The sequence below is a fragment of the Sphingobium sp. EM0848 genome (assembly GCF_013375555.1).
Classification (GTDB): Bacteria; Pseudomonadota; Alphaproteobacteria; order Sphingomonadales; family Sphingomonadaceae; genus Sphingobium.
This window is the reverse complement of the sequence record NZ_JABXWB010000003.1, coordinates 57,672-114,417: the sequence shown is the minus strand read 5'-3', so window position 1 is coordinate 114,417 and position 56,746 is coordinate 57,672. Positions and strand designations below refer to the sequence as shown.

The following is a 56,746-nucleotide window of genomic DNA, read 5'->3' as shown; positions in this document are numbered from 1 at the left end:
GACGCTCACGCACGGCCTGCGGCAGCCATTGAGCCAACACATCGCGCGCACCGCCCCGGTCGCGCTCGTCGGGCACCAATTCCCAGACCGGCACGCGCAGGCAATGCTCGACCACCGGCTGCGACAGCATGGGATGGGCGAGCCGATGGCCAGCGGCCGTCAGGGTTGGGGCGTGAAAGATCTGGCAGTTGGAGAGCATGGCGATCTGAAGCCGCTTGCCTGGTGGCAGGCGCCGCGCTTCCTCCATCCAGGGATGAAGCGGCGGCCCAGCTTCAAGCTGCGCGCTCAGCCTTGGCCCGGCGAGAGCCCGCTGGAAATTGGGCGCGACGCGGATTGGCGCTGGCCGCAGGGATCGCCAGAGAGCAGACCAGATCGACCTGTCGGTGGACGCGGCGGCCGACCCAAGCAACCGCCAATAGGTCGGGCCGGGCCCCTTGGCGCGCAGCCGGTCGGCAGCGACATGAGGGCCACGCGGCTGGAACAGCACCGCGTCGCCGCCCTGGCCACTCAATATCCGCGCCGCGCCAATACTGTCCGCAATGTTCGCAGATATTCGATCGGCGGTGAGGTCCAGGCCATAGACCAAGGGCTGTTCCGGGCGGGATCGCTCAGCGTGCGCGAGATAGTCGATCTCTTCGGGTTCAATGCCCACTTCGACCAGGGGAACGCGCCAATGATCAGTTACCGCGCGGGCAAAGCGGCTTTCTCCGCCGCCTGCCGAACGCGGAATGAGATTGAGCGCCTGGAGCGCCGGCCGCTGCTTCCGCCGGGCGAGCCCACCCAACACGAGCGAGGAATCGAGGCCTCCGGATAGTTCAATGGCGACCTGGTCGCATCCATGTGCCCATCCGGAAATGCAATTGGCAAGAGTGCGGGGGAGATCGGAGAGGGACGTCGGGCTTTGCCTGGCGAACGCGGCCGGCGACCAGATGGACTGGGTGGTGATGCCGCCATTACCAATATGATAGATCGTGCCGGGCAGCGGAATTGTCACGTCGGTAAGGGCGCTCAGGCTTCCGACCCGTTCGGGAAGCGCCGTGAGCGTCCCGAGCGCGGACCAATCGATGGTGGGTCGAACGCCGACACTTTCGAGGAGCGCGTCCGGTAAGCCGCTGACGACCAGGGTGAGGCCATCGACCTTCCAGATATAGGCGCGGAGCGCCCCGGACGGATCGCGCAGGAAGCTGGTTTGCTGGCGCTCCGCGTCATGAACGAAGGTGACATAACGGCCCCAGCACAGGCGGGTAAGGGCGGTCATCGCCTCGATGGGATCGGTGGATGTCTCCAGAGCTGCGGGAAGGGAGGCGGCCGGCAGCGTGCCCGGCAGCAGTTCGCCGAGGACATGGGTAACATTCTTCCGCGCACCATGCTGTTGCCAACCCTGACGCTGAGGCTCAGCAAGCAAGAGGAAGCCGGGATGGTCCGCCTGGGCGATGAGGCCGGGCAGCCGCGCGCTCAGGGCGCCGGCGACGGTCCGGGCGCGGGCCTCGGCCGATGAACCGGATGGCGCGATCAAGGCGCAGAAGGATAAGGAATCAGAACTGGGCAATGGGTTCGTACCAGCGGACATGATCGGCCCAATCATTGAGGACGCGGCCCCGCCACTCCACCCAGCAATGGGCTTCGAACGGATAGGTCCGCACGCCGAAAATCCATTCCGCGGCCACGCCGCGTTTGCGCAGGAGTCTGAGCAGCAGCCAGGACTGGACGAAGCAACGGCCGCTGCGCGGCATGAGGATGCGCAATTGCCGGAAGCGCCGGACCAGGCGGATAACCTCTGCGTCATCCAGCGTCTTTCTTGTTGCCGTGCGGACGGGGCGGCGAAGCAGGGTCTTGCGGTGGAGCTGATAGTGGATGAGTCCCGCCAGGATGGCGGGGAGGAGCGTCAGGCTTGCCAACGTGCTGGCGCGAGGGGGCATCCCATTCTCGGGCATCGGCCGCTCGAGGAAGGCCGGGATGAGGTCGTCGACTGCGCGCAGGAGACCCGCATCGAGCAATTCAGCGATCACCGGACTCTCGGGATTCTGTTCGTCCCCTCGGAGAGCCAGGATGACTTCATCTGCCTCTTCGCCTGAGAGACAGAAATAACTGTCGTCGGACAGATCGAGGAGGATGAGGTCGTTGTCGACATCAGCGACACGGACATGCGGGGAGGGAGTGAGCGGCATGAAACGGTTCCCATGGGAAAAGGGGAGCAGTGTCCGGCTGGAACCGCTCCCATAGGCGTCAGGGCCAGCAGAGAACCGGCATGAATTCTTCGCTGTCGCCCATCTGGGTGATCGCATGGGTATTGCGCGAGACGCTACCAAGGCGCCGCAGGCCAACGCATTTCTTCTTGCTCATGAATGAACCTCGTTCGTTGGATGCACCGGGGTCGGCCAGCTCATGTGGCGGGGGTCGCACATGCTTTGGGCTCGATTTTCCCGGTGCGGTGGTGATGGGGTTTAAGGTGATAGGGGAGGGAGCGACCTCCTTGAAGGCCGCTCCCGGGTGGGGTCAGGCGTAAGACAGGACGGGAATGAATTCCTCCTGCTCGCCCGTCTGGACGATCGCCTTGGTGTCGCGGGAGACGCTGCCGAGGCGCCGCAGGCGAACGGTCTTCACTTTGGTCATCACGAACCTCCTTCATTGGAATGTGCCGAACATCGGCATGCCCATGAGGCACTGGCGCGCTTCGCTATTCAAATGATATTGCGCTTATTTTCGCTCTCTTTTCATTCTGTTGCCGGTTTTCGCGCTGCCGTCATGTCGGCGGGCAATCTCGAGGGCGGCCCTGCGCCGTCTGCCGTAATAGCCGTTCGTGAAGCGTTGTAGGAGCCGTCGGTCACCCCCTCCAAGCAGCGCCACAAATTCAGAAGACTCGGCGGCCAGGTCGAACATCTGGGCTTCGGCCGCCTGCACGGGAGCAAGTCTCGCATCGAGATTGGCCGCAAGCTGGCAAAGGAGCGAGTTCGCGGTCTGTCCGGCCAGTGTCACGAGGATCGTGCCACTGTCGAATTTTGTTTGCTCAGCGCGATTGGCTGTGACCTTGGCGGGGAGCATGACAGGCTCATTCACCAGCATGGCCGCCGTGCTTTGGGCCACGGTGTAAAGTTCGCTCAATTCCACCGGACCGAGGCGAGGAACAAAATAGCCCATGCCGCGCCGCTCTTCGAGCAGGCCTTCGCCCGCTAGCCGCGCCATGGCCTCGCGCACGGGTGTCGGGCTAAATTGATAGGTTTTGGCGCACTGGTTGGCGGAAACATGCTGGCCTTCCGCCCAATGGCGTTCGCGCAGTGCCAGACGGATTGCTTTATACGCTTGCAGATAAGCCCTGTCGTCAGAAGTACCCATGAACATGCCGTGTCCCTTCCAGATCCGAATCATGGAGGTCGCGGCGGTGCTGGGCGTTGGCGAGTAAAAATTGATCCAAGCTGGGGTGGAGGGTGTGTTTTCCCACATTTGCGGTGCGACAATCACAAAAGAGCGCCCATTTGCCGCAGCAATTTTGCGCGATTGCGCGGTAAAGCTGCCGAATTGGCGCAAATTTTCTGCGCGAACAAAATCAAAGGTTTATCTGGAGACGTTTTTCTGGTTTTATTGTGAAACTGACGCTGCCAGGTTCTGCGTTGGTCTGCCTGGAAACCCGACGGAATGATGTGGAGATGAGCAGCAAGACGCCTGAGGAAACGAACGATGGAGCTCTGATCGGAGAGGCCATGCGCCTGGTCCGTAAGATGCGTCGAATGAGCGTTGCCGAAGTAGCCAAGGCGATGGGCATGTCGGCTCGCTCCTACGACTATCTGGAGTCAGGCCAGGGTCGCATCAGTAATGACCGGATAACGCGTTTCGCGGAAGCAACCAATTCCGATCCTCATGCGCTCGCGGCAGTCGTGCAGCTTGGTTCACCGGAGTTTGCCGTGCGCTGCGCTGACAATAAGCTCATGACGATCGTGATGATCCATATGGGGGAGCTCAACGACGAGCTGGGCAACGATATCGGATATCTTGAGCTGGGAGTGATCCTCGGCGCGATGAAGAAGGTCAATAAAGACCTGACTGGATGGGTTCGTACCCGCGACACTTATGCCGAGAACTGGCTCCAGGAACGGCAGCCGCAATCGCGCAAGTCGGCGTCCGTGCCTGTGAATGTGCGCAAACCGCGTCTTGCCAAAGGTTGAAGGATCGGCACTTCATCCGGTGGGCAGCGATGTTCGCGCATGTCCTTAGGTGCTGGTTTACGAAATTTGCTATTGTCGGCTGACGAGGCCCGTTGAGTCCCATGAACGAACCCGTTGCCGAGCGCCGGGAACATTTCCGTCTTGCTGAATTGCGCCAGGCTCAGCTCGAGGACTTGCGCAAGACGATCAATGCGTCGATCGCCCTTGGCGGAGAGCATGATGCTGAAGACATAAGGCGGTATCTTTTGGCAGTATCAGCAGACCTCGTTTAACCGAAAGCCCGGTTTGCCTGTGTGATTGCCTGAAAAAGCATTGGCCGATCCAGTAGCAACTGAATGGGCCGATGATCATAAAAAACAGCCCCGCCGGAGCGGGGCTGTCCTGAAATCAGGGCATTGAAAACCGACTGATCGCTCAGGCGCTGGCTGACGCGGTGTCAGCCTTAGGCTTGGCGTCGCCATTCACAACCGCCTTGGCCGCCTTTTTAGGCTTCTTTGCAGCCGCTGCGGGCTTCGCCGCCTTCGGCGCGGCTGCCGGCTTGGCCTTGGGAGCAGCGGCCTTCACTTCCGGCTTGGCGGCAGCTTCGACCTTCGCGGCGGGCTTTTCGTCCTTCGGCGCGGCAATCGACAGGCGCTTGCGGGGTTCGGCCTTCGCCTTCGCCGGCGCAGCCTTTGTATCGGCAACTGGAGCCGTCTTTGCTGCGGCAGGCGCCTTGGGAGCTGCCTTGGCGGGAGCGGTAGGAGCTGCGGCCTTGACCGATTTCGCCTTGGCGTCGCCATTCACCGCCTTCTTGGGCGCAGCGACTTTGGCAGGCGCCTTTGCCTTTGCAGGAGCGGGCGTGCTCGGCGCAGCCGCCGCGGCTGGCTTGGCTTCTGCAGCCGGAGCAGCAGGCGTGATGGGCTTGCGGCCGAGACCGATCTTTGAAGCGACCGCGCGGCGCGCATCCGAATAGCTGGTCGCGACCAGCGGATAGCTTTTGGGCAGATTGTAGCGCGAACGATATTCCTCGGGGTTCAGGCCGTGCGAAGCCAGGTGACGCTTCAAGGTCTTGTAGGGCTTGCCGTCAATGAGGCTGAGGATATGGTCCGGCGATGACAGGCTCTTACGGACCGAAACCGCAGGCGTGTAAGTGGGCGCCTCGGGCGCGGCAGGCGTGGGATTGAGTTCGTTGGTCAGCGCGGCGCGCGTCGACTGGATCAGGCCGGCAAGGTCGTTACTCGCCACCGTGTTGTTGGAAACGAAAGCGCTCACCAACTGGACGGTCAGAACGGTGATGTCGGGAGCATTGTTGTCGGCCATGATCGCGGACCCATCTTCGAGGAACGTTCTGCGCCTCATGCGCGCAATGGAGCAAAATGTAAATCACCATTTGCGCGAGCCAAGACGAGACGAGTTAAAGACTTTCATCACACCATGGTTCCGTGAGGTCATGCCCTGTAATTTTGATGAATCAGATCAAGGTCATGACAGGATAGTCTCGATCACCATTGGACCTATTCGTCGGCTGTCCGCGTCCCGGGGTGTCACGGCAAGGACCGGTGCGATTTGCCGCATCCGGGGCAGCGTCACGGCCTTTGCGGCGCGGTAGCTTTCGTCGTCAAACCCCATCGCCTCTATGATCAATAGTCGGATTTCGCCGGTCTCTCTTGAGCGTGCTTCGACGAGGAAGTCTGGTCTGCAGGGCCCCAGGTCCGTCAATCGATCGAAGACCGGCTTTTCGATTGCAAGATCAATATTGAGACGGTCGAGGCTATTCTGGGCTTCGAGAAGCTGGCGCAACACCAGGCGTTCAAACTCACTGTCGACCGGAACAAATCTCCGCCCTGAATAGATGGGCTGCGCATAGGCACGCAGCGGAGCGAAGCTACGAGACTCCGGATATTCACCGACAACGACAAGGACGAGATAGGGACCTTTGATGATATTGGTCCGCACCGATGGCGACTGCACGCGATTGGCGACCTGCACCGGTTCGCCGCCCGGCACCTCAATTGTCGTGCCCTGGAAGGCTGGTGCGAACAGCGTGAGAAAAGCCTGGGGTGCATGGCCGCGCGGCCATTTCTCGGAAAGCCGCCGGAGTGACGCATAGATCTGTTTGCTGTGGAGAGGCTGGGCGTGGGTCCAGAGCGCGCTTGCCAATTCCATGCCGGGCGCGATCTCAATCTTCGCGGCGGCCTGTCCAAGAGCCTGGAACTCTTGCCTGATGGAAGGGGAGAGGGAAGCGTGGCGAACGGGAGGGAGGCGGTTCAGGTCCGCGGCATCGATCAGGCGCCAGAGCAGTCGGGCAAGCCGGGGGATCGACGCGTTGCGCGTGCGGTCGTCGGTCAAATCCTCTTCGGGCCGCTGCGCGAGATTTTCAGGCGCGGGCCGCAGCACTTCGAAGAAGCCCGCCGGAGGTTCCGCCGGATTGAGAGGACTGCGCACTTCGGTGATGCGATTGGTTGCCTGGTCGCGGAAGAAGGGACAGTCGGTGCGATGTTCGGGTCGCTTGGCGCTGGTCAGCCGCCGCAGATAATAGGTTTCCGCTTCGCTCAAGTAAGCGGGCGTCAGGATTGGCGGCGCCTCGCTCTCTTCCAGGCAGTCGCAGGCAATCCATTTCTCGCCGATGCGCGCCTGCTGGACGAGCAATATACCTGCTTCCTCATCATGATGGTCGCCATCTCCTTCATACCAGCGAACCAGTGCCTCGCGCACCGGCCGGGGGAGGGGGATGCGCCGGGTCTGGAGCCCATCACTATTCCGATCGATCAACCACATGCGAGCCTCGCGGGAGAAGGACGAGGGGAGGCACAGTCTCGCGCCGCAGGGTTGACAGCCTCCGTCGCGCTGATCTCCACTTGGGCCTTAACGCTCAGGAGAATGCTATGCGCAGGGCCTTTCTGCTCGCCGGGATAATGGTCGTCGGAACATGCATGGCACATGCCGCTGCGGCGCAGACCTTGCGAACGGTGCAATTGATCAGGATGGGCGCTGTCCCGTCCGCTGACGGACCGGCCGATCCTTCCGCACCGGCAGATGCCGCGGCTCCCCCGTTTGCGGTCCAGACAGACGCATTCGCTGGTGGCCCCACTCGCCCGTCGGTCGAAATCCAGATGGCGACCAGTTTCGCGCAGGGGCAGGAATCGGGCCAGGAGTCCCGGAGCATCGCCGACCCCGTCGGTCCTGGACGCTTCTCGCCTTCTACGGATGCGATCGCCATCCCGCCCTGGATGACCGGCGGTCCGCTCTATGGGTTGCCGTCCCCGCGCTGGGTGCCGGGTTGCTTGTCCGTTGCCTACCGTCCGACCGGATTCCTGCGGGCAGACGTCGAGGACCGGCGCCAGGGTTATTACGGCCTGATGAGCCAGATCGCCTGCGAATTTGCCATTCCGGTCGGTTTGTTCGACGCGATGATCATCCAGGAGAGCGGCTATCGCCATCATGTCTTCTCGTCCCAAAATGCTTATGGATTGACCCAACTCATGCCCGACACCGCTGCGGAACTGGGTGTCGATCGCTATGCTGTTGACCAGAATTTGCGGGGCGGCGCCCGCTATCTGCGCCAGCAACTCGATCGCTTCGGCCAGGTCCATTTGGCACTCGCCGCCTATAATGCGGGACCGGGCCGGATACGAAAAGCGATGGTCCCCCTCATCCGGCAGACCCGCCTCTATGTCGACGACATATTGCGCAACTGGTCTCGGCTGAGCGGCCCTGCGATACCGGGCGGCCGGCCGGAAACACAGGCAAGTGCGGGCGATCGGCAGACCATGGCCCCGTATCGCCTGGCACAGGTTTCGACATTTTAGGAACGGTTCAAAAGCGCAGATCGGTCAGCGCGTTGCGCCGCTCTATGACCCGCATGATCTCATGGGCCATGCGCCTGGCAACGGCGTTGGCGAGCGGCCCCGACCATTCGCGACGCAGTTCCGTGCCATCGGCGCCGTCGATCTCCGCCATGGCGGCGAGCAACTTGCGCGGCAGGTCGAGATAAAATTCGGAAAGCAGGGGAAAGAGCCGGTTCAGTCGGCCGTCGCTGTGCGACCCCATATGATGGAGCGCCTCGCCTTTGAGCCAGGCGTGGAGGACATGGATATCGAGCGCTTCGAGCAACATCTGAAGTTCGGGAACGGTCAGCGGCGGCCGCTTGGCCTCGTTGCTGTGTAGAACGGCGCCGAGCCGACTTTTGCCGATGCCACTGGCGCCGGCGAGATCGCGGACGCTCAGCCGCTTGTGCACCATGGCGTCGAGGATGACGGCGAGAAAGCCCGCCTGCACATCCGCCCGGCCAGGTTTGGACTTGCCTGGATCATCACCATCCGATTGCCACACCATGATAATCTCCCTGTTGGTAATTGGGTCCTTTCCCCCCGGAGCGTGCGTCACTGGCGCTTTGAAGCGGGTTGCCCGACCCAACTTCATCACCTGCCTATGGGAAGCTGTTTGTCATGCTTTCGAGAGACGCACAGGCTTTCCGTAACGCAACATGCGGCCTCGCGGATTCGATATTCAAACTATTTTCATGTGATTGAGGGAACCCCTTCATATTCCCGTCGTGACGGGCTTTTGCGAGGCGAATGGTCGTCAAATTCCTGGCATGTCCCGATAATCGTGCAACTACACCCCGCTACAAGACTCCAGTCATTTTGGCGCTATCCCGAATGGAACGAATCGGGTGATGACTTTCACGAATCATCCCTGTTGCAATATTCGCCTGTCCGCGATCACGGACAGTAATCCGCGAAACGGGACAGTTGCCCGCGAACACGGACAATTTTGCGCCCTTGCCAGTCGCCAATGTCGCGTAACGCCATTTATTTTAGGGTTTGATGGCCCTGTTCGCTCTTCCTCCTTGGTGAAAGCGCCCAAACGCACCCAGCCTTTCTCTGGAGCACGGATATCCCGCGCTCAAAAAGACAAGGAAACCTCTCATGCAGTCTGTTCTGAAACAGGCAGGGCGGGTGGAACTGGCGGTGCTTGGGCTCGCCATAGTCGCATTCGCTCTGTTGCTGATGGTTGGCCCCGCCTTTGCCGGCGCCGACACCACCTTTGATACGGCGGAAAATACGTTCAGCGCCTTCCTCGAAGGCTCGGGCGGGCGGATCATCACCATCCTCTCGCTGGTGGGCGGCGTGGTGGGCTTGGCCTCCGGCCGCTTCTCGCTGGGCCAGATCGCCATTCCGGTGGGTGTCGGCGTGGGCGCGGGTACGGGTATCCCGATCGTCACCTCCACCGTCACGGCGACGATCTGAAGCTTTTTGTGGCCCAAGGGCTTTGAGCCACCGGGCCGACAAGAGGGTGGTGTATGGCACAGGACAAATATGTGGTCCCGGTTCATCTGGATGATCCTGAATTGATAGGGCTCTGGACGCTGGATGAGTTCCTGGCGATGGTTATTCCCTTCGCCTGGGGTATCCTGTCTCAGCATATTCTCATTGGCATAGCGCTTGCGGGCGCGGGCTGGTGGGGTCTGCGGAAAGCAAAGGCAGGACGCGCGGGCTCATGGCTTTTGCACCTGGCCTATTGGCATCTTCCGGCCGGCTTTACCGGCCTTAGGGCCACGCCACCTTCCTACCTCCGACTGATGGCAGGCTGACATGGATCTTTCCTACCAACATTCGCAGCACCAGCGGATATTGAAGCAGCGCAACCTCCTGTTCGCCGTGACCGGTGCGCTGGGGATTGCCAGCGTCGTGCTACTGGGCGTCACGCTCTCGCGGGACCGAGAAGTGGTGTTGCAGCCGGTGTTGCGATCGCCGCTCACCGTATCGAGCGCAGGCGTCAGCCGGGATTATCTGGAAATGATCACGCGCGACGTCGTGCTGCTGACCCTTGATCGCAATCCGCAAAATCTCGAATATTGGATGGAGAGTGTCCTCGCCATCACCGCGCCGCGAGCGCAGGGGCGGCTCAAGGCCGATCTCATGAAGATCGTCGAGGAGCAGCGGGGATCGTCGATCGCGCAGTTCTTCACGATCCAGTCGATGACGATCGATCCCGACAGGCTGACCTCGGAGGTGACGGGCGAGCTGCACACGATCGTCGGCAGCAAGGTTGTCTCGAAGCAGTTGCGGACCTTCCGCTACCGCTGGGAATATGCAGGCCTGACCCTGAAGCTCATCGGCTTTGGCATGGTCGAGGCAGAGAAGGGGAAGAAGCCATGATGACGGCCCCCATCATCGTCACCATCATTGGCAGCGCCGCCGGCGGCGCTGCCTTCGCCAGCCGACCGCTGTGCCTGGCCAGTCGCCTTATTGGCCTTGGACTGATTGGGGTTGCGATATTGCTGCTCAGCGCGCCGGCTTGGGCTGACCAGACCATCATGGCGGCGGACAGTGCGCAGGTCGATTGCCAGGCATCGGCCAAGGACCTGACCCGTATCAGCCTCGTCGAAGATGAATTTGCCAGCGTCTCGAAAATCGCGTCCGGCAATCCGGCGGAGGATTTCTCGGTCGTCAACGAGCCGGTCCGCGGGGACATCTATCTTTCGGTGCCCGATGGCTTTGCCAAGCCTGCGCTCTCCTTCTTCGGCACCAGCAAGCGCGGCTATGTCTATAAGTTCGTCTGCCGCATTGGCGGCGATCAGGCGTCACAGATCTTCGTCTCCAACCCCGCCATCGCTGAGGAGAAGGCGGCGCAAGACGCGCCGCAGCAAAAGCCGGGACCGCAGGAAGCGGCCGTTGAACTCATGCAGGCCATGTATGCCAATGGCACGACCCCCGGCTATGAGATGCGCCAGCGCTCGCTTCGCCCCGTCCAGGTAGGTGACCTCAAGGTCCAGATGATCGCGGAATATCGCGGATCGGATCTCACAGGCAAGGTGCTGCGTATCGAGAATAAGGGGACCAAGCCCGTCGAGCTCAATGAGGTGACGGTCGCGCCCAGCAACACGATCGCTGTCTCGATCTCGGAGCCTCGGCTGGAGCCGGGCAAGATCACGACGGCCTATCTCATCTCGCAAAATGGGAGGCCCTAATGGCCCTGGCTGATCTATTTTCGCGCAAGCGCAAGTCGACCGATAGCATCGAGGCGGAGGGGGAGGAGGTGTCCCCGATCAGTGCCGACCTTGCCGGCAACGAGGTGGTGCGCCGCAAGCAACGGCTGCTCCTTGGTTGCGCGGCGGGCATTGGCCTTGTCGCCTCGTCCTTCTGGATCATCAGCGGCGACAACAAGAAGCCGGAGGTCGAGGCCGGCAGCGGCGAGCAGGTCGATGTCTCGACCAAGGATCTGGTGAACCGCAACCTCTCCCAGCAGGAGTGGATGGCGATGTCGGAAAACCAGTTCCAGGCGCAGGAAAATCAATTGAAAGCCGTGGGCGGCCAGCAGCAGCGCATGGACCAGCTGGCAGCGCAGGTCGAGGCATTGAAAGCCCAGAACCAGGCGATGCAGTCCGATGGCCAGCGGGTTCTCACCGCCTATCAGGCCGAGAATGAGCAGTTGAAGCGCCAGATCTCCGATCGGCGCACAGCGCCACCACCCACCCCAGGCCCTTCCGCCCTCTACGGGACCAATGGCCCGCAAAGCTATCAGCGCCCCGACGGGCCGGCAGGGACGGGTATGCAGCGGACCGCAGAAGCGCTCCCGCGCGGCAACGAGGTCAAGATGGTGAGCTTCACCAGCAGCGATACGGGCACCGCCTCGAAAATCGCCAAGGGCAGCACTGTTTATACCGACAGCCCCAATTATCTCCCGCCCAACAGCTTTGCGCGGGCGCGGGTGATCGTCGGCGTTGACGCTAGCGCCGGGGTCAACAGCCAGACCGATCCGCTGCCGGTCGTGTTGCGTATTACCGGTCCTGCCCGATCGGTCTTCGCCAATGGCAGGCTTCTCACCACCCGGATCGAGGGTTGCCTCATCAACGGCGCGGCGCGCGGCGATCTTTCGAGCGAAAAAGTTTACGTGAAACTCCAGAAGATGACCTGTCCGCAGCCTGGCGGCCGCTATGCGGTCTCGGAGGTGAAGGGCTTCATCGCCTTTGGCGGGAAGACCGGGGTGCGCGGCCGCGTGGTGTCGCGCGAAGGCTCGCTGGTCACCCAGGCCTTCATGGCAGGCCTGGTCGGTGGGTTCGGCAGGGGCTTTTCGGCCAATGCCAACAGCGTCTTCCAGGGCACCAATATCAGCACCAACGGCAAGCGTGACAAGCTTTCGACCGGGGACATCCTTGAAGGGGGCCTTGGCGAAGGCGTCGCGCAGACCGGCGACATGGTGTCCAAATATCTGATCGAACGCGCCGAGCAATATCAGCCGGTGATCGAGATGCCGACCGGCATCGATGTCGAAATCGTCTTCCTGGAGGGTGTCTATGTTCGCAACTAAGTTGGAGCGTCTGTGCCATACCGTCGTCCTGGATCCCTTCTATCTGCTGGCGGCCGCCTTCGCCAGCCTGGGAGTGGGGGCTGTCTGCTACGCTGCCGACATTCTGACGCCGGAAAACGCGGTGCGCTCAGCGCTGAAGACCCGTCTTCCCAGGACTGCGGTGAGCGCGATCGACTGCAAGAAGGTCCGGGGCCTGTGCGAAATCACTGCCGGCGCCAACCTCTTCTATGTCGATCCCGCCGCGCGCTATCTCATCATCGGCCGGGTCTATGACATGCAGACGCGTCAGGATCTGACCGCGGCGCGGCTGCTCGAGATGAACCCGGACATGCTGGTGGGCGCGGCGGCTTCGGCCAATGCGGCGGCAAACATCACCGGCCAGGATGCCCAGAGGGCCATCGCAACGACGGCCGGCAACAAGGCTGGTCCAGCTCGATCACCCGTCGCGGCCACCCCGCGCAAACTCTCGCTCGACGGGCTTGGCACGGAGGGCGCGATCGTCTGGGGCAATCCGCAAGGCCAGAGCGTCACGGTCTTCACGGATTTTCGCTGTGGCTATTGTCGCGCGCTCTCCAATGTCCTGCGCGCCATGAATGTGAAGGTGATCGAGCGGCCGATCTCGGTGCTGGGCAGCCGCGACCTTGCCGATCGGGTCTATTGCGCGAAGGACCGGGAGCGGGCGGTTCATGCCGCCTATGCCGGCGAACCCCTGGCCCAGGCAGCGAACTGCGATACGGCCGGTCTCGACGCCAACGAAGCCTTCGCCAGAAGCCATGGCCTCAACGGCACGCCGGTGATCGTGCGGAGCGACGGCGCGGTCCTCGAAGGCTATCGGCCGCGCGAATTTCTCGAACAATGGCTGAAGGAGGTCCGGTCGTGAGCCGGACGGTTGCAGCGCGGATGTGGGGCCGATGCGCCTGTGTCATCCTTTGCCTTGCGGCGCTCGGCGGCTGTGCGGGCCTCAGCGGCAATATCAAGGGCAGCTTCGCCTGCGCCGCGCCTGACGGGATCTGTGCGCCGAGCGCGGTGATAGACGACCGCGCGCTGGCCATGATCACCGCCGACCCCTCGGCAGATCCGATGCCGGCTGGCCCCTATCAGGAGCAGAATGGAAAGCTGCCTCCAGCGCGCACCGCCAAAGCCCCGCCCGCGGGCGCACCGGTCACCTCTGACGGAACCCGATCCCGCGAGCGCGTGATGCGGATTGTCTTCCCCGCCTTTATTGACGAGCGCGGGCGCTTGCACGAGGCGAGCGCCATCCACGCCGTCGTCGCGCAAGGAGAGTGGCAAAGCGGGGCGGAGGCAGTGGAACCGGCTCCGGCCCGCAACGCGCTGGCGGCCGCGCCGCAAATGCCGAGTCTCGCGGAAACGGTCGATCGAGCGGAAGGGCGCCAAGCGGTCGATCCCACCTTGCCAACGCCCGCAGCGGTGGAGGCGGCGCGAGCGCGCAAGGCCGATCCGGTCGCCACCATCAAATCGGACGTGGCGCGCCGCCTTGCCGCCACCCGGCGCGATGCGCGAGCCTCCACGGAAGCGAACCCAGGCAGTCATGCCGCCGGGACGCCAGCGCCAGCCCAGGATGGGGCGGGCACACCCGCCCCGGATGCAAAGCCGCCCCTCGCACCGCCACCGGCGGCCATCATGCGCGCCGCCGCCTTTCCAGGCGCCATAGCGGAGGACCAATGATGGCAAAGCCCGCCTTTCTCGACCGCCTGATGGGTGCCCTGCTGGGCGACATCAAGCAGCCCGACGCCGATCGGCCGGCTCTGGGCGTGCCGATGCTCGCCCACTGGCTCCCTTATCGCAGCTATGACGCGAAGACCGGGATTTTCTACAACAGCGCCTCGCGCGGCTTCGTGCTGGAAGTGGCGCCCATGGTGGGCGCGGACGAGCGCAGCGGTGAGATATTGGCGCAGTTCCTGTCCGAAGCGATCCCGACGCCGGGTTGCCTGCAATTCCACCAATGGATGAGCCCGCGCGTCGGCGAACTCCTCTCCAAATGGTATGTGCCGCGATACCAGGCGCATGGCATCTATGAGCGCATGGCCAGGCACCGGGTCGAATGCATGACCGAAGGCGTGTGGACCTCGCTCTCGGCCGACGCGTCCTTTTGCCTGCGCCATCATCGCGTCGCCATCTCCTATTCCACCCCCGAAAGCTCGCGCGTCTCCAATGACGAGATTACAGGCGTGATGGACGGCCTCATTTCCGCGCTCGCCTCGATCAATGTGTCGGCGCGCCGAATGGACCCGGAGGCACTCATTGCGTGGATCGATGATATCACCTCGCCGACCACCGCGCCCGGCGATGATGCCGTCAGCTATAACCCCCTCGACAGCATAGCCGACCAGGCGATCCGCCGCGATATCGAGATGCGGGTCGAAGCCGATCGCATTTTGCTGCGGACCGAACGCTTTCGTCCGACGGGCCGTGAGATCGACGGCACGCCCGAGATCGGCGAAATCTACCCGGACGTCTTCGATGTGCGCTCCTTCTCGGTTCGCAACCTGCCCCAGCGCTGGGCGCCCTGGGATATGGCGCGGCTGATCGGCGACATGTTCACCGACAAGCTGCGCATGCCATGCCCGGTCGCCACCAATCTCTGCATCGACTTTCCCGACGTGGAAGCAGCCAGCAGCAAGGCGGGCTTCAAATATATGCGCACGACCAGCCTTGCCGACAGCAAGTCGGCGCGTTTCCTGCCGCAGCTCAAGGAACAGAGCCAGGAATGGCGCTATGTCAATGACGAGATGAAGCAGGGGCGCAAGCTCGTCCGGCTCTTCTATTCAGTCACCGCCTTCTCGCCCAAGGGGAAAGGCGACACAAATGAACGGGTTCTCAAATCCGTCTATCGCGCCGCCGGCTGGGACCTGCTCGACGATCGCTACCTCCAGGTCATGGGCCTGCTCTGCGCCATGCCCATGACCATGGCGAACGGCCTGGCCCGGGATCTTGAACGCATGAAGCGGATGCGCACCATGCTGACCACCACGGCGGCCAACCTCGCCCCGCTCCAGGGCGAATATCTGGGCGGCCCGATCCCGCACATGCTGCTCGTTGGCCGGCGCGGCCAGCCCTTCTTCTGGAGTCCGTTCGAAAATAGCGCCGGCAATCATAATGTCGCGGTGTTCGGCAAATCAGGGTCGGGTAAGTCCGTGGCGCTCCAGGAACTATGCGCCTCGCTCTGCGGCGCGGGTGCGCGGGTGGTGGTGATCGACGACGGCCGCTCGTTCGAGCATTCGGCCAAGCTCCAGGGCGGCGCCTTTGTCGAATTCACCATGTCCTCGGGTTTCTGCCTCAACCCCTTCAGCATGATCGACCCGGATCTCGCGGCGCGCGACCAGGATTATCGGCTCGATTGCCTGGCGATGCTCAAGGCCATCGTGAACCAGATGGCGCGGCATATCGATACGCTCAACGATACCGAGCGCGGGCTGATCGATGGCGCGGTCAATGAGGTGTGGGAAGAGAAGGGCCATGCCGGCACGATCGACGATGTGATCGCCGCGCTCGACCGGACCGGCCATGAGCAGGCTGCCGCGCTCGGCATTGCGATGCGGCCCTTCTCGTCGCGGGGTACGTTCGGAAGCTTCTTTCAGGGCGAGGTATCGTTCGAGCTGTCGGCGAACCTCACCGTGTTTGAACTTTCCGACCTTTCCTCGCGGGAGGAATTGCGCAGCGTCGTGCTGACCGCGATCATGTTCATGGCGCAGCAGATGATGCGCAAGCTCGACCGGTCCATTCCCAAGGCCCTGCTGCTGGACGAAGCCTGGCAGATGCTGCGCGGCGGGGCGATGGCCGACTTCATCGAGACCTACGCGCGTACCTGCCGCAAATATGGCGCGTCTCTGGTGACCGCGACCCAGTCGCTCAACGATTATTATAAGTCTGCGGGCTCGATCGCCGCGCTCGAGAATAGTGACTGGTTCGTGATCCTCCAGCACAAACCGGAGACCATTGCCGACTTCAAAAAGCATGATCGCTTCGAGATGGACGACTATACCGATGCACTGCTCCGTTCCCTGAAGCGCAACGGCTTTGAATATTCCGACATCCTGATCAAGGGACCGGAGACATTGGCGGTGGGTCGCCTGGTGCTCGATCCCTATTCAGCGACGCTCTTCTCCTCGAGCCCCAGAACCTTCGCCGCGATCGAACAGATGGTCGCGCAAGGCGTCCCAATGGAGCAGGCAATCGAGCGCATCGCCTTTCCCGACCGTGCGGACAAATGGTCGGCCGACCCGAACAGTCTTCCAATGGCAGCGGAGTAGGCGCCATGAATCCAGAAGCGATTGCGCTCCCCGATTTGAGCAGCATACGGCGGAGACGCCGGCGCCTTGACTGGGCAACGATTGCCTATGTCAGTCTGCGTCTCACCAGATTTTGCGTCGGCGCAGTGCTGATGAGCTGGGGGATGTTCGTCCTCTTCTTTCTCGCGATCGGTGGCTTTTCGATCGGAGGACTGATGCACCAGCTTGGCAATCTGACGGGTCGCTATCTGGTGGCAAACGCAGATCGCGCCGCGTCCTTCGATCATCAGCTGCTCGCGGTTCATATGCTTGTCACCCTCACCATCGTCTTTTTCCGGCGGCACCATTTCCTCACCCCAATGGCCAAGCCGGGGAGTCCCTGTCATGGCTGAGCAGCAGGAATTCGATCTCCCCACGCCCCCTTCCGCGACTGTTCCGGCCGCGCCCCGCCGTGCCGGCCTCTTTGCGGGGTTCACCCGCGGTCAACTCGTCGCGGGCGCGGCCATCGTGGTGGGCCTTGTCTGGGGCATGTGGGTTACGAAGACATTGGTGATGCCGGCCCGGGATCGGATCGTTTCGGCTCGCCTGTCGGCGATCGTCGGGGATTATGTGCAGACGCAGGCCCATAGCGTGGCACCGCAGCCCCAGGTGGAAGCGGACATGCGCCGCTTCATGGCTGCGCTCGACAGGGAATTGCAGCGCCGCTCGCAAAAGGGCGAGATCGTCATGGTGGGCGAGGCGGTTCTGTCGAAGAATGTCCCCGACATTACCGAGAGCATCAAGAAGGCGGTGTACGCCTCGGGCATAGCGCGCCCCAGGCAGGCGAGCGCAGAGGAGATGCAATCTCTGCAGCGGCGGGCCATGGCGCCGTTCCAGACCGTGCCACTGGCGCTGCCTGATGTGGCGATCGACCCCATGGCATCGGCGCCGCCCCAGCCGGTCGAAGGTCCACGGCCCTTTGCTGGTACGCCCGAACCCGCCTTGCCGGGCGCCTATCAGGGTGCGTCCGTATCAACCTTCGGAGGCCCCGATGGCGCAGGCGGTCAGTAAGGGGCCGGTGTCGCGCTGGCGCCCGCGCAAGCGGCTCTGGGTGATGCTGGGGCTGGGGCTGCTAGGATGGGCGACTTACGGCGCGCTGCGCGATTGGCGGGATCGCCATGCCTTCCTCATCAACCGGACGGACTCGCTGCCCAATTGGGCTTTCCTCATCCACCGTACCCAATTGCCGGCGCGGGGCGATTATGTTTTCTTCAACGCGCCGGCCAATGCGCTGGTCAAGCGGCACTTCGGCGCTGTGCCGCCGATGTTCGGCAAGCGCGTCTATGGCATGCCCGACGATGTCGTCGCGCATGAGGGCGCGCTCGTCCGCGTCAATGGCAGGCCGGTTGCGCGGATGAAGCTGCGCACGCGGCGCGGGGAGACACTGACCCCTGGTCCCACGGGCGTCATCCCGCGCGGATGCTATTATGTGGGCACCCCGCACAAGGACGGGTTCGACAGCCGCTATGCGGAGATCGGCCTCATCTGCACCCGACAGATCATCGGCACCGGGGAGCCTGTGCTATGAAGCGTCTGGTGGGTGGGATCCTCGGTTTGGCGGGGCTCGGCGGCGTGCTGCTCATCGGCGGGGCGATGCGCGGCGAAGCGAAGGATTATGGCCAGGCGGGCCAGACCTTTCCGGTGATCGAACCCGATCTGCTGGCAACGATCGAGGCGCGACTGACCCAAGCGGAGGCGAGCGGGGAACTGGCGGGCATGAATGCAGCCTTTGCCAAGCGCGTCGAAGCCAAGGTCCGGCGACCCGATCCGGTGGTGGGGATCACTCCCGCCCAGGTGGCGCGGAGCTGGCGGTTCGATCCCACTGTCACGGTTGAGCAGGATATTCGCGATCCCAAGGGGCAGTTGATCGCGGCGGCCGGGCAAAGGATCAATCCGCTCGATTTTGTGACCATCAGCCAGGATCTGGTTTTCGTCGATGGCGACGATTCCGCGCAGATGGCCTGGGCGACCACGCGCTACAGCGAGGTGAAGGCCAAGATCATCCTGGTCAGCGGCTCGCCCATCGAGGAGATGACCAACCGCAAACGGCGCTTCTATTTCGACCAGGAAGGGCGGCTCACCGGTAAATTCGGTATCCAGCATGTTCCGGCGGTGGTGAGTCCTGCCGGCAAGGTCATGCAGGTGAGCGAGCTGGTCCTCTTGGCCAGGAGGGCGGGCTGATGCCGCTTTGGCTCGATATGCTGCGCACGCCCATGGCGGCGCCCGAAACGCGGTTCCTTGGCTGGATGCGCCATGTCTGGCAGGGCCTGTGCCTGGCGCTCGCTGCTGCGACGCTGCTCTTCGCACCCATGCGGGCGCTGGTGGGGCCAGTTGCGCCGGGGCTTGCCGCGGGTCTTCTCCTCCTGACCACCGTTCACACTTTTATCTATTTCCGCGTCAAAGGCCGCGCCGACAATGCCCATCTTGAGGCGGTGGGGGAGGGCGAGGAATGCGCCTGATCCGCACCCTGGCACTGGCCTGTTTCTGCGCCGTCCTTGCGCTTGCTCTCTCGCCGGAGCGAGCCACCGCCGCTGGCCCGGCCTGCCATGGCAAATTCGTCAATCCGATCACCGACGTCTGCTGGTCCTGCCTGTTCCCTCTGTCGGTGGGAGGATTGAAGATCTGGCCAGGCAACCGGCCTGATCCGAGCAACCCCGCCTCGCCGATCTGCGCCTGCACCGATCCCTTGCCGCGCATCGGTATCTCGGTCGGCTTCTGGGAACCGGCGCGCCTCGCCGACGTCACGATGAAGCCATGGTGCTTTCCCAATCTTGGCGGCGTGCGGATCGCCCCCGGCTTCGATATCGGCCAAGGCTATCTGGCCGGGCCCTCGATGGTTGGCGGCCGGTCGCAAAGCACTGCCAAATGGCATGTCCATTGGTATGTCTATCCGCTGCTCTACTGGATGGAACTGCTGACCGATTTCGTCTGCTTCGAGCAGGCCAGTTTCGACATCGCCTATATGACCGAGGTCGATCCGCTTTGGCAGGATGACGCGCTTTCGGGCCTCATCAATCCTGAAGCCATCGTCTTTGCCAATCCGATCGCCCAGGCCGCTTGCGCTGCTGACTGCATCGCGGGGACCGCGAGTTTGCCGCTCGATCCGCTCTTCTGGTGCGCGGGCTGCCAGGGGTCGATGTATCCCATGAACGGCAACATCCCTTCGTCCATCGGCCATGTGCAGTCTTCGCGCCTCGCTCTGTCGCGCTTTGCCTACAAGATGCACCGGCAGGGGCTTGCCTGGGGCACCATGGGTTCCAAGGGCCTGTGCGCAAAATATCTGATGCCGATCATGCGCAAGCAGCAATATCGCTTCCAGATGGTGAACCCGATCCCGACCGTCTCGGGCCGCTTCGCCTGCTCCGCCATCGGCGCATCCACCTTTCCGCCCGACGCGGGCCGTGCCTATCCCGCCGCCGGCGAGGATATGGGCTATCTGGTCTGGCGCAAGCGCAACTGTTGCGTTCTTTAGGGGAGGGGACCAAATGCGCTTCTCCACATTCGGGCTTGCCCTCCTCCTCGCCACAACGGGCATCTCTGCGCTGCTCGCGCAAAATGTCGAGGGTCTAAATATCCAGGCGATCAAGCAGCGGTCAGCCGCGAGCCAAGCCGAGGCCCAGGCCTTTGTCGACGAGGTCAAGGATCGGGGCGATGCTTTCCGCGCTGACGCAGTTGAGGCCCACAAAGGTGGGACCGAGAATATGAGGCGGGTTGCCGCGACTGCTCTGCCTACCGGTTCCATCGGCCCGATCGATTTCGATGCGATCGTCGAGGGCGCGGCGCAAAATCTCAATGCCAAGCCGGGCGAGGCACCGCAGTTCATCGCCTTTGCCAGCCTCTCCATGCCGCCCACGTCGCTGAAACAGATGATCCGCGATACCGCGGCGGCCGGTGGCATCGTCGTGTTTCGAGGATTCCCGGATAACAGCATGAAGGCCTTTGCTGCCCGGCTTGGGAAGCTGGTCGAGGAACAGGACTTTGCCAATATCGGAATCGATCCACGCCTGTTCCGCGCTTTCGGCGTGCAGGCGGTGCCGACCTATGTGGCGGTGTCATCGGACTTTGACCTTTGCGCCGGCTTTGAATGCCAGACCCGCGTGCCGCCGCATGATCGTCTCACCGGAAATGTCACGGTGCGCTATGCGCTCGACAGCTTCGTCGAAGGCCAGGGGCCTGGCGCACGCATCGCCGCAGTAGCGCGGACAAATCTCGATCGGCGCCACCCGTGAAGCAGCTCACCTTCCTCCTGCCCCTTGTCCTGCTGGGCGTTGCGATTCCGACGCCGGCACAGATGACCACCAATCAGGCGCGCGAGGAAGGCAAAGTGCTCGGAAATGCCATGCGGAGCGACGGCAATGGGGTGCCCAAGGAGGACGCACAGGCGGCGATCGTGCCCGGCTATCAGGGCACGGAGTTGCCCCAGGCGGACTATTTCAGCGATCCCGACAAGCTGACCGATGACAGCAATGCGCTCAAAGCCAGCAGCGAAGTCTATCAGATCACGACCGACGCCAACAAGACACGGCCGACCTTTTCGAATGATGAAATCAAGGCGGTGACCGCCAGCGCGATGGCCGTCGAGAATGATCCTTCGACACAGCTTGGCGGGGAATCGATCACCGGCGGTAGCGGCGAGTGTCAGCCGCTACCATCGGACCCGGCCCAGATCACTTATGACGCGACCTGTGACACGGGCGTTGTCGTCAATTCCGTGCCGTCGGAAACCATCTACAGCTGCCCCTCGGGCTGGACTTTGGGTGGCACAAGCTGCTCGATGACCGAGACGGTTCCGGCGAGCATCAGCTATAGCTGCGATGCGGGCTGGACCTTGAACGGGTCGCAATGCGCGCAGACCCAGCCGGCCAATATCAGCGCTTATAGCTGTCCGGCGGGTTGGACATTGAATGGGAGCCGTTGCAGCCGGACCCTGACCCAGGATGCCGTTCAGTCCGGTTTCACCTGCCCCAACGGCTATAGCCTGGCGGGTTCGGTTTGCCAGACAACGGTCACGACAGGCGCGACGCCAGTTTATTCCTGCCCGAGCGACTATGCCCTGTCGGGAACCAGTTGCGTGCGCAATTTCAGCTATGCAGCGATGGCGACCGCTTCGTGCGACCCAGGCTGGGCGCTGAGCGACATGACCTGCACGCGGCAGCTGTCGCAGTCGGCGACGGAAAGCTATGCCTGCCCGCCGGGCTACAGTCTCGACAATGGCACCTGCTCGCAAAGCGCCAATTATCAGGCGACGGCCACCTATAGTTGCCCGAGCGGCGGCACGGTCCAGGGCGACAAATGCGTGACGACCAACACCACTTCGGCCACGCCCGCCTACGCCTGCCCCTATTATTATTACAATCCGGGTGACATGTTTGGCGGCGGCGGTCCCTATTGCGTCATGCGCCGGGCGGAATTTGCCAGCAAGAAATGTGCGCCCACCGGTACCAAACCCGACAGCATCGAGTTTCTCCGAGAGCAGAAATATTCCGGCGAAACATACTGCCTCTATAAACCGCTGACGACCTACACCTGCCCCAGCGCCGCGTGGAATTTTGATCCGACCTATAATCAGTGCGTGTCGAACGTGATTCAGGACGGTGTCGTCACCTACACCTGTCCAGACGGCGGCAATTTACAGGGCACGACCTGCTACCGCACCAATGTGATGGGCGCGAGCGTCATCTATGTCTGCCCCGCCGATTATGCCCTGTCCGGGCAGACATGCGTCAAATCGGAATATAAGCTGGCTAACATCCAATATAGTTGTCCCAGCGGTGGTGCGCTCTCGGGCACGACATGCACAGTGAGCGAGCAGATCGCGGCGTCGATCAGCTATGCCTGTCCTGCCGGCTATAGCCTCAACGGCACGACCTGCTCCCGAATCGACAGTGTTCCCGGCACACCCATCTACGCCTGCCCCACCGGCTATGCGCTCAGTGACACGACCTGCACGACGACCGAGGATCAGGCAGCAACGCCGATCCATAGCTGCCCCACGGGCTTCGTTCTTTCAGGAACGCAATGCACGGCGACCGTCGCGGCGCAGCCCATCTATTTTTGCCCGGCCGATTTCACCCTTTCCGGCCAGACCTGCTCGCAAACCCATAGCCAGCCTGCATCCGCGCATCAACAGTGTCCGGCAGGTTCGAACAGCAATCCCGACGGCACTTGCTATACCGAAGATCCGCAGAGCGATTGCGGCACGCTCGAAGCCAATCCCCAGTGCAGCTGGAAATATGACAATTGCCTCGACGAAAATCCGTCGGGCGATGGCTGCAAGATGATGGAAAAGGTCTATCGCTGCCCCGTGCCGGGGGGAACGGTCGAACAGCCTCCCAAATATGTGTGCGGCGACGATGTCTATTGCATCAACGGCGATTGCGAGGCGATCCACCGCGAGGCGTCGAGCGAGTTCAAGGATGCGCTGACCGCCCTGCACGCGATCGACACGGCTGGCAAGGATTTCGATCCCGACGACATGCATGTGTTCCCCGGGGCCCGCGACACCTGCCACAAGCCGATCTTCGGCGTGGTCAATTGCTGTGCGGGCAAGGTGTCAGGATTGCTCCCGCTTGGTATCGGCGGTGCAGCCCTCACTGGCGCGCTCAATGGCAATGTGGCAGCGCTCGCCGGCGTCGCGACGCAATTTCTGACCACCTTTCTGTGCTCGACTGAAGAGAAGATGCTCGATGTGAAGGACCGCATGGGCTTCTGCACCTTTATCGGCAGCTATTGTTCTTCGAGCGTGCTCGGCGTCTGCACGACGAAGAGGAAGGCCTATTGCTGCTTTGAGAGTAAGCTCTCGCGCATTCTTCAGGAGCAAGGCCGACCGCAGATCAACAAGCCGTTCGGGAAGCCGAAGAATGAGCAATGTGAAGGCTTCACGGTTGATGAGTTTTCGCGCCTCGATCTTTCGGTGATGGATTTCACCGACGTCTATTCGGACTTCATGGACGCGGCGAAACTGCCCGACGAGGTGCAGACCGTGGCGGACATCCAGCAGAAGATACAGGGATATTATGATCTCCATGCCCAATGAGATGGTGGGACCCGGCGGTCCTTTTGGCTGGGACATGACGGCGTTCGAGCTGGCGATCTTCGTCTGCGTTTTTCGCAGCCGCTCGCCGATGCTGGTCGAAGAGATCCGCCGCGCCGTTGGCCGGTGGTTTGAACGGTCGATCCCCCGCGACATCATGGCCGAGACCATCGGCCACATGATCGGGCGGGGGTGGCTCATCAAAAACAAGGATCGGATCCGCGCCAGCGTTCAGGGGCGTGAGGTCGCCCGGCCGCTCATGAACGGCATCATCCGCATGCTCGACCAGGGCACGCGGCTGCTGGATGTCGCGCTGATGATGTCGCTGCTGCAGCTCACCAAGGGAGAATTGGACAGCGCGCCCGGCGGGCACTGAACGCGTGGTGTGCCCCCAGGGCGCAAGGAGGAGTTTCGATGGAGAAGGGAAGGAAGCGCGCGATCGCCATGCTCGTGCTGGCAGCTTTGGCGCTGCCAGTCCTGGGGGGGCCAGTTTATGCGCAGGACGTCTCGGCGGGTGTCGATGGCGCAGAAGAACAATCGCAAGGCGATGATTTCTATTGCGGCGAGCGCAAGCTCGGACAGTGGTTCTATTGCACCCGGCCCAAACCCGCGCCGCGACCGAACGCTGAAGTCCCCCAGCCCAGCGCCGCGGAGAAGATGGCGGCTATCACCAGCCAGCTCAATGAGCTGAAGGCCAGGGCGATCCTGGAGCCGAGCGAAGAGAATATCATCGCCTATGTCCGCTTCCAGCGCGAGCAGCTCGATCGGGCCTCCACCTTCTCCGACACCTGGCAGCGCGCGCTCTGGCAGAACCCCGATCTCGACTATACGCTTCAGCGCCCGGTCAGCACGGTGGGCAAGCGCGCCTGGCTCGACAATCGCAAGGCCGATCGCGACGCGGTGCTCGAAAGCCTTAGCCAAAGATATGGCCTCTTCTATTTCTACGCCCAGAGCTGCGGCGCCTGTGAGATTTTCGGGCCGATCCTGCGGTCGGTCGCCGACAGCCATGGCATGGCGGTGATGGCCGTATCCATGGACGGAGGCCCCAATCGTGATTTCCCCAATTATGTGGTCGATGCCGGGCAGCGTGCGCGCATGGGTGTCCCCGGCAACGAAACGCCGGCGCTCGTCCTCTTCGATACCGCAACCCGGCGAACGATCCCGGTCGGGTTCGGCATGCTGAGCGCCGACGAGATCATGGATCGCATCTTCACGCTTACCAACACCAGGGTCGGGAGTGATTATTGATGGAGCAGGATAGCACGCGGGGCCCGGTGCGCCGCCTTCTCCGCGGTGTCGCATCGACGGTGACGATGCTCGCGGCCGCGCATTTCGCATTTATCGGCGTTGCCGACGCCAATGTCGCCTCGGAGATGAACAATTTCTTCAGCGAGGCGGGTGGCGCGGCGAATGTGACCGGCCCGTCGGCTTTCCAGGGCCAGTCCGCTGGCTATTATTCGCTGGGCAATGTCTGGACGCGCTTTCCGCAGAAAAGCGTCTCGCCGTTCAACCTGCAACTGCCCAGCGCCCGCGCGGGCTGCGGCGGTATCGACCTCTTCTCCGGCTCCTTCTCCTTCATCAATGCCTCGGAGATCGTGGCTATGTTGAAGGCGACCGCCAACAATGCGCTGGGCTTCGCCTTCAAGCTGGCGATCGATTCCGTCTCGCCGGAGATCGGCAAGGTGATGGACGAGTTCAGCCAGAAAGCGCAGCTCTTGAACCAAATGAACATCTCCAGTTGCGAGACGGCGCAGGCGCTGGTCGGCGGCATCTGGCCTTCGATCGACACGGCGCGCGCGACGATCTGCGAGGCGGTCGGCAATTCCCAAGGCGTTTTTTCCGACTGGGCCGCCTCTCGCCAGGGCTGCAATAATGGCGGCAGCCGCGACAGCACGATTGCGGGCAATAGCGACGCAGCGATGAAGGATCAGCTGGTCGGCCAGGACCATAATTATACATGGGAGGCCCTCCAGAAATCCGCCAAATTTGGCGCGTTCGACCAGGATTTCTCGGAATATATCATGACGTTGGTGGGAACGATCGTCACCCGCGCGCCCACGGGCTCCAACAATGGCGGGAGCGTCGTCATGGTTGGGCCGGCAGAAGAGGCGGTCATCACCGCGTTGCTGGATGGCACGGCGGATGCGCCGCCGGTGAAGGTCCTCAAATGCAATGACAGCAATTGCTATGATATCGGGGAAACGACGCTCAGCATCCCGGCGTCCGCGGCTTTGCGCCCGCGCATCGAGGGCATGATCAGCGACATGAGCGCGAAGGCCCGGACCAACAGCGCGCTGACGGCGGCCGAGAAGCAGTTGCTCAATCTGGCGACCATCCCGCTCTACAAGATCCTGACCGTCCAGGCCTTTGCCCATTATTCGCTGACGCAAGGGGAGATCGAGGCGCTCTCCGAGATCGTGGCGGTCGATATCCTGAACGCGATGCTCGACAATATTCTCGACCGGGTCGAGCAGGCGAAGGTCCATTATCAGACTGCCGACCAGGCCACCGCCGAGCAGTGGAAGGCGCAGATCGCCGCCACACGGCAAAAATTTGGCCAGCGCGAGGTGAAGCTCAGCAACAAGCTCCAACTCACCTATCAGGTCATCAACCGGAGCGTATTCCTGGAATCGACGCTGCAAAACTCCATGTCGCCGGGCATGGCGGCAGCCCTCAACTTCTCGCGCGGCCTTGGCGCGCAGGGCCTGAACTAGGAAAGGGCGCCGGCGATGCTGGAGGTCTTTACGGTCGGCGGCGGCGAGTATCTCGTCAACAGCTTCAACGCCGTGGCCGCCTGGTCGGGGGGAGGGGGCTATCGCTCCATGATCCGCGTGGTCATGGTGATGGGGCTCATCTACTCCCTGTTCGTGGTCGCCTTCACCTTGAATTACAAGGCTTGGCTGAACTGGTTCCTTCAGTCGACGCTCATCTATATGTGCCTGATGGTGCCGACCGTCGGCATCAAGGTGACGGACCGGATCAATCCCAGCCTGGCGCCGGCCACGGTCGCGAATGTGCCGCTGGGGCTTGGCATTCTCGCCAGCTTCACGACGCAGATGGGTGACTATCTTACGCGGACGGCGGAAACCGTCTTCGTGATGCCCAGCGAACTCAATTACAGTAGCAACGGGATGGTCTACGGCGCGCGACTGTTCGATTCGACGCGCAATTTCACCATCCGCGACGCCGAGTTTTCCGCCAATCTCGATCAATATATGAAGCAGTGCGTCTTCGGTGATATCTTGCTCTATCAGAAATCGCTGACGGATCTCGCCGAAGCCAGGGACCTTTGGGCGGCGATCGCCTCGGACGCGGAATCCCGGTCGCAGGAATATCTGGAGCGCAATGGCGGGACGGTCACTCCCTATATCGTGACGTGCAGGCAGGCCTATTCGCTGCTGGATAGTCAGTGGACCACGATGATCAACGCCAACGCGAAGCTGTGGGGGCTGGAGCTCTATCCCAAGCTCAGCGACACACTGGCAGAGGCCAAACTCCGCCACGACGTTCCTATCGTCAATCAGGCCTTCACCCAATCGAGCGACGGCTTTGCCGAAACGATGCGGCAGAATACTGCCATCAATGCCTTCATGCAGGCCCGGAATAATATGAGCGGGAGCGCGATAGATGCGTTCGCGCAGACTCGCGCCGATATCCAGGCGCGCAACACCTATAACAGCATTGCCCAACAGGCCATGACCTGGGTGCCTATCCTCAATGTCGTGCTGACGGTCGTGTTCTTCGCGATGTTCCCGGTCATTTTTCCGCTCTTCCTGATGCCGCAGACCGGTGTGTCGGCGCTCAGGGGCTATGCGACGGGATTCTTCTACCTTGCCGCATGGGGACCGCTCTATGTGATCCTGCATATGATCTGCATGACGCGGGCAGAGGTGGCCGCCACCGGCGTTGCCAGGGGCGGGACGTCGCTCGGTACCTATGCCGGGATCGGCGCGGTGAATGCCGAAACCGCGACCATTGCCGGGTTCATGCTGATGAGCGTGCCGTTCCTGGCGGCAGGGCTTGCGAAGGGCGCGATGTCGATCGCGGGGCAGTCCATGTCGATGCTGGCGCCGGCGCAAAATGCGGCGGAAGCCGCAGCGTTGGAGCAGACCACCGGCAATTATGCCTTTGGCAATGTGAGTTGGGCGAACCAGACATCCAACATGCGGCAGACTGGGCAATGGAGCATGGCACCCAGCTATCAGCATGGCAGCGCATCCTTTGGCTGGCGGCATGACAATGGGGCTTCCGTTTCAAGTTTTGGCAACGGTGCCGAGGTGATCGACATGCACCAGGCCATTTCCCGGCTGGATGTGGAGCCTCGCGCGAACACGGGATTCGTTTCCGAACTGCGCCAGCAGGCGAGTGTCGCGGAGAGGCAGGCGAAGGCGTTTGAGGCGGCGGCGTCGGATATACTCACGAGCACGCACACCAACCGCAGCGCGTTCGGTACGTCCAGCGAGCGCAGTTCCGGTTGGGACAGCGGCCGGGGACAAACGTCAGGAACTTCGATTGAGCGGTACGACCGCACCTCTGCTTCCAGTTCGCAGGGGATCGAGGAGAAATCATCGACTGGTCAGTCGCAAAGCTTGTCGCAGGGCCAGGAACGGTCCGCCAATATTATTGACAGCATCAGCGGCAATGCAGGCGTGGGCACAGGTGCTCCGGTGGGCGGTGGAAAGGGCGGTCGCGGCTTTAGTACGGGCAATTTCGGGATCACCGTAGGACGGAATGGGCAGCAGGAAGAGCGCCTCCGCTTTGGGACGACGGATCAGCGCTCGTCAGACGCTACCAACTCATCCTCGGACGGTATTCGCGATGAACATTCTAACGGTGCGAATGCTAATGAGACTGATGGAACTTACGACAAAAGCGGTGTCTTTGAACGCGCCTCGGCAACGAGTTCCTCGTCGCAGAGCACCGAAGAAGCTCTTTCGGGTGCCCACTCCTATCAGGAGACGGCGCGAAAGCTGCATGAACTGTCGGAGCAGCTCAGCCGGGACGCAAGTTATTCGGAAACCCATGGGATGCAGCTGAGCGCCAACCTCTCACAAGACCTGGCAGATTGGTATCGCGCGGAAGCAGCGCGCAATCCAGGCATGGGCGCGCCAGAATTGTGGGCAACGACCATGACAGCCCAGCAGCGCGATGCCAGAAGCGCGATGATCAATGCCTGGATGCAGCATAAGCAGGCGGAAATTGGCAGTGAAGTCCGGGATTTGATTGACCGTCCTGACCTCGTCGATGTGCCGCATCGGTCAATCGGTAGCTATGATGAAGTGCGCTCGACCTATCATCCGCACGGAACGGCGCCCCTGCCGAATGCGCCGGGCTTAGGCAATCCCGGTGCCGCCGGGCGGATCATAAATGAGGGCAAAGAGGTGATCGAAGCGGATCGCAAACGTGCCGCGATAAACCGAAGCGCTGCTGTTCAAGGTTCTGTTGATGTCCAATCCGCAGTGAATGCTGGCATGGACAAAGGATTTTTCCACGACCCGGACTTGCGGAAGTAGGCGCGCTTCAGATCGCGAGCATCAAGTAAGCGAACAGTCCCGCGATTGCGACGAGGGTGATAGTGTAGCTGATCGCGCCGGCGAGGGTCACATTCCCGTTTTCGTCAATTGGAGGCGACATGGGCTCGATGCCATCATCGACATATTGGATGATGGGGCCACCGAGCCGATCCCTCGTCAGGGCGTACATGTCCATATCTATCTTAAGCATTGGTGCCTCCGAGCTTCGATCAATAGGCCATTCAGTGTTTATTTTCAATTGGATACAATTGATCTGAGCTGAAAAGTGCCGACGCCGCGCGGTCTGCGCTTCCTCGTTCCATCCTAGCCAGTTTCGTTGCGGGTTCGGGCTAGACACGTGAACCTTCACTGGCCTCTGCGGGGAATAATGAGACCAGTGCGCGGGTGGGCGAAGACAATTACTATGCAGCCCTCGATAACCTCGATATGGCTGCATAGCCCCATGGGAAATGCCTCCTGAAAAGCCGGGGCGCTTCACAGAGCAGGCCCGCGACGTCTTTCGGGCGGCCAAGCCGGCCTCAACGCGCAAGGCCGTCGCTCAAACGTGTTAGCGCGCGCTGTCGATGATCGAGCCGCCATCGGGCGTAAGACTGGACCCGGTGATGAACTGGGAGTCCTTACTCGCGAGGAAGAGCACCACAGGTGCGATATCGTCTTCCGGCGATCCGTAGCGGACGAGCGGGTTGGTCGGTGCGGGCACATCGGCTTCAGGACCCCAAGTCTCCGCCACGGGCAGGACATTGTTGACGGTGATCTTGTCTGCGCCCCATTCGCGCGCGGCAGTTCTCGTGAGCGCCCGCACGGCTTCCTTGGCCATGTTATACGGACCCATGCCGGCCATGCCGATCACACCGGCCATTGAGCCGAAGTTGATGACGCGCCCCTGCTCGCTTGCCTTGAGATGCGGATAGGCCGCTTGCATTAAGCGCAGATAGGCGATCGGTCCCATGTCGAAGTTGCGCTGCAACTGATCGGTCGAGAGCTCCAGGATCGACGCGTAAGGAATAGCGGGATCGAAAGCGTTGTTCAAAAGGATGTCGAGACCACCGTAGGCGGCGACAACTTTCTCCACTGCGGCCTTGACCTGGTCGGCGTCACCGATGTCGGCGGGCACGGCGAGCGCCGTACCGCCGGCGGCCTCGATCTCCGCGACGACCGCCTCGACGCTGGCCGCTGTTCGGGACAACACCGCCACTTTGGCGCCTTCGGCGGCGAAGAGCTTGGCCGTGGCGCGACCGATGCCGCGCGTGGCGCCGGTGACGAGCGCGATTTTTCCGTTCAGTCTTCCCATCATTATCTCCTATTGTTCAGTTGAGGGTGCTGTTTCAGCGCAAAGCGGTATGGGCATAGGGCGACGGCACATCGCGAGCGGCGTTCTGCGTCGTGAACGAGGCGGCCAGCAGCACAAGGCCGATCAGCGCCGGCAAAGCGCCCATGGGCTTGCGCACGCCGATGTGCGCCGATCCGGACAGCAAGAGGTGGAAGAAGATCCCGGCATAGGCCAAGTCGCTCAGCGGAACGCTGACCCGCGACAGAATTGCGGCAATGCCTGCCACTTTCACAACGATCATCAGCGGCACGAGGTAAGGCGCTGGATAGTTGAGCTCGGCGAGGGTCTGCCAAACCCAGGCCGCTTTCGTGGCGTATAGAAATGCCGAACCCAAATAGAGCAGAGACAGCAATGCCGTACTGATCCAATAAATGGTTGTTGCTGTCATAGTCTTTCCCGCTCGGCCGACTTCCAACGTGACGAGCCGGCCGATCTTGCGCCTCATTCACTTGCTCATTGGCTTTCCCGCCGAGAGCATGTATAAGATATTAGTTGCAGCATTAATATGCGCAAGTAGAATGAATAATTGACAGTAAGTATGGAAAATAAGACTAATGGCCGGTGACGATTTCACCATGCAGGACGAGATGCGCCGCGCGTTCTCGATGCTCTCGGGCAAGTGGAAGCTGGAGATCATGTGGCTGCTCAATCAGCGGGTTCACCGCTTCGGGGAGCTGCGCAAGGCGATCCCCGGTATCACCCAGCACATGCTGACCGCGCAGCTGAGAGAACTGGAAGTGGACGGTCTGATCTCCCGCACAGTCTATGCGGAAGTGCCGCCGCGCGTGGAATATGAAATGACCGCCAAGGCGCGTGGCCTGGGGCCGACCATGGAGGCGCTGGCCGCTGCTGATGTCGTGCGTGTAGCCATCGCGCAGGTTACGTGCGCCGACCAGGCGGATGGCGACGTCCTCGCCCACGGGCAAGTTGACAATCGCCTGCAACCGCCGCTGATTGTAATTGCCGACAGTCGCCTCGACCTCTCCAAGGGCGGAACCCAGCACGGGCTTCTTGGAAGAAACCAGGATGGCACCGGCAGTGGCATTCCGGCCGAACAGCGTGCCTTGCGGGCCGAGCAGCACCTGCACGTTTTCCAGATCCACGAATGCGCCAGTCGTACCGATGGGGCGGGGAACATAGACCTCGTCCGCATAAAGAGCGACGGGACTGTCCTGGCCGATGGGCGACTCTGTGGAGGAGATGGATCGCAACTCGAAGGAAGGCGCTTGGCGGCGCTGGGCCGAAGAGGAAATCTTGAGCGTCGGCACCACATTGACCAGATCGGTAGCCCGCTGTACGCCGCTGCTTTCCAGCGTCTCGGAACTAAACGCCTGGACCGCGATGGGGACGTCGTTCAACCGTTCTTCACGCCGGCGTGCCGTGACGACGATATCCCCGACCGACTGGCGGGTCCTTCCGGCGGCGTCTAGCTGCTGTACCTGCTGGGCTTGGGACGGAGTGGCGGCGAGACAGCCGGTGATCAGCACACCCACCGACAGATAATTATGCGGACAAATCGTCATCATGCGTTCTCCCCTTAATAATTGTATTATTTTTTTGCATGCCTCAACGGGACGGTTCGCATGTGTGGGCATGGTTTCGACTGACTCGTAAACTGCCTTGCAGGTCGATAGACTATAGTTTCGCTAACAGCGTCCGCAGGTGACAGATCAAATTCTGTCAGGCGGTGAGAGGTCGAGCTTGGCTCGGCCGTACATCTTCCGTCTGACGAGTTTAAGGTTGGTGATCAGGCCTTCGGTGTCCCCGTTTTGACCAGCTCGACGCAATCGAGGGCTGTTGCCTTTTGTCTCCGACGCTCGCAGAACAGCTAATTGACATAGAAGAAAAATGTGAACTGGATTATCGAGTAAAAAATATGATGTCCTGATTGTAGGCGCCGGACATGCAGGCGCGCAGGCAGCAATATCGCTGCGCCAGCTTGGCTTTGAAGGGTCCGTCGCGATAATCGGCGACGAGAGGGATCCGCCTTATGAACGTCCACCGCTCTCCAAAGAATATTTCGCAGGCGACAAGAGCTTCGAACGCATTCTGATTCGCCCTGCTGCCTTCTGGGCAGTCCGTAACATCGATTTTCTGCTCGGTCGCCGGATCGAGAGCGTCGATCCAGCGGGCAAGTTCGTCACTGCGGGTGCTGAGCAAATTGGCTATGGCAAGCTTATATGGTGCACGGGCGGATCGCCGCGGGTACTGAGCTGCAAAGGCGCGGACGCAGAGAATGTCCATGCGGTACAGCGTCATGCCGACGTAGACGCGATGATGGCCAAGATCGACAGGATCAAGCATGTCACTATAATTGGGGGCGGGTATATCGGACTGGAGGCGGCGGCAGTCCTCTCCAAATTTGGCAAGACCGTCGTGTTGCTCGAAGCGCTCGATCGGGTGCTTGCGCGTGTCGCGGGCGAAGAACTCTCCCGTTTTTATGAAGCCGTGCATCGCGCTCATGGGGTCGACGTGCGCACGGGCGCGCGGATGGAATGCATAGATGTGACCGATGGCAAGGCAACGGCCATCCTCATGGCTGACGGGGAGCGCATCGAAACCGACATGGTGATCGTGGGGATCGGCATTGTGCCTGAAACTGCCCCGCTGACTGCAGCGGGCGCCGCGGGCAGCAATGGCGTTTATGTTGACCAATATTGCCGCACCAGCCTGTCGGACATCTATGCTGTGGGCGATTGCGCCACGCACGCGAACAGCTTTGCGGGCGGCGCACAGATTCGGTTAGAATCCGTGCAGAACGCCAACGACCAAGCAAACCCACATATTGGGCAAGGAAGAGGCATATGAGGCAGTGCCTTGGTTTTGGTCGAACCAATATGACCTCAAGCTTCAAACCGTTGGGCTTTCAACCGGATTCGACCAAACCGTCTTGCGCGGCGATATGGCAACTCGCAGTTTCTCCGTAGTATACCTGATAGCCGGCAAGGTTGTGGCACTCGATTGCGTCAACTCGGTCAAAGATTATGTTCAGGGGCGGGCACTTGTCATTGAGGGTGTAGAAATCGCGCCGCAAAGGCTGGCTGACAGTTCCATTGCGCTGAAGGACATGGCACCCGTTTAGGCGCGGCCGCCGAGGCGGATAAAACGTTTGGCCCGCCCCGTCGGCAAGCGGATCGCGTCTGATGTTCTGAGCAGTCTGCGAAAACGTATGCGGCCTTTCGACGCGAGGTCGTTTGCAGGATGGAGATCCGCGCGTTGGCCGTCGCAAGCCCCGACATCGAGTGCCATTTTCGTTCCGTCGTTGCCACTGCCCCGCGCCGCCGATCTCCGGAAAACTACAGTTTACATGGACAGTTGAGGCATTAATTTTAACATAATGCGGATTATCAAACTTTTATCGTGTAAGCGCCGGATAGAAATGACACCCCTCTGCTAGATAGAAATGACACCCTTGGGCGTCCTTAGCAGAGCTCGGTGGCATGGTCCTCCTGGCAGTTCGGGAGGACGCGCTTATGACGGTGGTGGCGATGAGCCATGGCGAGCTTTCGCGGTTTGATACATTGTCGCGTGTGGATCGCGGCGAACTGCGGGTCGAGGATGCTGCGCAACTGCTGGGCTTGAAGCGCCGGCAGATTTTCCGGTTGCTTGACCGACTGCGAACCGAAGGCGCTTCAGGCCTGGTGTCGCGCAAGCGTGGTCGGCCGAGCAACCGGCGTCACAGCGATGCCTTTCGCGAGCGCGTCCTTACGATCGTCCGCACGCATTATGCGGATTTCGGACCGACCTTGGCCCGAGAATATCTGGCGGAACGTCACGACATTTCGGTGGGCTGTGAGACGCTGCGGCAGATGATGATCGAGGCGGGAATCTGGCAGGATCGCGCCGCCCGTCGTTCTCGCCCCTATCAACCGCGTCACCGGCGGGACTGTCGTGGGGAGCTGGTCCAGATTGACGGTTCGAAGCATGATTGGTTCGAGGAGCGTGGCCCGAAATGCACGCTGCTCGTCTACATTGACGACGCGACCAGCGAGCTGCTGCATCTCCAGATGGTCGAGAGCGAAAGCACCTTTTCCTATATGGAAGCGACGCGCGAGTATATCGAGCGGCACGGCAAGCCGGTGGCCTTTTATTCCGACAAGCACTCGGTCTTCCGCAACGCCAAGGCGACGGCGAAGGGCGATGGCATGACGCATTTCGGCCGCGCGCTGGATGCGCTGAACATCGAGATCATCTGCGCCAACTCGCCACAGGCCAAAGGCCGGGTCGAACGAGCCAACGGCACATTGCAGGACCGGCTGGTCAAGGCGATGCGGCTGGAGGGCATCTCGTCGATCGAAGAAGCGAACGTCTTTCTGCCAAGCTATATGGTTCGGCACAATCGGCGCTTTGCCCGCCCAGCGGCAGACAGTCGTGATCTGCATCGCCCTCTGGCACCGCAGGACGATCTACGCGCGATCATGGTCTGGCGCGAAAAGCGGAAGATTTCAAAGGCACTGACGCTGCATTACAACAAGGTTCTGTTCATTCTGGAGCCTACTGCGATCAGCAAGGCTCTGGTAGGTAAGCGTGTCCACATCTGCGAATATCCTGACGGCAAGATCGAGATCCGTCATGAGGGGCAGGTCCTTCCCTATCGCCTGTTCGACAAGATGCCCCGGATCAATCAACCGGCCATTGTCGACAACAAGCATCTGGACGCAGCGCTGCTGCTGGCGAAGCAGATCCAGGCGATTGCGCCGCATCACCGGCAGCGCAACAATAATGCCCCTGCCCGCCGTGATCAGCCCGCCCATCTCTTTCCCGAGCCCGAAGCGCCGGTAAAGGGTGATCGCCGTCGCCTGGGCGGCCCAAAACTCAAGCGCGGTCCACGGCTCAGCCGGGCCGAGCTGCAAGCGCGCGGCACGCTGGAGTTTGTGAAAGTCCGCTGAGACTGTTCGACCGGTTTTGACCGAGCCCGCTGCCTGCGCAGCGGGTCCATGCCCTTCTCCTCCATGTCACGCCATCAGCAGGGTCTGCGCTGCGCTAAGCCGATGGCTCCACGCAGCCCCTGCTGTCCTCAAAGGGTGTCATTTCTATCGGGGACAGAAAGTGTCTTCTCTATCCGGCAGGAACATATCGTTTTTTATCAACGGCTTACGAAATTGCAAGTTTCGCGCTTGGTCGCCAATCGGTCAAGCGGCTGGCATCACCCTCTTCATGTAAGCGTCAAAGAGCGGCACCGTGAAGGCCGTATCTCCATGCGCGGGGCTGTACAGCATGCCTTTGGCTATGAGGCTGTTGCGCGTGGGCGCAAGGGTAGTGACTTTTCCGCCCATCGCTTGAGCAATATCACCGGACCGATGTGGACCGGGTCCAAGGCTCGCCATCGCGCGCAAATAGCGCTTCTCAGCCGGTGTAAGGCGGTCGAACCGCACGCGAAAAAAGCTGGCATCCAACTCGGCCAAGGCACTTTCGGTTGCGGCCGCCACGTCCGCCGCGGTTATTGGCGACGCATCGGCACAATCCCAGCTATGCTTCCCCCACTCCTGCAGAAAATAGGGATAGCCCTGTGTCTGCTCAAGGATCGCGATCAGTGCTGCATCTTCGATGGATTCTTCCTCACGCTCTATCGGCAGGCGAATAGCGTCGCGAGCAGCAGGAGCATCCAATGGACCCACCGCAACAAATTCAAACAATCGCTCCGCATAAGATTTCGCGCGACCCATTTGCCCGAGCAGCTGCGGCAATCCTGCGGCCAGCATTGTGACCGGGAGCTGCTTTTGACTGGCCCGGTGAAGCGCGCTGATCAGCGCGGCAAGCTGTTCTTCGGGAACATATTGCAGTTCGTCGATCACCAACACGACAGCGCTTTTACGTTCTTTTGCCGCTTCGCCTACGGTCACAATCAAGTCCGCAAGATCAGCTTCGAGATCGCCGCTGTCGGCAAGACCTGGCTCTGGCTCGAAATCGAGCGCCACTTCAAGATCGTCATATTTGACCTTCAGTTTCGCAAAGCCCGCTAATGCTTGCAGTGCGCGCTTTACGCCTGCCGACGCCTGTTTAAGCCGATCCAACCGCAGCAATGCTGCCCGCAACGCGGGCACAAGAATTCCAGGCAATGATCTGTTTTCAGGAGCCTCGATGGCGACAATCGTCATCCCCTCCCCCTCTGCTCTATCCCGCATCGTAGATAGAAGGACGGTTTTGCCCACACCGCGCAGCCCGTAAAGAATACTGGGTCGCGCAGCTCGACCCATCCTAATTCGGTCGATCGCTACGGCATTGCGTTCGAGCAATGCACTCCGGCCGGCGAGCTCTGGCGGGGGCGTACCTGCGCCCGGAGCGAACGGGTTTCTACGAGCATCCATAGCAAGCTTATGTCAGTTTATAGATTTCTTGTAAACTCACTAAAATCCCTATATTCATGTCCCATGCGTGGAGCCGCGTCGGGCTAGGGACACCCCTTCAAAGAAATGGTCGGCGAACAGGCCCGCAAGCGCGAGTCGTTACGCGACCAGCCTGTCCTCATTCCATACCGCTTCGAGAAATTCGGCTACCGCTTCAGCCTGTTCTGCCAAATGGGCACGCGGGCCACCAAACAGCCTTGCGAGACCCCGGACATTTACTCCGATATCATCCTGACCTCCCAATGGTCGATGCCTATCCCTTCCCAGTACGCTTGGGGAGGAATATGGTCGCTGTCCAACGACTCGAAGGAGTGGTCGTAATGAGGACATCCGACGGCGCCGGCTATCTGCTACCACCACCTCACGAGACGCGAAACGCGATCGACATCCTGGTTCGGGAAGGCCCGGAGTCCATCACCATTCAAAGAGATCTGGTCATCCGCCGTTGCGCACGCGCCATGGCGACCATGCGTCCCCCCTCCAATTTCCACTGACCAGCCGGTCTGCTGAGGCGCTTCGCAACAGGACACTCCAACACCCATCAATGGCGTTGGAGCGCCCGCTTAACCTCGGGCGTGATCGTATAAACCGCCTCCCGTTGCGCACCGCGATTGGGATGGTCGATCCGGTATCCCTGATAGTGACGACGAAGGAGACCCGCCCGGACCAGATCCGAGACAACCCGGCTCACATTGCTCCGGCCGGACCGCAATATTCGCGACTGGACTTCCGCTTCGAGCCGCCGTTCGATGTCTTGGGGATCGTCTGCGCTACCGGCATTCGACACCAATCCGGAACGAACCGTTTCGATCATCGCGCGCCGTCGGCAATCCCGCTGCGCCAGCGGCGCCAACGCCTGGCACAGCCAGTCACGCACCGGAACCCTACCCTGCTCTCCTCGTACATAAGGCCCAACGCTGCCATTGCTACCGGCTTCCTGCGCGATGAGTTTCAGGACCAGCAGCGCATAGCGCGGGCGCTTGGAAACGATTGATATCCGCTCCACCAGGTCCGGAAGCGCAACCCGCACCGCCGGCCGAGGTGCCGTCGGCGCGATCTGCGATGGCTCGAAGAGATCGGGTTGATAGAACATATCAGGAATCTAGCACATGCTGAGTCGGTGTGAATCCCCCTTTGCAATCTCACCGAACAAAAAGCATGGATGACACTTTACCGGCCCAGACCCCCTGTTTTCGGGCAAATCCCTCTTCCGGCCGGAGATTTTCCATCCTATGCACGCAACTCCACCAGAGGGAGCCTGCACATGAACAACACGGATCTCGCTGAAGCCCTGGCCGCCGATCATGGCCTCACCAAGGCTGATGCCCGCAAATATGTTGACTCGGTCTTCACGTCGATCGCCTCCGCCGCTGTCAAGGGCGACGAGGTGTCGCTGAACGGCTTCGGCAAGTTCAAGGTCAAGGACAGCCCGGCCCGGGAAGGCCGCAACCCCTCGACCGGCGCGACCATCCAGATCGCTGCTTCGAAGAAGCTGACCTTCACGCCCGGCAAGGCGGTGAAGGACCAGCTCAACGGCTGAGTTATAGGCGCCGCCGATCTCGGTCGGTGGCGCTCCTTCCCTTGTAAAGATTCACCCATGACACTTTAGCGCGCAGCAGCGCAAAGTCGGTAAAATGTCACACGTGCCACTCACCTATCACAAGTCCAAACCCAGGCTGCGCTCTGGCAAGGGCTGCAAGATGTCCGCACGATCCAGCTTATCGGGCGCCTGGCCCGGATCGCTGGGCTGGCCAGCGGCGGCCGAATTGCTGTCAGACAGCGGCGGCAAATCGGGCGGCAGGCCGGCCGGATCGCCCCCGCTCGGCAAAGTGTCGCCATCGATCGGACCGGGATTGAACGGTTCGCGCGGCGCGCCCGCCTTTTTCCCATCGATATCGAGCCGCCCCACGGTTTCCAGCGAAGAGGTCTTGTTGCCGGGATTGTGATCGAGCTGGCGCGCCAGCTTCTCCTTGTCGTCCACGATCATGGTGAGGTCCTCCCGCACACGGGTGACGCCGACATTGAACAGCCGCTGGTTGGAGAGATTGCGCTCCTGGCTGGACATGACCGTGATCGCCTTGTCGGTGGTGATACCCTGCGCCATGTGCATGTTGAGGCTGTAGGCCAAGTCCAGCCGGGACAGCATGGCATCGCCGACCGGCAGCGTCAGCCGCTTGTCGCCGCCCAGATCGACGGTCACGCCATTGGTATCGACACCGGCCACGCGCGCGGTGGCAGCGTTGAGCAATTCCCGCGGCTTGTCGTTGGCGGTCCAGCGGATCATGTCGCCCTCGCGCAGGGTGAGGATTTTCGTCTCCGAGAGCTGGAGCCGATCGCGCGTCTCGGTGGGCGACAATTGCTGTGGATAAAAACGGATCTTCTCCCGGCCCCGCAACAGGTCGATCCGGCCGTTGGCATGGACCTTGGTCACCTGGTAGCGTCCGCCCTCAAGACCAACATCGCGGGCGCCGCCGCGCCAGACCTCCAGCGTCTGACCCCGCTGATAATTGGCGGCATAGCGCAATTCCTCCCGCGTCATGTTGACGCGCTCATAGACGAGGAGACGAATGGCCTCTCCTTTGAGCGTCCCTTCGCTCGCCAGTCCCGCCTGGATGCGCTCATTGATGATCGCCCGCGCCTCGCGGCCCGAAGCGAACACGGCGGTTACCGCGCGCTCCTCCGGCGGCAGGGCAAGCCAACGATCCGCTGCATCCAAAGCCGGCCCATCGGACTCGATGACCTTGTCGCCCAGCACCCGCATCGCCTCGCTGGACTTGCCCCGGCTGGCAAGCTTGGCGACGATCAGCAATTTTTCCTCCTGGGATGTGAGCGGCTGGCCCGGTTTACCGATGCGGACATTCTGGTCCATACGCGCCATGGTGCCGCCTCCCGCCTGGATCATGGCAAAAGCCTTGCCGGCATCGATGGACGATAGCTGCTGGCGATCGCCAACCAGCGCCAACTTGTCGATGCCGAGCGCGTCAACGATCTGGTGGACCTTCAGCATATCGTTCGACGACACCATGGAGGATTCATCGACCAACAGGGTCGCACCGGCGAGCCTGGCGCGTGCCTCCTCATAGGCAGGGCCCTCCCGCCAGGTCACGAACCGGTGGTTGGCAAGGACGAAGGAGGCGATGGTCTGCGCCTCGATGCCGGCACCCGCCTTCATGTCGGCAACCATCTTGTTCTGGAAGGCGAGGCCCAGGATCGTCCGGCCCTCGGCTTCTGCCACCCGTGCCACAGCGGACAGCATCGTCGACTTGCCCGCACCGGCATCGCCCTGCACGGACACCGTGCGATCGGAGGAGGGGTGACTACACGAAAGTGACGCATCCGCACGCTAAGCGCGAACGTATGGTGAACGTTACGCGGCGAGCAACGAACTGATGGCGCGCAGTGGCCGCAGGACATCCGGATCGGGCCGATCTTCAACATTCCAGCTATAGTCGCCGGTGAGCGAGATATGTTCCCAGCCCAATGGCGCGACGTGACGTGCGATTTCGTCGGGCGTGCCGATATCAGCCAGCGCCACTTCGAGATAGCGGGTGTTCCACAGGATGATGGCGGCGACGAGCAGGTTGAGGCCGGAGGCGCGATAGGTCTGGTTCTCGAACCGCCGATCACGCAATTCGCCGAGCTGGTTGAAGAAGAGCGCGCGTGCGAGCGCGTTGCGGGCCTCGCCCTTGTTGAGGCCCGCCTGGGTACGCCGGCGCAGATCAATGTCGCGCAGCCAGTCGAGCATGAAGATCGAGCGTTCGAGGCGGCCCAGCTCGCGCATCGCGAGGGCCAGTCCGTTCTGTCGCGGATAGGCGGACAGGCGGCGAAGCATCGCCGAAGCGGTGGCGGTGCCGGTGCGTATCGATGTGGCGAACCGCAGCAGTTCATCCCAATGCGCCGCGACATGACCCAATGCGATCGGTTCGGCCGTCATGCCGGCAAGCAAGGGGCCGGCTTCCTGGCCGGGAAGGAGGTGCAAACGACGCTGCTTGATGTCGCGCAGGCGCGGCGCGAAGCGGTAGCCGAAGAAGGGCATAAGGCCGAACACATGGTCCGATGCACCGCCTGTATCGGTGTAGTGCTCCTCGATTGTCAGGCCGGTCTGCTGATACAGCAAGCCATCCAGCACATAGGGAGCTTCGCCGGCGGTCGCCGCGATTACCCGGGTCGCGAAGGGGTCATATCGATCCGAGACATGGGTGTAGAAGGCAACGCCCGGTTCGTTGCCGCTGCGCGCGTTGATGTCGCCGATTGCGGCGCCACGGCCCCCGGCATGGAATTGCTGTCCGTCGCTCGACGAGGTGGTGCCGTCTCCCCACAGCGCGGCGAGCGGCATGGCGCGATGGGCGTCGATCAGCCTTCCCAGCGCTTCACCATAGGCGGCCTCGCTGATGTGCCAGTCGTGGAGATGGGCGAGCTGGCGCAGGCTTGCGCCTCGGCAGGTTTCCGCCATGCGTGTGAGGCCGAGATTGATGCCATCGGCAAGGATGACGGTGAGCAGCGCATTGCGGTCGTCGGCCTCCCGGCCCGAACGCCGATGGATGAAGCATTCGCTGAACCCGGTCCAGGCATCGACCTCAAGCAGGAGATCGGTGATCTTCACGCGCGGCAGTCGGTCATAGGCAGCGCGACGGGCAATCTCGGTGGCGGGTGGCGTTGCCGCTTTCAGCGGCGAGATGATAAGGCCGCTTTCGTCAAGCCTGACCTGGGGCAGCTCGCCCTGTCGGGCGAGGACCGTCACCTGTTCGATCGCCGTGTCGAGCCTGGCGCGCCTTTCCTCGATATGACGATCGAAGTCCGTTTCGATGGCGAGCGGCAACGGCCCCTTCTCGCGAAGCGCGTCGAAGGTGGCCGGCGGGATGAGGTAGCTATCGAAATCGCGGAACTGGCGGCTTCCCGAGACCCATATGTCTCCCGCTCGCAACCGCTCCCGTAGCTGGGACAAGGCGCATAGTTCATAGGCGGCGCGATCGACGATGCCGTCCCGCAGGACGAACGGCCGCCATGCGGAGGGCACAAAGCGCAGCGGCACGCGATCAGGCAAGCGCCGTTTGCCGGTCCGGTATAGCTCCGCGATGATGGTAAGCGCCGACAGGAGTCCCTGCACCGCACCGGCGCCGCGAAATTCGAAGGTGTTGAGAAAGGCACCGGCAAAGAGCTTCACCGTGCGATGCCGCTCGATCAATTCAGCGGTGCGATCGACGGTTTCCGGTCGCCCGAGTACTTCGGCCCGCGCGACCGCCACGGCGAAGCGCTGCCAATCCAGCGCCTCGATCTGCGCCAGAGAGTCCACACCGTTGGTGCGCGCTTCGATGAGAATGCGGCAAGACCCTGTGAGCGTCCGGAGATGGCCTTGCAACTCGCGCACCGTCTTGAGGGCTTTGTCACGGGTCCGGTTCTCGGCGCGACGCGACATGCTGCCCAACAGCTTGTCGAACATCGTCAGGGTGGCATCGGTCAGGCTTTCCTCAAGACGGATGCCCTGCGCCGCCAGCGTCGCATGGCGGCGCAGGGCATTGAGTTCGCCAAGGTGCTGGGGTGTGATCCGGCTGCCTTCGTCCGCCAGCCTGTCAAAAGTCAAAGCCGGGATCATGTCGGCACGGGCGCGATCGAGATCCAGCGCGCGGATATGAGTGAGCCGTTCGATCAGGCGTAGGATGTTGCGCGCTGCCGGCGACTGTGGTGCATTGCGCAGCCAGGATAGCCATGTCGCGGCTTGCCCTGTTCGTCGGGCCAGCAGATCGTCCAGCCCCTGCAGCGTATCGGGCCGCAGGCCGTTCGTGAGCACTTCATAGGTAAGCTGTTCGGCCTGCTGGCGAGCACGCCGGAGTACCGCTTCGAGAACCGATGAAGAAGGCAGGAGGATCTGCCGGCGCCGAAGTTCGTCAACGATGACCCCCGCCATCTGGCCGGGGTGGACGATGGTCTGTGCGATCGGGATCGAGAATGCGACAACTTCGTGGAAAGCCTTGCGGTCGAAAATCCTGAACCCGTGCGATCGTCGGATTTCAACGAGATGTTCGCGACGGGTCTGGTCCCGATGGGCATAGTCCGCGAAGGCTTCGGGCGCGACGCCGAGTTGCTGCGCCACATAGGCGAGCACAGGAGCGGGCGGGACTTCACCCGCTTCCAGCGCACGGCCAGGCCATCTCATATAGAGTAGGAGCATCGCGTAGCCGAGCCGGGTGGCATCGCCGCGACGGCGGCCGACAATTTCCAGGTCGTCACCGGTCAGCGTATAGTGCCGCGCAATCTCGCGCTCATCGAGCGGCGCGCCATAATGCCCTGCCCAGATTTCCGCGCTCACCAGTCGCCGTCTCGCCAAGCACTATCTCCTTCCGCGTCCTTGTCCGTCAGACGGTCCTCTGGCGGCCAGCAGGAATATGTCCGTTAACTCTGGACCTATAACGGCGATTCGGACAAGATCAGATAATGATGGGAAAACGGACAGGATTGGGCTGCATGTGGCGTTGATCGGCTATGCGCGCGTCTCGACGGCAGACCAGAAGCTCTCACTCCAGCTCGACGCGCTGAACGCGGCCGGGTGCGACCGGATATTCGACGATCACGCATCTGGTGCAAAAGCCGATCGGCCCGGCCTGGCCGAGGCGCTCGCCTATCTGCGCAGCGGCGACACGCTGGTGGTTTGGAAACTCGACCGTCTTGGGCGCTCGATGAGCCATCTGATTGAGAAGGTCGGCGAGCTAGCGACGCGAGGTATCGGGTTCCGCTCGCTCACCGAGAACATCGACACCACCACTTCGGGCGGGATGCTGGTGTTCAACATCTTCGGCTCGCTTGCCCAGTTTGAGCGCGATCTGATCCGGGAGCGCACCCATGCAGGCCTCAAGGCCGCTCGCGAGCGAGGTCGCCCCGGTGGGCGGCGGCCAGTGGTCACACCTGACAAGCTCCGCAAGGCGCGCGAACATATCGCTTCCGGCCTCACAGTTCGCGAGGCCGCCGCGCGCCTCAAGATCGGCAAAACCGCCCTCTACAAAGCCCTCGAAGCCACGGAGAAGAACACAAAGTCCCAGCGTTCCCGGTCCGTTCGCTCTTAGCGTGCAGATAAGTCACTTTCGTGCAGTCACCCCGAGGAGGCGATGATCAGCGTGGCCGATGCCAGCTGGCCGGGATTGAGTGGCTTCTCGCTGACTTCCTGGAGCCGGGCCGGCGCGGCGGCGGAATCGAGCATCGGGATCGCCTTGCCATTGCCCGCTTCCATGAGGGCGAGGATCTTTTCCTCTGTCTGGAGCGCATCACGGGTGGTCACCATGTCGGAGGCACGGCCCACGCCGCGCAGGAGCAGACCCTTGTCGACCAATTGCTCGATCCGCCGCTCGACATGCTCGATGGTGACACCCTTCAGCCCCAGATCGAGCGCGGTCTTGGCGATCTTATGCTGTTCGAACGCCGCCTCGCGCTCGGAATGGATGCGCACGGCCGAGGCGACCACAAGCTGAGCGCGACCGGCGGCCGGGGTTTGAACGATGCGCGCGAGCCGGTGATCGACGAGCGGGTCATCATGGCCCAGGAGTGACCCGAGCTTGGCCATGGCGGTCTCGACGGCGTCTTTGACCGCCCGATAGCCCCGCTCCAGCGGACCCTCCGCCTGAATGACGCCGGCCCGCGCAAGGGCGGCATCGGCCAGTTCCTTGCCGGTAAAGCCAAGGCCCTCAGCCTTGTCCTTCCAGCCCTGCACAAGCGCCGGCCTGTCACTGACATTGAGCTTGGGGGCGCGGCTGTTGATGGTGATCTGGTCCCGCGCCTTGTGCGAAGTGAGGTCCAGTCCCGCGACCTTCTCCAATATGGTCGCGCGGCGCTGACTGAACGCCTCCAGCACCGCCTTCGGCACACCCGCTATCTCGAATGTGCCATGCTTGCCCTTCAGGTCGAGTATATAGCCAAGCTTCTCAATTTCGGCGCGCAGAAAGGCGTGGTAGATGGCGCCGATCACGCTGTTGTTGCTCCAGATCTTGTCCGCATGGAGCGCCTGCCATTGGCCGTCCAGCATCTTCGTCAAATTGGCGATGACGGCATGAACATGGCCCTGGGGATCGAGCGCGCGGCTCGTATCATGTTCGAACAGGGCATAGACCAGATTGCCCGTCGCAACCGGCACCTTCCTTCCCTCCACATCCTTGCGGCCCTCGGCAAGATTCTTCTCCACCCACACCATGGTCGCCTGCACCGCTGTCATATTGGCGGTGAGGATGCGGCGGTCGCCTGCCACATAGGCCATGACCGAGGCGGACTTGGGCATGGAGAAGGTGAGGTCGATACCGGCTCGCCGATTCTCGACTTGCGCCACCTTCTCGCCAGTGGGCAATTCCCCGTTGAGGATGGCCTCGAAACTCTCTTTGCCGACCTCGCCGGAAAGACCAAGGTCCCGCGCCCCCTCCCCGGCCCAGAGGCTGGCCTCGGACGAACCCTCAACCGTGTAATAATTGTCCTGCGCGAAATAGCTGGCGGCGCCTGACGCGGAGCGGACGGGAGCGACCGAAAGCATCGATCAGATCCCCATGTCCAGGTTATCGTCGATGCCGCCGGAGAAATCCTGGCGCAGCTCGACGAGCGACTGATCCTCGACTGGAGCTGCCTGCGGAGCGTTGGGTTCGGCGCGGTCCGCGGTACGGTCGCGATGCTGGAGATCGGTCTGCTGCATGCCACCCCGCTGCGCCTGCGAACCACCCTCCTTTCCGTCGCCCACCAGCGCAGACGGTGCGGCCGGGCTGACCCGATCACCATGCCCCTCCCCTGCCCTACCGGCTGCATCAGCATGCTCATCTTCCACGCCGTCGGTGAGGATGCGGGCAGCCAGTTCTTTTGCGAGATTATAGGCCGGGTCGAGCACATCCTCCGCAACCTGCGCGGCCCCGTCCCGGCCGCCCGCCTCCCCTTCATCCTCCGCGAAATAATCCTCCGGCCGCCTATTTTGCACCGGTTCAATATGGGCGCGGCGCACGAAGCCTTCGGCAACCTTGGGATAGGCTTTCCACTGGAGAAGAACCCGCGCCGCCGGAAAGCCCTCGGGGAATTTCACGAAGCCGTGGAGGGCAGGCAGGTTGGTGATGTCGTCGGGGAGAACGAGGGGCTCGACCTGCTTGCGCGCGGTGAGCGTCGAGGCGTCGCGGGTCTGGTTGTAGCCATAGCTGTACGCCTCATCCATCTGCCGGACTTCGCGGCTGCCGATATAGTGCGAACATTCCTCGGCGGTCTTGATATCGCCGGTCGCGAGGATCAGCTTGGTGCGCGCCAACGACGACAGGTTGCGCGCGCCTTCCTCACCATAGACCTCGACCAGCTTCTGGAAACTGTGGAGCCCCAGGATCATCGCCCCGCCGAAATTGCGGGCCGTCTGCAGCCCCTTTTCGATCGCGGGCAAGCGATGCAGCGCGCCGACCTCGTCGAACAGGAACCAGGTGCGCAGCGAGCGCGTGCGCGGCAGGGTCATCAGGCTGTTGATGGCGATGTTCATCCAGAGCGTCAGCAGCGGCTTGTTCATCTCCAGATCGTCATAATCGGAGGTGACGAACAGGATCGATCCGGGCGCCTTGTCTGCGGTCATCCACTGCCGGATCGAGAAGGGCTCGCCCTCGTCCGGCAGGAAGCGCAGCACCTGCGCATTGGTGTTGAACACCGCGCGAATGGACTCGGCCATGCGGGCGGCTTCGGGCGCGGTCAGCGGATCGGCGATGGTGTTCGCAAGGGTGCGGTGGACGCGCTTCAGGTCCGCGGTCATCAGGTTCTCCGCCAGAGCCAGATTGCTGGTCTGGCCGCGCTCGATGAGCCGCATGCACATTTCTATGAACAGGGTACGAGCAGCGAGCGCCCAGAAGGGCTCGGACGAGCCCCCGTCGGAGGGGATCAGGGCGACGGCGGCCGAGGTGAAATGGCTGTAGGTCGAGCAGTCGTTGAAGATCGACCAGGCCGGGCAGCGCACGTCCATCGGATTGAGGATCGTGTCGCGGTCGGGATCGTAGAAGGCCTCGACATAGGCGCCGGTCAGGTCGAAAACGACCGCCGTATCGTGGCGCTGGCGCATCTGCGTGATGAGGCTGCGCAACTGCGTGGTTTTACCCGCGCCGGTGGTGCCAAGCAGCATGGCGTGGGATTGCTCCATCCGATGCGGATAGGAGATACCGGCGAGCGAATAGGGATGATGAATTCCCCTCGCCTTCCGCTCCCCAAAGGGAAGGTTCAAAACCTGCTCCGGCGTCATGCCGGGACAAAGCTCGGCGACATCCTCTTCGAATGCGGCATGGTTATGCTGGTCGACCTCCGAACGCAGCAGTTCGACATCGACCAGCATGGCGCCGCGCTCATGGCGCTCCTCCAATATGGTCTTGCCGCGCCGGCGCGACATATCGACGAACCAGATGGCGATTGGCACGGCAAGGAACAGAGAGATGAGGACCGAGCCGAACAGCCCGCGCATCGCCTCGGCCCAGGCCTGCTTCACCTCCGGGATCGCGGGCACGACCACCATGATCGTGCGCAGGATCTGACCGCTGGGCAGGGTCACATTGACCCGCTTGATGGGGCTCAGACCCACCCAGTTCCAAAGCTCGGCATAGAGCTTCATGCAGATCATCTGAAAACCATGCTCGTCGAGCTTGATCGACATGATGGCGAACCACGACCCGACGAACAGCAGGAACCACAGGATGATGGGCAATTTGACGCCCGAAAACCACATCAGCATCTCATGGGTGACGAGCTGGCTGCCGCGGGTAAAATTACCCGAGTTGCGCTGCACTTTCCCGCGTGCCGAATGATGGGTCAGGGGCACGGCCTGGCCGTTGGAGCGGATGTCCTTACGCGCCATGATATTGCACCAGGCGCTTGTCGGTTTCCGCGATGATGCGGTCCCGCAACTGGGGATATTGTTCGCGGACAATGACGTCCAGGGCGAGGTGCTGAAACTCGGCGATGCGGGCCAGCCGCCGCTGCGAAAGACTGCCCTGTTTATGACTGGCGAGATAGGCCTCGACCGCGCTCCGCAGGACTTCGGCGGGCGTCATATTGCTGGTGCCGGCAAGGGCACGAATTGCTGCCCATTGCGCGTGGTTCAGCCGGATCGTTGCCGGGTGATAATCTCTGCTCAAAGCCCAAGCCTCCTTGATGGAGACTGGTGGGAAATGCGGAAAGCACGTCGGCTATAGCATGGGCATGACGACACAACAAGGAAAGCGCGCGCGCCAACTTGCGCGGTGCTGCGAGCACCGCTCGAAATCGCTGAAATCCGGCAATCTCGAAGTCCCCAATGGGAAGGTGCTATGCGCACCGCAAATTATGGCGATATGAATTACGCTATTTCAATAGCTTAACTGCACCCCTTGGTGCGTGGGGTGTGCATGCAAAATGCCCCTGTTGCTGGAGTGCGGCGAGAGACCTGCCATCGCCAAAAACCGGCCGGAAACCGTGCTTCCGGCGGGAATTCCATAGTCCATCCGGCGCCTAAGAAGCAAGCCCGTTCCGGCCCACAATCGGCAATCCGTCAGCAAATGGCCATCATCTGGGGCGAAACTCCTTGCCGCCCGATGGCATCCCTCATCGCGCCGATTTCGACTAAAACAAAGGATGAATTTCATGGCTGTGATCCTCTCCCGCGAGGAACTGTACGACCTTGTCTGGCGGACCCGCATCCGCGATCTGGTGAGGCCCTTCGGGCTATCGGAACCGACGATCAAGAAGCGCTGTAGCGAGAAGGATATTCCCCTGCCCAATGTCCGCTATTGGACGCAGCGAGGCAAGGGAAACCAACCTCCTATCCCTCGCCTCCCGCCGCGCGGCCCCGGGATGGACGAACTCGTCAGCATCGAGCCAAATCCGCAACGCCCGGTGCCCATATATTTGACGGAGGAAGAGTTGCTGGGGCCGGTGCCCGACCCGCCCGAATTTGCCGAACCGCTGGACGATATCCGGCAACGCTATCTGGCCGAGGTGGGCACTCCTGAAGTGTCGCGTGACCTCTCCGGGCCACACCATAAAATCCGCGCGCTGCTGGCCGAAGACGCGGAGCGCAAGAACCTTCAAATCGAACGCGGCTACGCCTACGGTTCCGACGCCCCACGCTTTGAAACCGCCTTCGAGCAGCGCCGCCTGCGTATCCTTAACGCGCTCATGATGGCGGTCGCCAAGGCGGGCGGGTTGATCAAGATTTGGGACCATTATGCCCGGTCGACCATGCTCCATATCCACGACATAACCATCTACCTGTATCTCGACGATGCGGCGGTGTGTGAGAAGCGTCAGGAGCGACGTTATTCAGGCGAGCCGAAAATGACGGGGATTCTGCAACTCGACCTTCAACGGAGCTGGGACCAGCGCACCCCCGATGCCTGCTGGTCGGACGATAAGGGCGGACCGATGGAGGTTAAAATCGGCGCGATCGTCGCGGAATTTTTCGTCCAGGCGGAGGCCGCCTATCGCGCATTCCGCATCTCGGAAAACAGCCATCGCGCCTACCGCAAAGCCGCCCATCTTGAATGGGTCGCAAAGGCCAAGGAGAAGGCAGAAAAGGAGAGGGTCGAACGGGAAGAAATGTTACGCAAGGCGCGGATCGATCATCTCATGGGAGTGTCGGCCGACCATCAGCGGGCACAAACCATTCGCGCCTTCGTCCACAGCGCGGCGGACACTCTTTCCCCTTCCCCGCAACTGGAAAATTGGGCAGCCTGGGCGCTCTCGGTCGCGGCTGATCTGGACCCGATAAGCAACGGCCAGCTCTCCGAAACATTGCTGGAAATTGCCACGACGTCGCTTGGCTAATCGTCGCTATGTGGGCAGGCACGACGACACGAAAACGCCGCGCCTGCCGCTCATCTTATGCCGCTTCCCAAACCCGGTTGAGTATCTGGGCGGCCATCGCCGCCTTGTCCTGCGGGAGAAAGCGCCCGTAATGGTTGGCAACCATTTCCGGCGTGTCCTGGATGGCGTAGCTTGCCTGTTCGTAGGAGCCGGTCTGCTTCAAAATATGGGTCGCCAACACGTCCCGCACGTTGTGCGGCCCATGAGGCAGCAAGCCCTTGATCGCCCCGCGCCCCGTGTAGGGGTTGAACACGCCATAGCGTTGGATCACCAGCCGCCATGCTTCGTAGAAGGTGTTCTGGTCATAGGAGGCTTCCCGGCTGTTGCTCTTCATGGTCTTCACGAAAAATGTGCCTGGATCAGCGGCGCCGTTCAGCAAGACCGCCCGATCCCGTTCGATATAGGTATCGATGTAGCCGTACAGCCCGCCGAGGTCGGGCAGGAGCAGCCGGAAAGGTTGCCCGGCGAAGAAGGAGGAGTGCGCGTTCTTGAACGCGACTGAGGGCACGAAGACCTCCCATCCCTGATCCCGGTTGCTCCATCGGATTTCACCGCGCTTCCACGCCTCAAGCTGCCGCTCCGGTCGGGGAACCTCCCCGCGTGGGCATACCATGAGCTGGCGCAGATTTTTCTGTCTGAGGCCCAGATGAAGACCCAGGCGAAGGAGCAGATAGGACCGCACGGTTTCGGCCGCAGCGCGGGGATAACGCCGCGCGTCGGGCCGGTATTTCAGGACCTCCTCGGCAATCTTCAGATATTCGGCTACCGGACTCGGCGCTTCCAGAATGGGCAATATCGGCTCGAATGGATCGCGATGGATCCGGGCCACGCGCGCGATCTGCTTGACCCGCGCGGCCGCATGCGCGTGCATGGTATCGCAGGCCTGATTCCAGTCCGATTGGATCGAGGCGACATCCTCGTCTGTCACCAGTTCCTTGATAGGCGTCAGCCGCTTGGCCAACTCGGGGTGCTGGCGAAGCCAACCCGTCTCGGCTCGGACGAGAGCCATGCCGTTCTGGAGCATGTCGCACTCCCAGCGAGTGAAAAAGCCCCGCCGCCTTTCGCGCCATTGCACATACCAGTCCCACACTCGCGGAAAGATCAACATCGCAAAGCTGAGGTCGCGAAGCGGAACGCCAAGCCCCTGAACCGATCCGCTAGGTGAAGCCGCTAAAGCGCCGAACATGAGGCCAAAATGCTCGACCCTCTGAAACGCAGTTTCTTCATTCCACACGCCGATCCGCTGGAACCCGATCTCGGTCAGGGCGGATGACTTGAAGCGAATGAGATCGGCCATTTCCGCCGCCAACCGGGGCGGTGCATCCGCGAGTGCATCGGCCTGTTCCTCGTCACCCTCGACCCTCCCGTCATCCATCTCGATCGGCGGGGCCTTCGCCTTCCTGCCGATCAGCTCGGGAAACCGGATAGCATAGCGGCTTTTCATCGCCTGCGCCTGAAAGCGGCGGTACTCCGTTGCGCCAGAGATCACCACGTTCTGGACCCACTCCAGTATCTCCTGTTGCGCCTTTAGGGATCGCGTGTTGAAATCGTCGGGGAGGTGCCAGGCCAGCCGCCGCTGCTCAGCCCGTGCCACGCCTTTGACTTCGATACCGGACGCAGCGCGGGCCGGATGCGGGAGCTTGGCTTTGAAATATCCGGCCGGGAGGCCGTAACGGGTTTCAATGCGGGCGAGGATTTGGAGGCTGGCAACGCCTTGTGGCGTGCGGCGGCCACTGAGCCATGCCTTGAAGGTCGCGCTGTTGAACGTTTCGCCTGGCCGAATAATCGCCTTGTGAAGCGTATAGTAGCTTTCCGAAAAGCGAGACAGATGCAGGAGCAGTGCATCCCGAAACCCCGGCGGGTCAATCCATTCGGCTGAATTCGGGACTGGCTGTTCCACGACCGGGGCGGGCTTCCGTCCGCGCGTGGACGGGAGGGGTTCGTTCGCGTCGCGGCAAGCGCGGCGTGACTCAATGGGCATTGCAGATCATATCCATTTTCTGATGTGATTTACCGGGCCGGACGGCACGGCTGCGAGCTAACGCCCGCGCCACATCGAATTAATATGTTGCAAATTCAATATTTTATGACATTCAAGCAACGATGGACTGGTTAAATCATATCGCGTGAGATTGGGGAAAATCTGGCTCAGCTTTCGGCTAGTCGCCGCTCGCAGACCAATTTCACCAGTTCGTGAAGGCGACCGACGCGCTCCCCGAGCCAGTTCAACTCCTCGTCCGTCACCTTATAATGGGGCGAATAGCGGGCGTTGACATAGGCCTGGCGCAACAGCTCAAAACAGCGGCGGCCGAATTTGTCATCACGCGGCCATGCTTCAATCAGTTCGGGGGCAATTTCCTCTGCCTGACCGCGCATAAAGGTGAGCTTGTGAGACTTCGGGGAATACAATGTCAGCACCAGCATGGTGCAATGATATAGGCGCTCAGCAGCCTGATGCATCAAGAATGCCGCGTCGCGAACCTTTCGCACACCACGGTAAAATTCGGCACCTAACCGTGCACTCTCAGCCTGTTCAAACCAGTAATTGAAATATTCCTGAGCTTCCGCTCTTGCTTCGGCTGGAGGAAGTTTACGCGGCGTAACCAGCCCAAACCCCTCTGCCTCGTAGAGCGCGATTCCCTGCTTGGCGATGTCGACGAAAAAGGGTCGTCCCTGCTCAAGCCTCTTGTTCACATCCGTGAGGCTATGAACAATAAAGCCCACCGGGGCACTGAGACTGCCGGTTATTGTCACCTCGCGCATAAGCCGATCCTCAGCGCTTGCCCAATAATCCACTATATCCGTCAGCCGCTCGTCATTCACGACGACCAAAATGTCATAGTCGGATTTGTAACCGCCTATCGGGTCGTTAACCCAATCGCCCCGCGCGTAACTACCGTACAAGATTACCTTGAGAATGCGCGCTTGTTTCTTCCATGGCGCCGTGGTTGCTCCGATGGCTGTGGAGAACTCCTCAAACAGGATGCGCACCACCTCTTCCAGTTCCTGCTGGTTCGGCGCCGGTAGATGATCCAGGTCGGTACGCATGATAGGATTACCCTGTCGGGAGAAAGCTTATAAAGCAAGAGCTAAGCCCTCAAACACAGGCAGCGAAGCCTCGGCATGCGCCGGTAATATCACACGCCACCCCTTCTGTGCGATAGAACGAAACCAGAACCTCTTGCTTACCGAATCTCTCGGCGATAGGGTAGCCACCAAATTTATTGTCGCAGCCTTGGGGGCATATGAGTTACCGGCTAATCGATCTTTTCTCGGGAGCCGGCGGGATGACGCTGGGGTTCACCGATCGCCGGTTCTGCGGTGGTTTCGAAAGTGTGTGGTCGCTGGATTTTGATGCAGCGGCCGTGGAAACGCATCGCGCCAATTTCGGGCCGCACGCGGACCACGGCGATATAGAGGAATGGGTTTCCTCGAATCGCCCTATCCCTGCCGCCGACATCGTGATCGGCGGCCCCCCCTGCCAAGGCTTTAGTCTACTCAACAAACGCCGTGTCGGCGATCGTCGTCGTGCGCTCTGGCTCCCGTTCATGGATGTAGTTCAGCGTAGCGGCGCTTCGATGTTTGTGATCGAGAATGTGGCCGAGCTATATAAGTCACCCGAGTGTGTCGAAATCGAGAAATACGCGAAAAAGCTCGGCTTCAACACCGTGAAGGAAATCCTTTTGGCGGCTGATTATGGCGCTGCGCAGACGCGCAAGCGCACTGTCATTATCGGCTACAAGCGCGGAATGACTGCTCCGCAGTTTCCGCCGCTCCCCACCCATGCACAGCCTAATTCGATCACAAACTTACCGGCCTGGAGGACGGTCCGGGATGTGATTGCCAATCTTCCAAAGCCAGTCGGCACAGAAATTCGTAAGGCCAAGGCTCCGCTAAATTTGCATTTCGGGCGGACCCCGACCGAAAAGAGTCTCAAGCGCTATAAGGCCGTCCCTCCGGGCGGAAACCGTTTCGATCTCCAGCGCAACGCCCCGGATATTACGCCCGATTGCTGGATTAGAAAGACCAGCGGGGGAACCGACTTGTTCGGGCGTCTCTGGTGGGATCGACCCTCCGTCACCATCCGCACTGAGTTCTTCAAGCCTGAGAAGGGCCGCTATCTGCACCCCGATCAGGATCGTCCAATCACGCATCGCGAGGCCGCGCGCATCATGGGCTTTCCTGATGACTTCAAGTTCGTGGGGACGAAAGTTGAGATCGCGCGTCAGATCGGCAACGCCGTCCCTCCACCGCTTGCTGGAGCGATCGCGTCAGTAGTTCGCCAGATTCTTGACGGAAAAATGAAAGCCGCAGCTTAAAGCGGCTCAATCTCCAAGGCACCGGTTCGGTGGGTTTCGTCATGATGCAGGTTGCATAGCGTGATGAGGTTTTCGGCTGTGTTCTCTCCTCCGTGGGCATGCTGTTTAATGTGATGCGCTTCTAAGTAGTTCGGCACCAGCCTTTGGCTGACCCCCTTAACTGAAACTGGTCGGGCTGCGCTCCGCGCGATATTATGTCGACGTCGTCAGCACGGAGGTTGCTTTTTGCTATGGTGCTGGAGAGCCCGTAAAGTAGTTTGGACCCGGGGCGCCTCGATCACCCCCATTGGCGCCAGGGAGCAGCCATGTTCCTGGAGCGCGTTCCTTAGAGTTCTTTTCGGTGAGGTCCCCACGCTGGCGGCACTGGTGAGAGGAGAGTCTCGATGGAGATCATGCACGAACGTGTCGCTGGTCTGGATGTACACAAAGCGATGATCGTGGGCTGTGTACGCCTGGCGTCGGAGGGCAAGACAAGCCGGGAATGCCAGTCCTTCGAGACCACGACGGCGGGCCTGTCGTCCTTGCTGGCGTGGCTGACGGACTCAGGCTGTAGCCATGTCGCGATGGAGGCGACCGGGGTCTACTGGAAGCCGGTGTGGAATATCCTGAGCGAGGGCCCCTTCGATCTGATCCTGGCCAATGCCGCGCACATCAAGAATGTTCCGGGCCGCAAGACCGACGTCAATGACGCGACCTGGATTGCCGATCTGGTCGCCTGTGGCCTGATCCGGGCGAGCTTCGTTCCCGACCAGGCGACGCAGGAGCTGCGTTCGCTGATGCGCATGCGCAAGCAGCTGATCCAGGAGCAGACCCGCCACACCCAGCGGATCCAGAAGACGTTGGAAGAGGCCAATATCAAACTGGATTCGGTAATCAGCGACATCATGGGCGTGTCGGGCCGCCGGATGATCGAAGCGATGATCGCCGGGATCCGCAATCCGGCCAGGCTGGCGGCCCTGGCCGATGGACGGGTCAAGGCCACTCCCAAACATCTGTATGATGCGCTGCATGGGCGGCTGACCGATCATCACTGTTTCATGCTCAGGCTCTACCTCGAGCAGTATGACGCGCTGGACAAGGCGATCATCGAGATCGATCGGGCAGTTGATGCCGCAATCGCTGCCATGGACCAGCAGGTGGCGCCCGGGCGAGCCACCTTTCGATCCCTGATCCATCTTCTCAACACGATGCCGGGCATCAGCACCCTGTCGGCCACCAGCATCCTGGCGGAAACCGGCACCGACATGAGCCGCTTTGCCACCGCCGGGCATTTTGTCGCCTGGGCCGGGCTGTGTCCGGGGCAGAATGAGAGCGCCGGCAAGCGCAAATCCTCGCACCTGCGCAAGGGCGGGCGCTGGCTCAAGACCGTGCTGGTCCAATGCGCCTGGTCTGCCGTGAAAAAGAAAGACAGCTATTACAAGGCGCAGTTCAACCGCTTGCGCAGCCGGCGGGGACCCAAGAAAGCGATCTGTGCGGTCGCCGCCGCCATGCTCACCGCGATCTGGCACATGCTCACAAACGGCGTCGTACATCAGGATCTTGGCATCGACCACTTCGACCGTCGCTCCGCCGAATGCAAAGCCAGGCGTCTGGTCGCCCAGCTCACCAAGCTTGGCTTCCAGGTCGAGCTTCAACCAATCGCAGAGGCCCCATGATCCACAGACAATCGGTTTTGTTTCTCCTTAGCGATGATCGGAGGCAGGGAACCCGTGCGGCCAGCCGCATCCCACCCAACGACACGACCAGTTGTCCCGTCGCATGACTTCCCGTCGGACGATCTCCGGGATATGGCGATCATGTGCCGGAGCCTGCTCATCTCGCATCAATACATAAACGCCGACCGGCAGTGATGGATCGCCGCTAGTCCGTGTAACTACCGGCCAACCGTCCTCAGTTCTGAGCTCTCGGGTACGACGCGCCCATTCGCTCACATTGCCGGCGACATACCGCAATTCCTCCGAGGTGATCGGCTTGCCCACATTGGCTCGGAAGAACCGCAGCAACTTATCGCGCACCCCAGCCTCACTCTTACGAATCTGGTTCGCCATATTCCAACGATGTGCGGCGTCGCGGTCCTGCCGATCCTCTGCAAGCATATACTGGTCAGGCTTCATTACAGGCGGCAGGTCAGTACCGTCACCACCTTCCGCGTCAGCATCCCGCTGTTCGCGTGCGGTCATCCCGGACAGGATCGGCCAGCCTTCCTCAACACGAAGCTCACGGAGTCGTCTCGCATATTCGCTAATACCCGCGACGATCATCAATTCGTCGCCGTCGATCACTTGGCCGGGAAAGGTTCGAAGATAGGCGAGGATGCGTTCACGGGCAGAGAGATTCGATCCCTGCGGGAGCAGCGAACATCCTAGGTCCTGGAGCTGCTTATGGGCAGGCACGAGCGCTCGGACCTGATCTCTCAGGCCGCTCTCTCGAAGGTGCTGCTCGAAATTAGTGAGAAGCTCAATCAGGCCGCGCCGCAGCGCCTCCGCATCGTTCCCGCGTGGTCGCCTCGCCATCAGCCTTCTGCCCGGGGCGAGAGGATATAGTAATTGCCGTCCGCCTCCGCCCGGTACACCACCAACTCCACAAAATCATCGTCAGTGGCAATCTGCAACCAAGTAGGCTGTGCTCC

At 61.5% G+C, this 56,746-nt stretch carries 50 protein-coding genes and 5 pseudogenes (2 of these 55 only partly in view); 33 read left to right on the top strand and 22 right to left on the bottom strand.

The annotated features are described in order from the left end of the window. The 3 genes from HUK73_RS16710 to HUK73_RS16700 form a co-directional block, all read right to left on the bottom strand. Positions 1 to 1,516, bottom strand: partial view of an asparagine synthase C-terminal domain-containing protein gene (locus tag HUK73_RS16710; protein WP_176593154.1) — the 5' portion only. 221 nt of this gene lie to the left of the window's left edge; only the first 1,516 of its 1,737 coding nucleotides appear in the window; it begins with the start codon at positions 1,514 to 1,516; its stop codon lies off the left edge, out of view. Positions 1,517 to 1,535: 19 nt separating this feature from the next. Next, positions 1,536 to 2,168 carry a lasso peptide biosynthesis B2 protein gene (locus HUK73_RS16705; RefSeq protein WP_176593153.1) on the bottom strand — a complete coding sequence of 211 codons (633 nt, stop codon included), beginning with the start codon at positions 2,166 to 2,168 and terminating at the stop codon, positions 1,536 to 1,538. Between the two features lie 529 nt (positions 2,169 to 2,697). Further along, entirely contained in the window at positions 2,698 to 3,525 is an 828-nt protein-coding gene (locus tag HUK73_RS16700; RefSeq protein ID WP_176593152.1) for a GntR family transcriptional regulator, read from the bottom strand. Between the two features lie 119 nt (positions 3,526 to 3,644). Here HUK73_RS16700 and HUK73_RS16695 point away from each other — a divergent pair, with 119 nt between their 5' ends. Beyond that, the gene (locus HUK73_RS16695; protein WP_176593151.1) at positions 3,645 to 4,160 is read left to right on the top strand and encodes a helix-turn-helix domain-containing protein; all 516 of its coding nucleotides are present in this window, start codon (positions 3,645 to 3,647) and stop codon (positions 4,158 to 4,160) included. Between the two features lie 101 nt (positions 4,161 to 4,261). Further along, complete coding sequence (locus tag HUK73_RS16690) at positions 4,262 to 4,432, top strand: hypothetical protein (RefSeq protein ID WP_176593150.1); 171 nt, start codon at positions 4,262 to 4,264, stop codon at positions 4,430 to 4,432. A 142-nt stretch (positions 4,433 to 4,574) separates the two neighbouring features. Here the strand turns inward: HUK73_RS16690 and HUK73_RS16685 are convergent, their stop codons facing one another. Together HUK73_RS16685 and HUK73_RS16680 are read right to left on the bottom strand one after the other, a co-directional pair. After that, a complete protein-coding gene (locus tag HUK73_RS16685) occupies positions 4,575 to 5,459 on the bottom strand; it encodes a MucR family transcriptional regulator (RefSeq protein ID WP_176593149.1) in 885 nt (294 codons plus the stop codon). 162 nt (positions 5,460 to 5,621) lie between these two features. Further along, positions 5,622 to 6,917, bottom strand: coding sequence for a hypothetical protein (locus tag HUK73_RS16680; protein WP_176593148.1), 1,296 nt, complete (start codon positions 6,915 to 6,917; stop codon positions 5,622 to 5,624). Between the two features lie 107 nt (positions 6,918 to 7,024). Here HUK73_RS16680 and HUK73_RS26850 point away from each other — a divergent pair, with 107 nt between their 5' ends. Beyond that, on the top strand, positions 7,025 to 7,948 hold the full coding sequence (locus tag HUK73_RS26850; RefSeq protein ID WP_255326395.1) for a lytic transglycosylase domain-containing protein: 924 nt from the start codon (positions 7,025 to 7,027) through the stop codon (positions 7,946 to 7,948). A gap of 7 nt (positions 7,949 to 7,955) precedes the next feature. Here the strand turns inward: HUK73_RS26850 and HUK73_RS16670 are convergent, their stop codons facing one another. Continuing rightward, the gene (locus tag HUK73_RS16670) at positions 7,956 to 8,474 is read right to left on the bottom strand and encodes an XRE family transcriptional regulator (protein WP_176593147.1); all 519 of its coding nucleotides are present in this window, start codon (positions 8,472 to 8,474) and stop codon (positions 7,956 to 7,958) included. Positions 8,475 to 9,070: 596 nt separating this feature from the next. On the opposite strand from HUK73_RS16670, the gene HUK73_RS16665 reads away from it, so the two are divergent. The 20 genes from HUK73_RS16665 (at position 9,071) to HUK73_RS16570 (ending at position 29,290) form a co-directional block, all read left to right on the top strand. Next, positions 9,071 to 9,391 (top strand): hypothetical protein, encoded by a 321-nt coding sequence (locus tag HUK73_RS16665; RefSeq protein WP_176593146.1) that lies wholly within the window; start codon positions 9,071 to 9,073, stop codon positions 9,389 to 9,391. A gap of 53 nt (positions 9,392 to 9,444) precedes the next feature. Beyond that, complete coding sequence (gene traL, locus HUK73_RS16660) at positions 9,445 to 9,735, top strand: type IV conjugative transfer system protein TraL (protein ID WP_176593145.1); 291 nt, start codon at positions 9,445 to 9,447, stop codon at positions 9,733 to 9,735. Between the two features lies 1 nt (position 9,736). Continuing rightward, complete coding sequence (locus tag HUK73_RS16655; protein ID WP_176593144.1) at positions 9,737 to 10,303, top strand: type IV conjugative transfer system protein TraE; 567 nt, start codon at positions 9,737 to 9,739, stop codon at positions 10,301 to 10,303. Beyond that, a complete protein-coding gene (locus HUK73_RS16650; RefSeq protein WP_176593272.1) occupies positions 10,303 to 11,115 on the top strand; it encodes a type-F conjugative transfer system secretin TraK in 813 nt (270 codons plus the stop codon). The genes HUK73_RS16655 and HUK73_RS16650 overlap by 1 nt, the downstream gene beginning before the upstream one ends. Further along, positions 11,115 to 12,455 carry a TraB/VirB10 family protein gene (locus HUK73_RS16645; RefSeq protein WP_176593143.1) on the top strand — a complete coding sequence of 447 codons (1,341 nt, stop codon included), beginning with the start codon at positions 11,115 to 11,117 and terminating at the stop codon, positions 12,453 to 12,455. Before HUK73_RS16650 ends, HUK73_RS16645 begins: the two co-directional genes overlap by 1 nt. Beyond that, positions 12,442 to 13,335, top strand: coding sequence for a DsbC family protein (locus tag HUK73_RS16640; RefSeq protein ID WP_176593142.1), 894 nt, complete (start codon positions 12,442 to 12,444; stop codon positions 13,333 to 13,335). Before HUK73_RS16645 ends, HUK73_RS16640 begins: the two co-directional genes overlap by 14 nt. Next, on the top strand, positions 13,332 to 14,141 hold the full coding sequence (locus tag HUK73_RS16635; protein WP_176593141.1) for a TraV family lipoprotein: 810 nt from the start codon (positions 13,332 to 13,334) through the stop codon (positions 14,139 to 14,141). Before HUK73_RS16640 ends, HUK73_RS16635 begins: the two co-directional genes overlap by 4 nt. Continuing rightward, positions 14,138 to 16,726, top strand: a complete 2,589-nt coding sequence (gene traC, locus HUK73_RS16630; protein WP_369805541.1) for a type IV secretion system protein TraC — start codon at positions 14,138 to 14,140, stop codon at positions 16,724 to 16,726. The genes HUK73_RS16635 and traC overlap by 4 nt, the downstream gene beginning before the upstream one ends. A 5-nt stretch (positions 16,727 to 16,731) precedes the next feature. Further along, complete coding sequence (locus HUK73_RS16625) at positions 16,732 to 17,097, top strand: hypothetical protein (protein ID WP_176593140.1); 366 nt, start codon at positions 16,732 to 16,734, stop codon at positions 17,095 to 17,097. After that, positions 17,090 to 17,755: a TrbI F-type domain-containing protein gene (locus HUK73_RS16620; RefSeq protein WP_176593139.1), complete on the top strand. Its 666-nt coding sequence runs from the start codon at positions 17,090 to 17,092 to the stop codon at positions 17,753 to 17,755. The genes HUK73_RS16625 and HUK73_RS16620 overlap by 8 nt, the downstream gene beginning before the upstream one ends. Next, on the top strand, positions 17,736 to 18,272 hold the full coding sequence (locus HUK73_RS16615; RefSeq protein ID WP_176593138.1) for a S26 family signal peptidase: 537 nt from the start codon (positions 17,736 to 17,738) through the stop codon (positions 18,270 to 18,272). The genes HUK73_RS16620 and HUK73_RS16615 overlap by 20 nt, the downstream gene beginning before the upstream one ends. Beyond that, entirely contained in the window at positions 18,269 to 18,925 is a 657-nt protein-coding gene (gene traW, locus HUK73_RS16610) for a type-F conjugative transfer system protein TraW (RefSeq protein ID WP_176593137.1), read from the top strand. The genes HUK73_RS16615 and traW overlap by 4 nt, the downstream gene beginning before the upstream one ends. After that, on the top strand, positions 18,925 to 19,203 hold the full coding sequence (locus HUK73_RS16605) for a hypothetical protein (RefSeq protein ID WP_176593136.1): 279 nt from the start codon (positions 18,925 to 18,927) through the stop codon (positions 19,201 to 19,203). The genes traW and HUK73_RS16605 overlap by 1 nt, the downstream gene beginning before the upstream one ends. After that, a complete protein-coding gene (gene traU / locus HUK73_RS16600) occupies positions 19,194 to 20,216 on the top strand; it encodes a conjugal transfer pilus assembly protein TraU (RefSeq protein ID WP_176593135.1) in 1,023 nt (340 codons plus the stop codon). The genes HUK73_RS16605 and traU overlap by 10 nt, the downstream gene beginning before the upstream one ends. 13 nt (positions 20,217 to 20,229) lie before the next feature. Beyond that, a complete protein-coding gene (trbC, locus tag HUK73_RS16595; RefSeq protein WP_176593134.1) occupies positions 20,230 to 20,973 on the top strand; it encodes a type-F conjugative transfer system pilin assembly protein TrbC in 744 nt (247 codons plus the stop codon). Next, positions 20,970 to 23,780, top strand: a complete 2,811-nt coding sequence (gene traN / locus HUK73_RS27240) for a conjugal transfer protein TraN (protein WP_369805540.1) — start codon at positions 20,970 to 20,972, stop codon at positions 23,778 to 23,780. Before trbC ends, traN begins: the two co-directional genes overlap by 4 nt. A 34-nt stretch (positions 23,781 to 23,814) precedes the next feature. Continuing rightward, entirely contained in the window at positions 23,815 to 24,153 is a 339-nt protein-coding gene (locus HUK73_RS16585; RefSeq protein WP_176593133.1) for a hypothetical protein, read from the top strand. Between the two features lie 68 nt (positions 24,154 to 24,221). Next, the gene (locus tag HUK73_RS16580) at positions 24,222 to 25,025 is read left to right on the top strand and encodes a conjugal transfer protein TraF (protein WP_176593269.1); all 804 of its coding nucleotides are present in this window, start codon (positions 24,222 to 24,224) and stop codon (positions 25,023 to 25,025) included. Positions 25,026 to 25,090: 65 nt separating this feature from the next. Beyond that, positions 25,091 to 26,491: a conjugal transfer protein TraH gene (locus HUK73_RS16575; RefSeq protein ID WP_176593268.1), complete on the top strand. Its 1,401-nt coding sequence runs from the start codon at positions 25,091 to 25,093 to the stop codon at positions 26,489 to 26,491. Between the two features lie 15 nt (positions 26,492 to 26,506). Continuing rightward, on the top strand, positions 26,507 to 29,290 hold the full coding sequence (locus HUK73_RS16570; protein ID WP_176593132.1) for a conjugal transfer protein TraG N-terminal domain-containing protein: 2,784 nt from the start codon (positions 26,507 to 26,509) through the stop codon (positions 29,288 to 29,290). A gap of 7 nt (positions 29,291 to 29,297) precedes the next feature. Here the strand turns inward: HUK73_RS16570 and HUK73_RS16565 are convergent, their stop codons facing one another. The 3 genes from HUK73_RS16565 to HUK73_RS16555 form a co-directional block, all read right to left on the bottom strand. After that, positions 29,298 to 29,501, bottom strand: coding sequence for a hypothetical protein (locus tag HUK73_RS16565; protein ID WP_176593131.1), 204 nt, complete (start codon positions 29,499 to 29,501; stop codon positions 29,298 to 29,300). A gap of 357 nt (positions 29,502 to 29,858) precedes the next feature. Next, on the bottom strand, positions 29,859 to 30,605 hold the full coding sequence (locus HUK73_RS16560; RefSeq protein ID WP_218036634.1) for an SDR family NAD(P)-dependent oxidoreductase: 747 nt from the start codon (positions 30,603 to 30,605) through the stop codon (positions 29,859 to 29,861). A gap of 31 nt (positions 30,606 to 30,636) precedes the next feature. Continuing rightward, a complete protein-coding gene (locus HUK73_RS16555; protein WP_218036633.1) occupies positions 30,637 to 31,086 on the bottom strand; it encodes a DoxX family protein in 450 nt (149 codons plus the stop codon). A gap of 109 nt (positions 31,087 to 31,195) precedes the next feature. Here HUK73_RS16555 and HUK73_RS27235 point away from each other — a divergent pair. Beyond that, positions 31,196 to 31,426: pseudogene (locus tag HUK73_RS27235) on the top strand (winged helix-turn-helix transcriptional regulator); the annotation flags it as partial. Between the two features lie 255 nt (positions 31,427 to 31,681). On the opposite strand, the pseudogene HUK73_RS27230 reads toward HUK73_RS27235, so the two are convergent. After that, positions 31,682 to 32,164: pseudogene (locus HUK73_RS27230) on the bottom strand (TonB-dependent receptor plug domain-containing protein); the annotation flags it as partial. 361 nt (positions 32,165 to 32,525) lie between these two features. Between HUK73_RS27230 and HUK73_RS16545 the strand changes: the two are divergent. Together HUK73_RS16545 and HUK73_RS16540 are read left to right on the top strand one after the other, a co-directional pair. Next, positions 32,526 to 33,723, top strand: a pseudogene (locus HUK73_RS16545) (NAD(P)/FAD-dependent oxidoreductase). 391 nt (positions 33,724 to 34,114) lie between these two features. Further along, positions 34,115 to 35,530: an ISNCY family transposase gene (locus HUK73_RS16540; protein ID WP_176593265.1), complete on the top strand. Its 1,416-nt coding sequence runs from the start codon at positions 34,115 to 34,117 to the stop codon at positions 35,528 to 35,530. 243 nt (positions 35,531 to 35,773) lie between these two features. On the opposite strand, the gene HUK73_RS16535 is transcribed toward HUK73_RS16540, so the two are convergent. After that, entirely contained in the window at positions 35,774 to 36,838 is a 1,065-nt protein-coding gene (locus HUK73_RS16535) for an AAA family ATPase (protein WP_369805552.1), read from the bottom strand. Between the two features lie 216 nt (positions 36,839 to 37,054). Here HUK73_RS16535 and HUK73_RS16530 point away from each other — a divergent pair, with 216 nt between their 5' ends. After that, the gene (locus HUK73_RS16530; protein ID WP_176593129.1) at positions 37,055 to 37,309 is read left to right on the top strand and encodes a hypothetical protein; all 255 of its coding nucleotides are present in this window, start codon (positions 37,055 to 37,057) and stop codon (positions 37,307 to 37,309) included. Next, the gene (locus tag HUK73_RS16525) at positions 37,309 to 37,482 is read left to right on the top strand and encodes a hypothetical protein (protein ID WP_176593128.1); all 174 of its coding nucleotides are present in this window, start codon (positions 37,309 to 37,311) and stop codon (positions 37,480 to 37,482) included. The genes HUK73_RS16530 and HUK73_RS16525 overlap by 1 nt, the downstream gene beginning before the upstream one ends. A gap of 47 nt (positions 37,483 to 37,529) precedes the next feature. Here HUK73_RS16525 and HUK73_RS16520 read toward each other — a convergent pair whose 3' ends face one another. Continuing rightward, entirely contained in the window at positions 37,530 to 38,081 is a 552-nt protein-coding gene (locus tag HUK73_RS16520) for a hypothetical protein (protein WP_176593127.1), read from the bottom strand. Between the two features lie 171 nt (positions 38,082 to 38,252). Between HUK73_RS16520 and HUK73_RS16515 the strand changes: the two genes are divergently transcribed. Further along, complete coding sequence (locus HUK73_RS16515) at positions 38,253 to 38,528, top strand: HU family DNA-binding protein (RefSeq protein WP_046765924.1); 276 nt, start codon at positions 38,253 to 38,255, stop codon at positions 38,526 to 38,528. A 117-nt stretch (positions 38,529 to 38,645) separates the two neighbouring features. Here the strand turns inward: HUK73_RS16515 and HUK73_RS16510 are convergent. Both HUK73_RS16510 and HUK73_RS16505 read right to left on the bottom strand, forming a co-directional pair. Continuing rightward, positions 38,646 to 40,298, bottom strand: a pseudogene (locus tag HUK73_RS16510) (ATP-dependent RecD-like DNA helicase); the annotation flags it as partial. 57 nt (positions 40,299 to 40,355) lie between these two features. Then, positions 40,356 to 43,313, bottom strand: a complete 2,958-nt coding sequence (locus tag HUK73_RS16505; protein WP_011627729.1) for a Tn3 family transposase — start codon at positions 43,311 to 43,313, stop codon at positions 40,356 to 40,358. Positions 43,314 to 43,452: 139 nt separating this feature from the next. Here HUK73_RS16505 and HUK73_RS16500 point away from each other — a divergent pair, with 139 nt between their 5' ends. Continuing rightward, positions 43,453 to 44,046: a recombinase family protein gene (locus tag HUK73_RS16500; RefSeq protein ID WP_013039114.1), complete on the top strand. Its 594-nt coding sequence runs from the start codon at positions 43,453 to 43,455 to the stop codon at positions 44,044 to 44,046. Between the two features lie 32 nt (positions 44,047 to 44,078). Here HUK73_RS16500 and mobF read toward each other — a convergent pair. The 3 genes and pseudogenes from mobF to HUK73_RS16485 all read right to left on the bottom strand — a co-directional run. Continuing rightward, a pseudogene (mobF, locus tag HUK73_RS16495) lies at positions 44,079 to 45,494 on the bottom strand (MobF family relaxase); the annotation flags it as partial. A 3-nt stretch (positions 45,495 to 45,497) separates the two neighbouring features. Next, a complete protein-coding gene (locus HUK73_RS16490; RefSeq protein ID WP_176593124.1) occupies positions 45,498 to 47,813 on the bottom strand; it encodes a type IV secretion system DNA-binding domain-containing protein in 2,316 nt (771 codons plus the stop codon). Beyond that, the gene (locus tag HUK73_RS16485) at positions 47,803 to 48,093 is read right to left on the bottom strand and encodes a hypothetical protein (RefSeq protein WP_176593123.1); all 291 of its coding nucleotides are present in this window, start codon (positions 48,091 to 48,093) and stop codon (positions 47,803 to 47,805) included. Before HUK73_RS16485 ends, HUK73_RS16490 begins: the two co-directional genes overlap by 11 nt. A gap of 484 nt (positions 48,094 to 48,577) precedes the next feature. Between HUK73_RS16485 and HUK73_RS16480 the strand changes: the two genes are divergently transcribed. Next, positions 48,578 to 49,759, top strand: coding sequence for a hypothetical protein (locus HUK73_RS16480; protein ID WP_176593122.1), 1,182 nt, complete (start codon positions 48,578 to 48,580; stop codon positions 49,757 to 49,759). A gap of 55 nt (positions 49,760 to 49,814) precedes the next feature. Here the strand turns inward: HUK73_RS16480 and HUK73_RS16475 are convergent, their stop codons facing one another. Together HUK73_RS16475 and HUK73_RS16470 are read right to left on the bottom strand one after the other, a co-directional pair. Further along, positions 49,815 to 51,779, bottom strand: coding sequence for a hypothetical protein (locus HUK73_RS16475; RefSeq protein ID WP_176593121.1), 1,965 nt, complete (start codon positions 51,777 to 51,779; stop codon positions 49,815 to 49,817). Between the two features lie 167 nt (positions 51,780 to 51,946). Next, positions 51,947 to 52,846: a HEPN domain-containing protein gene (locus tag HUK73_RS16470; RefSeq protein ID WP_176593120.1), complete on the bottom strand. Its 900-nt coding sequence runs from the start codon at positions 52,844 to 52,846 to the stop codon at positions 51,947 to 51,949. Between the two features lie 197 nt (positions 52,847 to 53,043). Here HUK73_RS16470 and HUK73_RS16465 point away from each other — a divergent pair, with 197 nt between their 5' ends. Beyond that, on the top strand, positions 53,044 to 54,117 hold the full coding sequence (locus tag HUK73_RS16465) for a DNA cytosine methyltransferase (protein WP_176593119.1): 1,074 nt from the start codon (positions 53,044 to 53,046) through the stop codon (positions 54,115 to 54,117). Here the strand turns inward: HUK73_RS16465 and HUK73_RS27225 are convergent. Beyond that, complete coding sequence (locus HUK73_RS27225) at positions 54,114 to 54,254, bottom strand: HNH endonuclease signature motif containing protein (RefSeq protein ID WP_218036631.1); 141 nt, start codon at positions 54,252 to 54,254, stop codon at positions 54,114 to 54,116. The two genes, HUK73_RS16465 and HUK73_RS27225, sit on opposite strands and share 4 nt — an antisense overlap. A 246-nt stretch (positions 54,255 to 54,500) precedes the next feature. Here HUK73_RS27225 and HUK73_RS16455 point away from each other — a divergent pair, with 246 nt between their 5' ends. Continuing rightward, the gene (locus HUK73_RS16455) at positions 54,501 to 55,772 is read left to right on the top strand and encodes an IS110 family transposase (protein WP_176591635.1); all 1,272 of its coding nucleotides are present in this window, start codon (positions 54,501 to 54,503) and stop codon (positions 55,770 to 55,772) included. Between the two features lie 27 nt (positions 55,773 to 55,799). Here the strand turns inward: HUK73_RS16455 and HUK73_RS16450 are convergent, their stop codons facing one another. Both HUK73_RS16450 and HUK73_RS16445 read right to left on the bottom strand, forming a co-directional pair. Then, a complete protein-coding gene (locus HUK73_RS16450; RefSeq protein WP_176593118.1) occupies positions 55,800 to 56,630 on the bottom strand; it encodes an HNH endonuclease in 831 nt (276 codons plus the stop codon). Then, positions 56,630 to 56,746, bottom strand: partial view of a hypothetical protein gene (locus HUK73_RS16445; RefSeq protein ID WP_176593117.1) — the final stretch only. Its footprint extends 141 nt past the window's final position; only the last 117 of its 258 coding nucleotides appear in the window; the start codon falls outside the window, past its right edge; its stop codon occupies positions 56,630 to 56,632. Before HUK73_RS16445 ends, HUK73_RS16450 begins: the two co-directional genes overlap by 1 nt.

What these genes read in the sequence shown, in the direction of transcription:
- HUK73_RS16705 (WP_176593153.1), bottom strand. Translation starts at nt 2,168, where the DNA reads ATGCCGCTCACTCCCTCCCCGCATGTCCGTGTCGCTGATGTCGACAAC.
- HUK73_RS16695 (WP_176593151.1), top strand. Translation starts at nt 3,645, where the DNA reads ATGAGCAGCAAGACGCCTGAGGAAACGAACGATGGAGCTCTGATCGGA.
- HUK73_RS16690 (WP_176593150.1), top strand. Translation starts at nt 4,262, where the DNA reads ATGAACGAACCCGTTGCCGAGCGCCGGGAACATTTCCGTCTTGCTGAA.
- HUK73_RS16685 (WP_176593149.1), bottom strand. Translation starts at nt 5,459, where the DNA reads ATGGCCGACAACAATGCTCCCGACATCACCGTTCTGACCGTCCAGTTG.
- HUK73_RS16680 (WP_176593148.1), bottom strand. Translation starts at nt 6,917, where the DNA reads ATGTGGTTGATCGATCGGAATAGTGATGGGCTCCAGACCCGGCGCATC.
- HUK73_RS26850 (WP_255326395.1), top strand. Translation starts at nt 7,025, where the DNA reads ATGCGCAGGGCCTTTCTGCTCGCCGGGATAATGGTCGTCGGAACATGC.
- HUK73_RS16670 (WP_176593147.1), bottom strand. Translation starts at nt 8,474, where the DNA reads ATGGTGTGGCAATCGGATGGTGATGATCCAGGCAAGTCCAAACCTGGC.
- HUK73_RS16665 (WP_176593146.1), top strand. Translation starts at nt 9,071, where the DNA reads ATGCAGTCTGTTCTGAAACAGGCAGGGCGGGTGGAACTGGCGGTGCTT.
- traL (WP_176593145.1), top strand. Translation starts at nt 9,445, where the DNA reads ATGGCACAGGACAAATATGTGGTCCCGGTTCATCTGGATGATCCTGAA.
- HUK73_RS16655 (WP_176593144.1), top strand. Translation starts at nt 9,737, where the DNA reads ATGGATCTTTCCTACCAACATTCGCAGCACCAGCGGATATTGAAGCAG.
- HUK73_RS16650 (WP_176593272.1), top strand. Translation starts at nt 10,303, where the DNA reads ATGACGGCCCCCATCATCGTCACCATCATTGGCAGCGCCGCCGGCGGC.
- HUK73_RS16645 (WP_176593143.1), top strand. Translation starts at nt 11,115, where the DNA reads ATGGCCCTGGCTGATCTATTTTCGCGCAAGCGCAAGTCGACCGATAGC.
- HUK73_RS16640 (WP_176593142.1), top strand. Translation starts at nt 12,442, where the DNA reads ATGTTCGCAACTAAGTTGGAGCGTCTGTGCCATACCGTCGTCCTGGAT.
- traC (WP_369805541.1), top strand. Translation starts at nt 14,138, where the DNA reads ATGATGGCAAAGCCCGCCTTTCTCGACCGCCTGATGGGTGCCCTGCTG.
- HUK73_RS16625 (WP_176593140.1), top strand. Translation starts at nt 16,732, where the DNA reads ATGAATCCAGAAGCGATTGCGCTCCCCGATTTGAGCAGCATACGGCGG.
- HUK73_RS16620 (WP_176593139.1), top strand. Translation starts at nt 17,090, where the DNA reads ATGGCTGAGCAGCAGGAATTCGATCTCCCCACGCCCCCTTCCGCGACT.
- HUK73_RS16615 (WP_176593138.1), top strand. Translation starts at nt 17,736, where the DNA reads ATGGCGCAGGCGGTCAGTAAGGGGCCGGTGTCGCGCTGGCGCCCGCGC.
- traW (WP_176593137.1), top strand. Translation starts at nt 18,269, where the DNA reads ATGAAGCGTCTGGTGGGTGGGATCCTCGGTTTGGCGGGGCTCGGCGGC.
- HUK73_RS16605 (WP_176593136.1), top strand. Translation starts at nt 18,925, where the DNA reads ATGCCGCTTTGGCTCGATATGCTGCGCACGCCCATGGCGGCGCCCGAA.
- traU (WP_176593135.1), top strand. Translation starts at nt 19,194, where the DNA reads ATGCGCCTGATCCGCACCCTGGCACTGGCCTGTTTCTGCGCCGTCCTT.
- trbC (WP_176593134.1), top strand. Translation starts at nt 20,230, where the DNA reads ATGCGCTTCTCCACATTCGGGCTTGCCCTCCTCCTCGCCACAACGGGC.
- HUK73_RS16585 (WP_176593133.1), top strand. Translation starts at nt 23,815, where the DNA reads ATGACGGCGTTCGAGCTGGCGATCTTCGTCTGCGTTTTTCGCAGCCGC.
- HUK73_RS16580 (WP_176593269.1), top strand. Translation starts at nt 24,222, where the DNA reads ATGCTCGTGCTGGCAGCTTTGGCGCTGCCAGTCCTGGGGGGGCCAGTT.
- HUK73_RS16575 (WP_176593268.1), top strand. Translation starts at nt 25,091, where the DNA reads ATGCTCGCGGCCGCGCATTTCGCATTTATCGGCGTTGCCGACGCCAAT.
- HUK73_RS16570 (WP_176593132.1), top strand. Translation starts at nt 26,507, where the DNA reads ATGCTGGAGGTCTTTACGGTCGGCGGCGGCGAGTATCTCGTCAACAGC.
- HUK73_RS16565 (WP_176593131.1), bottom strand. Translation starts at nt 29,501, where the DNA reads ATGCTTAAGATAGATATGGACATGTACGCCCTGACGAGGGATCGGCTC.
- HUK73_RS16560 (WP_218036634.1), bottom strand. Translation starts at nt 30,605, where the DNA reads ATGATGGGAAGACTGAACGGAAAAATCGCGCTCGTCACCGGCGCCACG.
- HUK73_RS16555 (WP_218036633.1), bottom strand. Translation starts at nt 31,086, where the DNA reads ATGAGGCGCAAGATCGGCCGGCTCGTCACGTTGGAAGTCGGCCGAGCG.
- HUK73_RS16540 (WP_176593265.1), top strand. Translation starts at nt 34,115, where the DNA reads ATGACGGTGGTGGCGATGAGCCATGGCGAGCTTTCGCGGTTTGATACA.
- HUK73_RS16535 (WP_369805552.1), bottom strand. Translation starts at nt 36,838, where the DNA reads ATGGGTCGAGCTGCGCGACCCAGTATTCTTTACGGGCTGCGCGGTGTG.
- HUK73_RS16530 (WP_176593129.1), top strand. Translation starts at nt 37,055, where the DNA reads ATGGTCGGCGAACAGGCCCGCAAGCGCGAGTCGTTACGCGACCAGCCT.
- HUK73_RS16525 (WP_176593128.1), top strand. Translation starts at nt 37,309, where the DNA reads ATGAGGACATCCGACGGCGCCGGCTATCTGCTACCACCACCTCACGAG.
- HUK73_RS16520 (WP_176593127.1), bottom strand. Translation starts at nt 38,081, where the DNA reads ATGTTCTATCAACCCGATCTCTTCGAGCCATCGCAGATCGCGCCGACG.
- HUK73_RS16515 (WP_046765924.1), top strand. Translation starts at nt 38,253, where the DNA reads ATGAACAACACGGATCTCGCTGAAGCCCTGGCCGCCGATCATGGCCTC.
- HUK73_RS16490 (WP_176593124.1), bottom strand. Translation starts at nt 47,813, where the DNA reads ATGGCGCGTAAGGACATCCGCTCCAACGGCCAGGCCGTGCCCCTGACC.
- HUK73_RS16480 (WP_176593122.1), top strand. Translation starts at nt 48,578, where the DNA reads ATGGCTGTGATCCTCTCCCGCGAGGAACTGTACGACCTTGTCTGGCGG.
- HUK73_RS16475 (WP_176593121.1), bottom strand. Translation starts at nt 51,779, where the DNA reads ATGCCCATTGAGTCACGCCGCGCTTGCCGCGACGCGAACGAACCCCTC.
- HUK73_RS16470 (WP_176593120.1), bottom strand. Translation starts at nt 52,846, where the DNA reads ATGCGTACCGACCTGGATCATCTACCGGCGCCGAACCAGCAGGAACTG.
- HUK73_RS16465 (WP_176593119.1), top strand. Translation starts at nt 53,044, where the DNA reads ATGAGTTACCGGCTAATCGATCTTTTCTCGGGAGCCGGCGGGATGACG.
- HUK73_RS16455 (WP_176591635.1), top strand. Translation starts at nt 54,501, where the DNA reads ATGGAGATCATGCACGAACGTGTCGCTGGTCTGGATGTACACAAAGCG.
- HUK73_RS16450 (WP_176593118.1), bottom strand. Translation starts at nt 56,630, where the DNA reads ATGGCGAGGCGACCACGCGGGAACGATGCGGAGGCGCTGCGGCGCGGC.